This window comes from Clostridium sp. D5 (assembly GCF_000190355.1).
Lineage (GTDB): Bacteria > Bacillota > Clostridia > Lachnospirales > Lachnospiraceae > Faecalicatena > Faecalicatena fissicatena_A.
In genome coordinates, this window is sequence record NZ_GL870811.1 from 235,472 (window position 1) to 293,142 (window position 57,671).

The window sequence follows — 57,671 nt, forward strand, 5'->3', positions numbered from 1 at the left end:
CACAGACAACAATCGACGGGAAAGCCTGATGCTTTCCCGTCTTAGTTGTCCTGGGAATTGATTTTGAGAATCAATTCCCATCCCTCAGTGGGCTGCTCTTTTTGCGTAAGTGTTTCCAACCGTGCACTCTAAGCCGCAAAGACCTGACAGATGCACTCCGCCGGCCATTTCGCTGACCGCTCCCGGCAGGCTGTGCGCATCAAGGCGGAAGATACCCGTTTTGGTGGGGGATTATGCGGGAGCAGCGAATTGTACTGGATGAGAGGATCGCTTAACCTGCCGGTCTGTATGAAAGTTTGATTTCGACGGTTTGATCCGCAGCTCCGGCCGGAATCCTCTCCCGGGGAAAGTTTACTGCCGACTTGATGAGACTAGCAGGGGAGGAGGCGGACAGGGGAAGCGGGCGGATGCATCCAGGAGGGCGGGATAAGCGGCTTCAATAAAATTTCAGATAAAATGCAGACCATTTCCCGAACCACAAGTTCGGGAAATGAGCAGACCCGCAGGAAAAAATCATCAGATTTTTTCTGAGTGTCTGCGGTGTCTGCCATTTTATCTGAAATTTTATTTAGCCGCTTCCCCGCCCTCCGCCTGCATCGACCGCTTCCCCTGTCCGCCTCCTCCCCTGCGTCCCTTTCACCCGAAACCTTCCCCCCTCAATTCCTACTTATAAGTGGAGGTTTTTAATGGGGGTTAGTATTTATTAAGTGTTTTTTTAGGGGAAAAGTGGGAATCCCTTGACAAGCCCGTTGAATTTTTGTACTATATCAGTTAAAATATCAGCATACATATCAGAGAAAGAGAGGAAGTTAAATCATGGGTAAAATTATTGGAGAAGGTATTACGTTTGATGATGTGCTTTTAGTACCGGCGTATTCAGAGGTAATTCCGAACCAGGTTGATTTGTCAACGAACTTGACTAAGAAGATTCGACTGAATATTCCGATGATGAGTGCGGGCATGGATACGGTTACGGAACACCGTATGGCTATTGCTATGGCACGTCAGGGCGGAATTGGTATTATTCATAAAAATATGTCTATAGAAGAGCAGGCAGAAGAGGTTGATAAGGTTAAGAGGTCTGAGAATGGGGTAATCACAGATCCTTTCTATTTATCACCGGAACATACGCTGGAGGATGCCAATAACCTGATGGCGAAATACCGCATTTCCGGAGTACCTATTACTGAGGGAAGAAAACTTGTCGGAATTATTACAAACCGTGATTTAAAATTCGAAGAAGATTTCTCTAAGAAGATAAAAGAATCTATGACTTCCGAAGGACTGATTACAGCGAAGGAAGGCATTACATTGAATGAGGCTAAGAAGATTCTTGCAAAGGCAAGAAAGGAAAAGCTGCCAATTGTAGATGACGAGGGTAATTTAAAAGGTCTGATTACGATTAAGGATATTGAAAAACAGATTAAGTATCCTTTATCTGCTAAGGATGGCCAGGGGCGTCTGTTGTGCGGGGCTGCCATTGGTATTACAGCAAACTGTCTGGATCGTGTGGAAGCACTTGTGAAGGCAAAGGTGGATGTTGTGGTTATGGACTCTGCTCACGGTCATTCTGCAAATGTCCTGCGCACAGTACGTATGGTAAAGGAAAAATATCCGGAACTTCAGGTTATTGCAGGGAATGTAGCGACTGGGGAAGCTACAAAGGCTCTGATTGAGGCAGGCGTAGATGCAGTTAAGGTTGGTATCGGACCTGGGTCCATCTGTACCACACGTGTTGTTGCAGGTATCGGTGTTCCTCAGATTACAGCGGTTATGGATTGTTATGCGGCTGCTAAGGAATATGGAATTCCGATTATCGCAGACGGCGGAATCAAGTACTCGGGAGACATGACAAAGGCAATCGCCGCAGGCGCCAGCATCTGTATGATGGGAAGTATATTTGCAGGATGTGATGAAAGCCCGGGAACGTTTGAATTATTCCAGGGAAGAAAATATAAAGTTTATCGCGGCATGGGTTCTATCGCTGCAATGGAGAACGGAAGCAAGGACAGATATTTCCAGGCGGATGCCAAGAAGCTGGTTCCTGAAGGCGTTGAGGGACGTGTTGCATATAAAGGAACAGTGGAAGATACAGTATTCCAGTTGATGGGCGGCCTGCGTTCCGGTATGGGATACTGCGGCACAGAGACGATAGAGGAGCTGAAGCAGAACGGACAGTTCGTGAAGATTTCTGCGGCATCTCTGAAAGAGAGCCATCCGCATGATATTCATATTACGAAGGAAGCTCCAAACTACAGCGTGGATGAATAAGAGAGCTGTCAGTAAGACTGAACAGTTAAGAATAAAGACTCAATGTTAAATAAAAGTGAGGAAATGAGAGACACAGGCAGTTTACGGTAAAGCTTTAACAGAGCTGCTGTAAGATTGCTGTTGGATTTACTGTTTGATACTTAAATCCAGTCTTGTTTCCTCACTTTTTTTGTGTCTGGCTAACTATTTTCATCAATATCAATTGGTTTGTTGGCGAATAAGGTTGATAATATGATAGATGTACTTGTGGTCCCATATCTTTTCAACTGGTCAATCAGGTGTTCTAATTCGGAAGATTCGTGAAGTGCTGCCAGCAGCATTGCATTATGTATGCCGACCACTCTGTGATGCTCCAGAATCTGCGGGCAGGAACTGCAGAAACTGCTGAATGCTGCATATTTCATGGGTATGACATCTACAGCGATAAAGACGGTCAGGCTTTTTGAGAGCTTGGCAGGATTTATACGGGCGTGGTATCCCTGGATAACGCCGGATTCTTCTAGCCGGCGCATGCGCTCTGTGACTGAGGGAGCGGACAGGTTTACCTGCTGGCTTATTTGTTTGATAGAGGTTCTGGCATTTTGCTGTAAAATCTTCAAAATTTTGTAATCTGTTTTGTCCATCTTTATCTCCTTTTTAAATAAGGTTTTTAATTACGTATTCTTTCTTTTTTTATTTTTTGCATTATGTTTACCTTTTTTAAATTATATACCAAAAATAGTTAGAATTGTATACTAAATATAAAAAAGGAGGATACAAAATGAAAAAATTGAATCAACCTATTACTGGAATCTGTTCATTTGCAAAATACCCTATTTGCATAGACCTGGAGGAACTGGATGCGGACATCGCAGTGCTCGGTGTGCCCTATGACCTGGGAGTTGGATTTTTATCCGGGGCCCGTCTCGGACCCAGACGAATCAGAGAGGTATCTACACATTATGCGCGCGGGGATGCAGGGTTTTATGACCCTGAAGCGCAGGAACAGCTATTGGCGGCACCGATCAGGGTGGTTGACTGCGGTGATGCGGATGTGCTGCATGGGGATATCGAATATTCTTTTAAAAGTATTGAGGAATCGGTGAAAAAAATATTGGAAAAAGGTGCGGTTCCGGCGATCATGGGAGGGGACCATTCCATTACAATTCCTGTGGGGCGTGCGCTGTCGTGCCTTGGCAGTGAAATCTGTATCGTACATATTGATGCACATTTAGACTGGACTGACCATGTGGGTCCGCAATATTATGGAAATGGAAGCCCTATGAGAAGACTTTCGGAGATGGATCATATTGGCCCGATGGTACAGATCGGAATGAGAGGGCTTGGTTCAAGTAAACGGACGGACTTTGAAGATGCGGCTAAATATGGGAGTATTGTAGTTCCGGCAAAAGAAGTACACAGAACCGGGATGCAGGAGGTGCTGAAAAAAGTACCGAAGGCAGAGAAATATTTTATTTCTCTGGACATTGATGGTTATGACATCTCAATTGCTCCGGGAGTCGGATCACCGTCACCGGGCGGCTTATATTATGACGAGGTAGCAGAACTGCTGGCAGGAGTCTGCAGCATGGGGGAAATTGTCGGGTTTGACCTGGTAGAGGTTGCACCGCAGTATGATCCTGCCGGAGTGACTCCCCGTGTTGCTGCAATGACAATGCTGAATCTTATGGGGCAGATTATGAAGCATAAAAAATCCTGATAAAGAGAGGGGGGAGAAATGATGAAACGTTTTTTTGCTCAGGTAACAAAGAAACATACAGAGGTAAACCCTTTCTTTGCACTACTTATTATCTTGTTGATTGCAACTATTTTTTCCAATATCATTCCAAGCGGGATGTATGAGAGACTGTCAGTAGACGGAAGAATGGTAGTCGACCCGGATAGCTTTCAATATGTGGATAAACACTATGTAGGTATTTCTGATTTTTTCTTATCTTTTTATCAAGGCTTTAATAATGCAGCCAGCTTAATGGCAATGCTGTTTTTTGCGGGAGGCGCATTTGGTGTTGTAAAGCGCATCGGTTTGCTTGAAACTGCGATAAAAGCACTCGCGCATAAGCTGAAGCATACGAGTTTTTATGTCATTGCATTTATTCTTATGCTTGCAATCGGGACTCAGGTGGCATTTACAAGTATGTGGGAACTGAGTGTAGTGATCATCCCTATGATTGTCCCCCTTGTACTCGCACTCGGATATGATGTGGTAGTCGGGGCTGGGATTGTCATGCTTGCCGCATGTGCTGGTTTCGGGGCGGCAATGACAAATCCGCTGTTTACTGCAATCGCACACAAACTGGCGGAGCTACCCATTTATTCGGCGCTTGGTTACCGGGCTGTCTGTTTCGGAGTGATACTGCTCGTCTGTTATCTTTATCTGATGCGGTATGCAAAAAAGATTAAGAAGGACCCATCGAAAAGTCTGATGAATGGAATGAATACAAAATACACAGCAATTAAAGAGGAAGCCGTGACCTTTACTCCTGCATTAATCCGTGCCGGGATTGCGTTTTTAGCAGTTTTTGCATTTTTGCTTTTCGGTACAGTGAGGATGGGGTTTGACTTTCCGCAGATGGCAGCATGCTTTGTGGCAATGACATTTGCAACAGGGCTTGCATATGGGAGCGGACTTAATGAGATCTGTGACATGATGGGGGAAGGCATGAAGGATTTGTTCTATGCTGCTATGGTCATGTTGTTTGCGCGCGCGATCCTGTATATTCTGGAGGAGGCGATGGTAGTGGATACGATTATCGCTTTTCTGGCCAGGCTTGTTGTTGGAAAGTCTTCTCTGATTACTGCGAACCTGCTGCTTCTCATGCAGACAATCATAAACTTTTTAATACCGTCGGGGAGCGGGCAGGCAGCAATTACGATCCCCATTATTGTTCCATTGGCGGATATGGGAAATGTTACACGTCAGGTGGCATGTCTGGCAAGCCAGTTTGGAGACGGGTTCTCTAACTTTTTATATCCCACGAACGGTTCCCTGATAGCAATCCTGATGGTTGCAGGGATACCGTATAAAAAATGGCTCCGCTTCTTTGGCCCGCTGTTCCTCATAATCATGGCGGCATGTATGGTATTCATCAGTATAGGGGTAGGGATCAAACTTGGCCCATTCTGACAGGTATAAAGAAGCATGCAGATACAGTGACGAAGAAAAATTAATAAAATAATCATGAATTATTCAATTTTATATTCCATTTCTGTGCTAAAATAGTCATACCTAAAAGGGCGTCCCGTAACTTAAGGCCCTTCGGGCGAATTGCAGAATAGCTGCAATATAAGGTATAGATTATGTGGTGAGGGTATACTAATGAGGAAGAAACGAAGGCGCAGATATAGATTTTCAATAAAGAATTTAAATTTGGATAAGAAGACATTGTGTATTTACGGCGGAATTGTATTTCTGGTGATTCTGACGATCGTACTGGGGATTTACTCGTGCACGGCAGGCAACAAGAACCGGGAGAATACAGGCGTTAAGGTGGATGCGTCCCAGCCGGATATCGATGTCCAGCTTCTGGATGTCAATGAATACTCCAGGCCCGGGATTGAGTCGGACCCGATCAAGGGGATTGTCATCCACTATACGGCGAACCCGGGGAGTACGGCACAGAATAACAGAGATTACTTTGAAGGGCTCAAGGACAGCCATGAGACGTCTGTGAGCAGCCATTTTGTGGTGGGTATAGACGGAGAGATTATACAGTGCGTTCCGACATGGGAACTCGCGTATGCCTCGAACAGCAGGAACCACGATACGGTTTCCATCGAATGCTGCCATCTGGATGAGAGCGGAAAGTTTACAGACGAGACTTACAAATCTCTGGTGCAGCTGACAGCGTGGCTTTGTGACAAGTTCGGCTTGACTCAGGACGATGTGATCCGCCATTATGACGTGACGGGAAAGATATGTCCGAAATATTTTGTGGAGGACGAGAAGGCCTGGGAGCTTTTTAAAGGAGATGTGAGAGCGGCTCAGGAACGCAGCAAAGCTGATAAATAAGGAAAAGGTATTTCTGATCAGGAATACCTTTTTTTCTTGCTAACCCATAGGAAAATTGCTATAATATGGTGTATTAGTTTTGAAAAAGAAATAAAAGGTGGACGGTGGAAGATGAATGATTTAGAGATGTACCGTGAGCAGCTTGCATTATGCGATGATAAAATTATTGACGCCCTGGTGGAACGTAATGCGATAGTAGAGAAAATCATGGCATATAAGGAAGAGTATGGCTTGCCGATCCTGCAGCCGGCTCAGGAAGATAAGCAGGAGAGAAGGCTTCAGGAAAAGCTTGAGGGAAACAAGTATCAGGAAGAGATTCATGATGTATTTCGAAGAATTGTTAGAAACAGTAAAAGAATACAGGCAAGAAAGCTCTTTTCTTATAATATTGTCCTTATCGGTTTTATGGGGGCGGGCAAATCAACGGTATCGGATTACTTAAGTACCATGTTTGCGATGAAGATTATGGAGATGGACCAGGTGATTTCAGAGCGGGAAGAGATGAGTATTCCGGATATTTTTGCTACATATGGAGAAGAATATTTCAGAGATCTGGAAACAAAGCTGCTTGTGGAGATGCAGTCAAAGAAGAATACGATCATTTCATGCGGCGGCGGTGCGGCTATGCGTGAGGAGAATGTTGTGGAGATGAAGAAGAACGGCAGGGTCGTACTTCTGACGGCAAGCCCGCAGACTGTATATGAGCGCGTTAAGGACAGCGAGGAGAGGCCGATTCTCAATGGCAACAATAACATGGAATATATTGCGGAACTGATGGAAAAGCGCCGTGAAAAATATGAGGCAGCTGCGGATATTGTTATTCAGACGGATAATAAGACTGTACTGCAGATCTGTGAGGAACTGATTTCAAAATTAATGGAGATGGATGCAGAATAATGTTTGACAGATTTTTTCCGGATGACTATAAGATGTCTACATACGTCATCCCATTTGAACAATTATATGAAGAAGGATACAGAGGCGTTATTTTTGACATAGATAATACTCTTGTGCCCCACGGCGCCCCTGCGGATGACCGTGCAAAGAAGCTGTTCACGAGGCTTGAGAACATAGGATTTGCTTCGTGCCTGATATCGAACAACCAGGAAGCCCGGGTTAAGATGTTCAATGAAGAGATTCAGACGAACTATATTTATAATGCCCATAAGCCTTCCACAAAGAATTACAAAAAAGCCATGGAGATCATGGGGACGGATGAAACAAACACCCTTTTCGTGGGAGACCAGCTTTTCACGGATGTATGGGGGGCGAAAAGGAGCGGGATCCATAATATACTGGTGAAGCCGATGCATCCGAAAGAGGAGATTCAGATCGTGCTGAAGCGGTATTTGGAGAGGGTTGTACTGCATTTCTATAAAAAGAAGCAAAAGAAGCGCCCGTCCAGATAAAAAAAGGTTGAAAAATGAATGAAACTATTATAAAATTATAAACAGTGTAAAAAAGGCAGGCGCATTAGCAGCGCAATTGAAGGAGGATTACAATGATATCAGCAGGAGATTTTAAGAATGGTTTAACCGTTGAGATTGATGGAAACATTTATCAGATTTTGGAATTCCAGCATGTAAAACCAGGTAAAGGTGCAGCTTTTGTCAGAACAAAATTAAAAAATATAATCAGTGGCGGTGCTGTTGAAAAGACTTTCAGACCAAGTGAGAAGTTTGAGCAGGCCCGCATAGACAGGAAGGACATGCAGTATCTGTATCAGGATGGAGAATTATTTAACTTTATGGATGTAGAGACATACGATCAGATCGCACTGAATACAGAAGTAGTCGGCGATGCCCTTAAGTTTGTTAAAGAAAATGAAGTTGTAAAGATCTGTTCACACAATGGAAATGTATTCTCAGTAGAGCCGCCTCTGTTTGTAGAGCTTGCAATCACAGAGACAGAGCCTGGCTTCAAGGGGGATACAGCACAGGGTGCAACAAAACCTGCAACAGTAGAGACTGGGGCGGTTGTAATGGTGCCTCTTTTTGTGGAGCAGGGAGATGTATTAAAGATTGATACACGTTCAGGGGAATACTTATCACGTGTTTAGGGTTGACGCCTGAGAGAAGCGGGCCGCTTTGGCACTGTCCGTGGAGGCTTATGCTGATTTTGGAAATCGGCCGCTTAGCCAAGAAGTTCTAACTGCGAAAAAGCCGCATTTTACGGGACCGAGCGTATTCACTTAGAAAGCTGATGCTTTCTAAGTGAATACGCTCTGGATAATTGATTCGGAATCAATTATCCCCCGTAAAATGCGGCTTTTTTGCAGCTAGTACATCGAATATTCACGGTCGGGATGGGGCAACAATATTTTGCGGGATTGGGGATTGTGTTTTTGGGGGAAATCGTTTATAATCAACTCACCATATTTGTTTCAGATCATTTTATCATGGACACAGGTCGTGTCAGTTTTCTCTTATTGTATTGATGAGCACCGAAAATTTGAAAGGAGAGTTATGGACTATCAGGAATTTTTGTGTGCTATTGAACGGGAATTGAATAAGAGGTTGAAGGAGGGGGTTCAGGCGAGTGTTTATACTGCCCGTAAGAATAATGGCAGTGAGAAACAGGGAATTATGATTAAGGCTGAGGGCGTGAATGCGGCGCCGGCTATTTATCTGGAGGAACTTTTTGAACGGGTTCTGAAGGGAGAACGGATGGAACTGGTTGTTGAGGAAATTCTGGATTTTTATAAAGGGGTGGAGTGTTGTGGCGTCTGGGACTGCAGTCAGTTTCAAAAGTATGAGAATATCAGGGAACGGGTTGTGTTCCGGGTGATTCATACGGATAAGAATAAAAAGCTCCTGGAATGCATTCCATATACGGAAGTGCTGGATTTGGCGATTGTATTTTATGTACTGCTGGAGCAGGATAAGAATGGCACCGCAAGTATTCAGATCAGCAATGAACACCTGAAGATGTGGGGGATTCAGAAAGAAGAGCTGTACCGGGCTGCACTCAGAAATGTGGCGAAACTCCTGCCGGCAGAGTTTTTTACTATGCGCCACGCGATTGAGGAGATGTTGGAAGCGGACTCGGATGAGAAGGAGAATCTTCTGGAGATTGGGGAGGATGAGAAGCAGGACGTTATGTATGTTCTGACAAATTCTCTGCGTAATTATGGGGCTGCATGCCTGTTTTATCCTCATGTACTGGAAATGGTGGGAGAGATGCTGAAGGAAGATTACTATGTCCTGCCAAGCAGCGTACATGAGGTGATTATTGTCCCGGAATCCAAAGCCCTGGATGCAGATGAGATGAGTGAAATGGTTGTTGAGATTAATGAAACTCAGGTGGAACCAGAGGAAGTACTGAGTGACCACGCTTATTTTTATCAGAGAGACAGTAAGAAATTGATGGCCAGAAGGAATGGGATGACAGTGTAGATCTTTTGGGGATGCTTCAAATGGATCAGCCCGAATAAAAATACTGGTAAAAGAAGCACGATGAGGGACAGGAAAATGAATCGGATTAATTTACAGGAATGAATGCCATACTTTGCAGGGGCACGATTGTTGACTTACATCCGATTTTGCTTCCTATCCCGATTTTCTCTTTACATTTTGTTAATTTTGTGCTAGGATAATAAGGCGTTCTGTTGAGGGTTTATTCCATAACAGCAGAATTGCACAGCGATTATGCGTCTGTAGCTCAGTGGATAGAGCAATGCCCTCCGGAGGCATGTGCGGCGGTTCGACTCCGCCCAGACGTGTATTTTTTATGCCCTGGAGTTAGGGCGTGTTTGGAAATTCATTGACGCAATATCCCGCAAATTGGAACAACATCTTGCAACAAGCAATTTTCAAACACGCCCTAGTCCGGTCATCAGACATCAGTTTGAATTATGGGGATTGTATGAGGATGGAAGACGTATCAGGGCCATACAAATTATAAGGATTTCTAAATAATGATTTCCGAAAGAGAACTTTAAAAAAGAGAAGTGGATGAGAGGGTTTAGTCATGTCAGGGTATAAGACAGCATTTAAGAGGGCTTTTCCTTATACGATCCCGGTACTGACGGGATATCTGTTCATAGGGATTGCATTTGGTGTTATGTATGCAGAGAAAGGATACTCCGCCTGGTGGGCGGTTTTAATGAGCCTGCTTGTTTATGCGGGCTCAGGTCAGTATCTGGCGGTTAATTTTTTTGTGCCGGGTATTTCTTTCCTGCAGGTAATATTTATGACTCTGATGGTGAATATACGTCATGTTTTTTACGGACTGTCTCTGCTGGACAAGTTTCATAAAATGGGGAAGAAGCGCTGGTATATGATATTCGGCCTGACAGACGAGACATACTCACTTTTATGTACAACGAAAGTACCGGACGATGTGGAGGAAGATAAATTCCTGTTCGCTATTGCACTGCTGGATCAGGGCTACTGGATCATTGGTTCGGCTATTGGTGGTATTTTAAAAAGCGTGCTTCCCATCAATGCAGAAGGGATCGAATTCGCCATGACGGCTCTTTTTGTTGTGATATTTGTGGAACAGTGGATGGAGGCGAAGAACCGGATTCCCGCCTTGATCGGTGTAATCTCGGCCGTTCTATGCCTACAGATTTTCGGAAGCGGAAGCTTTGTATTTCCGACAATGATTCTGAGCATTCTGGTGCTTTTTGCCACAAGAAAACGTCTGGAAGGGGAGGTGGAGACATGCCGGTAAATACAGTTACGTCATTGTTAATCATTTTGGCTGTAGCTGCCACTACCTTTGCTACAAGGGCGGTGCCATTTTTAATATTTCCTAAAGGAAAAACAATCCCAAAAACAATAGAGTACCTCGGTAAAGTTCTGACCCCGGCGGTCATCGGAATGCTGGTTATATATTGCCTGAAGGACACTAATATAACAACAGCCCCCCATGGGGTTCCCGAAGCATTAGCCGTACTGGCCGTGATAGTGCTGCATGTCTGGAAGAGAAACAACCTTCTGAGTATAGGCGCCGGAACAGTATTCTACATGTTTCTTGTACAGGCCGTGTTTTAGAAACAAAGAAACCGATGTGTTTTTCATAAGTATTCGCACTGTCCGAACGTTTCGTGCAGAGGAATAATCAAGCCAATATATGAGCTTTCCAAAGAACTGATATTCAGCAGGAAACCTATATATTGGCTTTTTAACGGTCTAAAACTACTTATGCCGTGTTTTGGACCAGTCTTCTTTCCGCAAAAAAGCCGCCAATATTTGTTTTTCATAGACAATTTTGAAACAATATATGATATAATATGATCAAGATGATTACTATGTGACTCCTATTTATAGAGTTATTCATTTACTCAAAGAAAACGCGTGCCTGGGAGGTACGGTGAAAAGATGAAAGAAAGAAAAAAATGGCTGGGAATCCTTCTTCCCATTTTTCTTACGGTATTGTTTTGTCTGATTAATATGGTGGCTCTGGTCTCGATGATACATATGCAGGGAAATGCACGCGTTGTTAATTATACGGGAATCGTACGCGGCGCTACCCAGCGCCTGGTTAAGCAGGAGATGAAAGGCTATCCAAATGATGAGCTGATGCAGTATCTGGATGGGCTGGTACCGGAGCTTTGTACCGGCAAAGGAGATAATAATCTGAATGTAATTCCGGACGACGATTATCAGGAGTTGGCGAAGGAGATGTGCGGTGCCTGGAAGTCGATCAGAAGTGAGATTTTTCAAGTCCGGCAGGGCAGGGATTCACAGAAATTGTTTGAGTTAAGCGAAAGCTACTTTGCTCTGGCCGACCAGGCAGTGTCGGCTGCAGAGCGGTATTCAGAGCACCGGGTAAACAGTTCGATTGGTATACTGGTCTGCCTCAACGCAGGATTCTTACTTTTATTCATCATGCTTTGGGTGAGCGGAAAACACAGGAAAAAAGTGCAAATGGCGCTGGAAACAGCAGAGCATGCAAACCGGGCAAAAAGTGAATTCCTCTCCAGGATGTCCCATGAGATCAGGACACCGATGAATGGTATTACAGGAATGACCTCGATTGCGAAGAAAAGTCTGAATGACCCGGGAAAGCTGCAGGATTGTCTGAACAAAATAGAACTTTCATCGGGGTATTTACTTTCATTGCTTAATGATGTTCTGGATATGTCACGGATTGAAAGCGGGAAACTGGAACTGGAATGCAGACCCTTTAACCTGACAGAAGTATTTGAACGCATCTATGTAATGTTTAAACAAAAAGCGGAAGATGCGGGAATAAGTTTAGAATTCCAGTGCGGCGATATAGAGGTTCCGAGTGTGATTGGTGATAATCTGCGCATCACTCAAGTGTTCGTCAATCTGATCTCAAATGCTCTGAAGTTTACACCGGCCGGGGGCAGGGTAATTCTGGAAGCACATGAGACAGAGATAAAAGATCAGGAGGTTTCTCTGCAATTTACTGTTACAGACAGTGGGATCGGAATAAATGAGGAGTTTCAAAAACGTATATTTATCCCGTTCGAACAGGAACAGTCAGGGACTGCCCGGCAATATGGCGGCACCGGACTTGGCCTGGCGATCTGCAGTAATTTTGTGGAACTGATGGGGGGGCAAATCTCCGTATACAGCAAGACCGGGGAGGGATCACGGTTTACAGTGGACATTACGCTGCAGCGGCCCCCGGCGGCACAAATTGAACAGGAAAGAAGTGTGGACAGCGGCTGTCCATTATTGGTACATGATTTAAAAGATGCTGTTATTCTGCTGGCAGAAGACAATGAGATAAATGCAGAAATCGTAACAGATATTCTGGAAGCAGCAGGCGCCCGCGTGGAACAGGCACGAGATGGCAGAGTGGTAACAGACAAGTTTGCAGAAGCCGAAGACGGGACGTATGCTTTGATACTGATGGATATACAGATGCCTGTTATTAACGGGCTGGAGGCCAGCCGCATGATTCGATCCATGAACAAAAAGGATGCAAAAAGCGTTCCGATCATCGGACTTTCTGCGAATGCCTTCCAGGAAGATATTGAAAAGGCAATGCAGAGCGGGATGAATGGATATCTCCCGAAACCAATTGATCTGGAACGCTTATATCAGACACTGGGTGAATTTCTTTAAATGAGATTCACCTTTTTGTTCATAATGTAGTGCGTTGCGGCGTATTCGATTGCTGTCGTGACAAGAAAAAGAGCACCGCTTGCTTTAAATACTGTGATTAAGTAATGTCCTACATTGCCGGACGTACCGACGACATAGTTATGGCCATTTGGAAAGATACCCAGAACAGCCATGATAATAAAGGTGAATATCTGAATTACAGTAGAAATAATTATGTATGCAATTACAGAACATAAAACCCTGTGGCCTGGAAATAATTGTCCTATTGCGACACAGGAATAAATCATAATGACACTTCCTATGCAGCTGATCAGAAGAAAAATCAGCATATACAGGCTGTACCGGCTAAGCGGCATTCCAAGTGACTCTGTTACCTCCGGAGCAATTTTAGCAAAGGCTGTTGTCACATTTTTACCGGTTACCAGTATGACGAGACACAGGCTGTACAGCATAATATCAATGGCATACCAGATCGTACCGGATATGATTTTGGCCCAAAGCTGCTGATTGGGAGTTGCAGGCAGGGTCCATGTCAGATACCCTTCATCTGTAAACAGATTTTTATAAAAACGAATGGCCAGAAGCAGCATCACTCCAAAACATACAGCGGTAAACAAAAGCAGATAAATGGATATAAATAATCCCAGAGAGGTAAGCAGGGTATTGCTGTCCGCATTGAAGTCTATTTTTTCCAGAAAGAAAATACGTCCAAGTATGCTGGCCAGGAGCAGCAGAGCATGGAGTATAATAAATAACTTTGCTCCGTATTTTAAGTCGTATTTAATCAGTTTTCCTAACATCTGAATACCTCCCTGAATAAAGCATCTACGGATTTGCCTTCCTTTGTTCGGATCTCATCTACAGAAGCGTTTAGGGAAAGCTGCCCGTTCTGGATAAAAAGAACTCTGTCCAGTACATTTTCGATATCAGTAATCAGGTGTGTGGACAGGAGAATAGTCGCATTCTCATTGTAATTGGTCAGGATGGTGCGCAGGATATAATCTCTGGCGGCAGGATCGACACCTCCGATCGGCTCGTCCAGGATATAAAGTTCGGCATCCCGGCTCATAACCAGCACAAGCTGTACTTTTTCCTTTGTCCCTTTTGAAAGTGTGCGCAGCCGTGAGTTCGTATCAATCTCCAGATCGTGCAGCATCTTCCTGGCACGTTCCAGATCAAAATTATCATAGAAATCGACGAAGTAGGATAATATCTCTTCTACCCTCATGTGGTCATTCAGATAACTTCGTTCGGGCAGATAGGAGACCAGTTTTTTTGTTTCAGCTCCGGGAGCCAGGCTATTGATCATGACGCGTCCGTCTGTCGGAGTCAGGAGACCGTTGATCAGTTTGATCAGAGTCGTCTTACCACTGCCGTTCGGTCCAAGCAGTCCTATAATTTGTCCTCTGTCCAGAGTCAGGTTCAGGTTGGAAAGTGCATAGAAGTTATTGTATTTCTTAGTCAACCCCTGACATTCCAGAATTGGTTTCATTTACTTTTCCTCCTTGATTGTCTCCTGGATTAATTCCAGAATCTCTTCATCCCCAAATCCGAGCAGCTTCATCTTTTCAAAAAATTGATGAATATGCTCGGATGCTAAATCTTTTTTCATCTTTTTCAGCATTGTCTCATCCTCCGTGATAAATCTGCCGCTTGTTCTCTGCGAATATACCAGGCCGCTTCTCTCGAGTTCGGAGAGTGCTTTCTGCATGGTATTGGGATTCACAGAAGCGTCGAGAGCCAGGTCGCGTACGGAAGGGAGCTTATCTCCGGGATTATATATGCCTGCAATGATGTCCTGCTGGATTCGCTCCATGAGCTGCAGATAGATAGGGCGGTCATTATCTAAATCCCATGGCATCTAAGTCACCTCTTTTTCTGTATGATTAAAGTAATTCCAAGACTGTATTATCTGTATAGTACAATCATACAATGCGATGCGAGAGATGTCAAGTGTTAGTCAATTGTCTTTTCATTCTCACGGATAATCCTGTCTGTAAGAGCCGGGTCAAAGGTTCCTTTTCTTAGCATTTCAATTTCATACTTATAGGGCGCATAAGACTTTTTCTCTTTTGTGGGAGAAGGAATATAAGGGGTCTCCAGTATCTTTGGTACGTTTTCGAAATCCTTGTGGTGAACGATTGCGTTCAGTGCGTCAAATCCCAGTTCACCGAATCCGATATTGGCATGCCTGTCCTTGGCAGCGCCGGGAACATTCTTGCTGTCATTAATATGGAAGACAGCGATCTGATCCTTTCCGAGAATCCGGTCAAATTCATCGACTACATCATCAAAGTGGTGAACAATGTCATACCCGCTGTCGCTGGTGTGGCAGGTGTCGAAGCATACCCGCAGCTTATCGTTATACTTAACCCCCTCATAGATACGTGCCAGCTCCTCGAAGGTACGGCCGATTTCGGAACCCTTTCCAGCCATTGTTTCCAGCGCTATGCAGCAGTCCGTGTCCTTTGTAAGCACCTCGTTCAGCCCTTGTATAATCTGATTCGTACCGGTTTCAACGCCTGCGCCTACATGGGCGCCCGGGTGCAGAATCAGCAGATGGCTTCTGCATGCCATGGTGCGTTTCAGTTCCTTATCCAGAAATTCTACGGCCAGCTCAAAAGTTTCCGGTTTTACAGCATTCCCCAGGTTGATAATGTAGGGGGCATGCACTACAATCTCATTAATTCCGTGTTCCTTCATATACTCCCATGCGGGTTCGATATTCAGTTCGCTGATATCCTTGCGCCGTGTGTTCTGCGGCGCACCGGTGTAAAACATAAAAGTATCGGCCCCGTAAGACACGGCCTCTTTAGCAGAACCCAGGAGCATTTCCTTACCGCTCATTCCAACATGTGATCCAATTTTCATCATTCATTCCTGCCTTTCTGTTACGATATATTTTTTCCGGACAACATTTTATCTTATAGGAAATTACGCCTATAAGATAAAATCCCTCCGGGGGATGCGCACTGCGGCGTAAGAGGTAGATGCCGCGATGCGGCCGCCGCAGGCGCGAGTTTCGCAAGCGAAACTCTATTTTATGCCCGAAGATAAGTTTATTCGTATCTCTTTGCTGTGTATATGGATATAGGCCAGGAAAAGTGCCTTAAAGCCCGAAAATACGGGGAAAGTTCCCTTAATAACACTTGCCCTCCCTGATTATACGTGATAAAATAGCAAAATGGAAGAAAATTAGAACGGAGTGTGGAATAAAATTGAAGACATTATTGGAACTGATTACCATAGAGATGCAGAAAGCTTTCAAGGGAGCGGGATACGATGAATCTTTTGCGAAAGTGACCCTGTCCAACAGACCGGATCTGTGTGAGTACCAGTGTAACGGTGCAATGGCGGCTGCAAAGACCTATAAAAAGGCGCCATTTGTGATTGCTGAGGATGTTTTGGAGAAGCTTGGGGAATGTTCCTGTTTTGAGATGGCAGAAGCGGTCAAACCTGGATTTATCAATCTGAAGGTGAGCCCGGTTTACGTGGCCGGCTATCTGAATCAGATGGCGGATGCGGATAGCCTGGGCGTGGAGAAAGCGGCAAAGCCTGATACCATTATGGTGGATTACGGCGGACCAAATGTTGCAAAGCCGCTTCATGTAGGGCACCTGAGGTCCGCGATTATCGGTGAGAGTATCAAGCGCACTGCCAGATTTAAGGGACACAAGGTCATTGGAGATATTCATCTGGGAGACTGGGGATATCAGATGGGCCTGATCATTACGGAACTGGAGAAGAGAAAGCCTGATCTGCCATATTTTGACGAAGCGTATGAGGGGGAATATCCAAAAGAGGCACCTTTTACGATCAGCGAGCTGGAAGAGATCTATCCTACGGCCAGTGCTTTTGCCAAGGAGAATGAGGAATACCGTGACAAAGCGCTGCAGGCAACATTTTTGCTGCAGAACGGGCGCCGGGGTTATCGGGCCATCTGGGAGCATATCATGAATGTATCTGTGGCGGACCTGAAGAAGAATTATGAGAATTTGAATGTGGAATTTGATCTCTGGAAGGGTGAGGCAGATGCCCAGAAATATATTCCTGATATGGTGCAGCGGTTGAAAGAAGATGGATATGCCCATTATGACCAGGGTGCGCTTGTAGTCGATGTGCAGGAGGAAGAGGACAAAAAGGAAGTGCCTCCATGTATGATTCTGAAATCAGACGGAGCCGCATTATACGATACAACGGATCTGGCAACATTGGTAGAACGTGAAGCGCTTTATCAGCCGGACAAACTGATTTATGTTGTAGACAAGCGCCAGGAGCTGCATTTTGTGCAGGTGTTCCGCTGTGCGAAGAAAACAGGAATCGTGCGTCCGGAAGTGGATATGAAATTCCTGGGATTCGGTACGATGAATGGCAAAGACGGTAAGCCCTTTAAGACAAGAGAAGGCGGCGTTATGCGTCTGGAGAACCTGATCCGTGAGATCGATGAAAAGATGTATGACAAAATAATGGATAACCGTACCGTTACTGAGGCGGAAGCACAGAACACGGCCAGGCTTGTGGGACTTGCCGCAATTAAATACGGTGATCTGTCCAATCAGGCTTCCAAGGATTACGTTTTTGATGTAGATAGATTTACCTCGTTTGAAGGAAATACGGGACCGTATATTTTGTACACGATTGTACGTATAAAGTCCATCCTGAATAAGTATCTGGATGGTAAAGGGACCCTGGAAAGCCTGGCGGTAAAAGAAGCGTTAACGGAGTTCGAAAAAGCACTGATGCTGGAGGCGGTCAAATTTAATGATGTGATTGACGCGGCCTTCGAGGAGAGTGCTCCACATAAGATTTGTGCGTATATTTATGACCTGGCAAATGCCTTTAATAAGTTCTACCATGAGACGAAGATTCTCACGGAAGAGGATGAGGAACGCAAAGCAGGATATATTGCTCTTCTGAAGCTGGTGAAAGAGATTCTGGAGACTTGCATTGATTTGCTCGGCTTTGAAGCGCCGGAAAGGATGTAAATACAAGATATGACAGAGAAGTTATTTTATGAAGACAGTCATAAAAAAGTGTTTACCGCATTTGTAAAGATGTGCCGGCCAAAAGGGGAATATTATGAGGTGGTCCTGGACAGGACTGCCTTTTTTCCAGAGGGCGGCGGACAGTATGCGGATACTGGCTGGCTGGAAGACAGTAAGGTGATGGATGTTTGGGAAAAAGACGGAATTATCTATCACGTAACAGAGGCTCCTGTAGAGGAAAACCGTGAAATAACTGGAAAAATTGACTGGGATATGCGCTTTATGAAGATGCAGCAGCATACCGGAGAGCATATTGTGTCCGGACTTGTGCATGCCAGATTCGGATACAATAATGTGGGCTTTCACCTGGGCAGCGGGGACTGTACTATGGATTTTGACGGAGAGATCACAAAAGAAGAACTGCGGGAAATTGAATGGCAGGCCAATGAAGCTGCCGTGAAAAACCTGGAAGTGCAGGTGTCCTGGCCCTCAAAAGAGGAACTGGTTTCTCTGGAGTACAGAAGCAAGATCGAGATCGAGGGCGAGGTCAGGATTGTGACCATCCCGGGATACGATGTGTGTGCATGCTGTGCTCCACATGTGAAAAAGACAGGGGAGATCGGTCTGATCAAGCTTACAAATGTTCAGCGGTATAAAGGCGGCGCGCGTGTAACCATGCTGTGCGGTTTTCGTGCACTGGCCGACTATGACAGCAAAGAACAGCATGTAAAAAGTATTTCAGCACTGTTAAGTGCAAAGGAAGAGGAAATCAGCCAGGCGGCGGGACGCATGAAAGAAGAATGCGGACGACTGAAGGCGGTGCTTGCAGAAAAACAAAAAAGGCTGCTCGAATACAGAGCGGCAGAGATTTCCGGAGAGGAAACATTTGCCTGCCTGTTTGAAGAAGAACTGGAGGGGGACGGTCCCAGAATTTTGATGAACCTGGTTTTGGCGCGCGGTATTGAATGCTGCGCGGTATTTCTAAAGACGGGCGATAAGTCCTGGCGATATGTGATTGGAAGCATGGGTGAAGATATGCGCCCCGTCGCAAAGGGGCTGAACGAAGAGTTCTGCGGACGCGGGGGCGGCAAGCCTGAGATGGTGCAGGGGTCTCTGCAGGGAAAAGAAGAAGATGTGAGGGCGTGGATAGAGAAGAAAGCGAGGAGAACAAAAGAATGAATAAGAATCCGGAATCAAAGCAGTTCTGGCGGCTGTGCGGTCCACTTCTCTTGTATTGGGTCATCCAGTTTGCAGCCAGATTTATAGTGGAATTGTTCGCAATTATCCCGCATCTTGGAGAGATTATAGATTACAGCGCTTTTTCCGATAATATGACACAGGACGAGATTATGAATCTGGCGTGGCAGAATGCGGGGAAGGTGATGGAAATTGTGCAGCGATACCAGGTCGAGATCCTGGGGGTAGCGGCTTTATTTACAATTCCTCTGACTCTGACTCTGTTTTTGATGGACAGAAAAAAGGAGAAGACACTGAATATTCCTCAGAATAAGAAAGCAAATATCTGGAAATATGCTCAGATTATCGGCCTTGGCGTGGCGGTGTGCATTGGGTCAAACTGTTTGTCAGTAATGAGCACCCTGGCTATGTCAAGCGAACAGTATCAGGAGACAAACCAGATGTTCTATTCCGCCAGCTTACCGGTGCAGTTCATCTGTCTCGGCCTTATTATACCCCTTACAGAAGAGCTGATGTTCAGGGGCATTCTGTTTAAAAGATACCGGGAGCGGGGCAGCTTTATGAAAGCGGCAGTTTGTTCCTCTCTTTTATTCGGGCTGATCCACGGGAATATTGTGCAGTTTTTATATGCATTTATTCTGGGGCTGCTGCTTTCCTACGCATATGAAAAATACGGTTCCTTCAAGGCTCCGGCAGTGCTGCATGTGGTGGCGAATATGACATCCCTGATTCTGACTGCCACAGGGGCATTTGACTGGCTTGTCGTAAAAATTTCCAGAATGGGGCTGGCGGCGGTCATATCTGCTTTTGCAGGTTCCATCATGTTTGTTTTGATTCAGAGAATAGATGAAAAGCCAGAGGGAGCTCCGCCTCCTACAGAGAATAAAATTACACCGGATATGTTCCGGTAGACAGATCGGTTTGGTTATAAGCCGGGCACAGATCATCTTTCAGGTGGTTGTGCCCGGTTTTGGCAGTCCCGGGATATGCGAACAGAATCAAATTGTGTGAGCAAGCAGGGATATGCTGGAAAAACAGAGGATGATATCAGAATAAGGCGCGGAAAAGCATGGAATTAACAAATTATCTGACAACTTGAAATAAAATTTTTATTTACAAATAAAAAAAACTGTAGTATAGTAGGAAAAAAATAAAAAGTCAACATTACGATATCGGAGAAAGGACAGGGATTATGGGTGAATTAAATATGGGCCGGAAGGCCGGATTGTACCGGTCCGGTTTTGAGCATGACAACTGCGGGATTGGTGCGGTCGTGAATATTAAGGGTGTGAAAAGCCATGAGACAGTGGTGAATGCCCTGAAAATTGTAGAAAATCTTGAACATAGAGCTGGCAAGGACGCCGAGGGTCAAACAGGAGATGGTGTAGGAATCTTACTTCAGATTTCACACAGATTTTTTTCTAAGGTTTGTAAACCCCTCGGTTTTTCTTTGCCCAAAAACAGAGATTATGGAGTGGGAATGTTCTTTCTTCCCCAGGATGAACTGAAGAGAAACCAGGCCAAAAAGATATTTGAAGTGATCACTGCCAAAGAGGGACTGAATTTCCTGGGATGGAGAGAAGTACCTGTTAAACCGGAGATTCTGGGCAGAAAGGCGGTGGACTGCATGCCGTGTATTATGCAGGCGTTTATCGAGAGGCCTAAGAAAACGGAGCAGGGCCTGCCCTTTGACAGAAGGCTTTATGTAGTGCGCCGGATATTTGAGCAGAGCAGCGATGATACATATGTGGCTTCGCTGTCAAGCAGAACAATTGTCTATAAGGGGATGTTCCTGGTCGGACAGCTGAGGATGTTTTTTGAAGATCTGCAGGATGCAGACTATGAATCTGCTATAGCGATGGTTCATTCCCGCTTCAGCACGAATACAAATCCGAGCTGGGAAAGAGCGCATCCGAACCGGTTTATGGTACACAACGGTGAAATCAATACGATCCGCGGCAATGCGGATAAAATGCGCGCCAGAGAGGAAACGATGGAATCCGATGACCTGAAGGGAGAGCTGCATAAGGTGCTTCCTGCGATCAATACTTCCGGTTCCGACTCTGCGATGCTGGACAACGCACTGGAGTTCATGGTAATGAGCGGCATGGAGCTTCCTCTGGCTGTGATGATAGCCATACCTGAGCCGTGGGCGAATAACCGCAGCATGTCTCAGAATAAGAAGGATTTTTATCAGTACTATGCAACCATGATGGAGCCTTGGGACGGTCCGGCCTCAATTCTGTTCTCGGACGGAGACTGTATGGGAGCGGTCCTGGACCGCAATGGCCTGCGCCCTTCCAGATATTATATAACAGAGGATAATAATCTGATTCTTTCTTCAGAAGTGGGGGTGCTGGATATAGATCCGGCCAAGATTGTACTAAAAGAGCGGCTTCATCCCGGAAAGATGCTGCTTGTTGACACAATCAAAGGGGAAGTGATTGACGATGAGGCTCTGAAGGAAAAATATGCAAATGAACATCCTTATGGGGAATGGCTGGACAGCAATCTCATCCACCTGAAAGACCTGAAGATACCGAATCAGGATGTACCCAGGTATTCAAAAGAAGAATGTACAAAGCTGCAGAAAGCATTTGGCTATGCCTATGAGGAAGTGAAAACATCTATTCTGAATATGGCGAAGACAGGAGCAGAAGGGATAGCGGCTATGGGGATCGACACTCCGCTGGCAGTACTTTCTCATAAAAACCAGCCATTGTTCGGATATTTTAAACAGCTGTTTGCTCAGGTGACCAATCCGCCGATTGATGCGATTCGTGAGGAGGTAGTGACTTCAACAACAATATACATTGGAAAAGATGGAAATCTGCTGGAGAAGAGAGAAGAAAACTGTAAAATGCTCCAGGTCAATAATCCGATCCTGACGAATACAGATCTTCTGAAAATCAAGAACATGAAGGTAGATGGTTTTTCCGTGGCGGAAATTCCTATTATATATTATAAAAATACAAGTCTGGAAAGAGCCATTGAATATCTGTTTATTGAGGTTGACCGGGCGATCCGGGAGGAAGCAAATATCCTGATCCTGTCGGACCGGGGTGTGGATGAATACCATGTGGCGATCCCGTCTCTGCTTGCAGTATCCGGCCTGCAGCAGCATCTGGTGCGCACGAAGAAAAGAACATCAGTGGCAATGATACTGGAATCCGGGGAGCCAAGAGAAGTACACCACTTTGCGACCCTGCTGGGATACGGTGCCTGTGCAATCAATCCCTATCTGGCCCACGAATCTATCCGGCAGCTGATCGATACGAATATGCTGCATAAAGACTATTATGCGGCGGTGAATGATTATAATTCTGCGGTGATCCACGGTATTATCAAGATCGCCTCCAAGATGGGAATTTCCACAATCCAGTCCTATCAGGGAGCAAAAATATTTGAGGCTCTCGGACTCAGGGAAGAGTTTATTAACCATTACTTTACCGATACGGTCAGCAGGATCGGGGGCATTGGTATTGAGGAGATTGCAGGGGATTATACGGCATTTCATTCAGAGGCATTTGATCCGCTTGGGCTGGAGGTGGATATGACCTTGAACAGTATGGGAAAACACAAATCAAAAAGCGGCGGAGAAGAGCATCTCTATAATCCGCAGACAATCCATATGCTGCAGCAGTCGTCCAGGCGCGGTGATTATGAAATGTTTAAGCAGTACACAAAAATGGTGGACGAGGAAGGGGAAAAAATTAACCTGAGGGGGCAGCTGGATTTCAATTATCCAGGCAAGGGTATCCCTCTGGATCAGGTGGAAAGCGTGGATTCCATTGTGACACGGTTTAAGACAGGTGCCATGTCCTATGGCTCCATTTCCAGGGAAGCACACGAGACGCTTGCCATTGCCATGAATCAGCTGCATGGCAAATCCAACAGCGGTGAAGGCGGAGAAGATATGGAACGTCTGGATACGGACCGCTGTTCTGCTATCAAGCAGGTGGCATCCGGCAGATTTGGTGTGACTTCAAGATACCTTGTCAGCGCCAGGGAGATTCAGATTAAGATGGCTCAGGGTGCCAAGCCAGGAGAAGGAGGACACCTTCCGGGAGAAAAGGTATATCCGTGGATCGCAAAGACCCGTCACTCCACACCGGGTGTGAGTCTGATCTCACCGCCGCCGCACCACGATATTTACTCTATTGAGGATCTTGCACAGTTAATTTATGACTGTAAAAATGCAAATAAAGAAGCAAGGATATCGGTAAAGCTTGTGTCGGAAGCCGGAGTCGGAACGGTAGCCGCAGGTGTTGCAAAAGCAGGGGCAGAAGTGATTCTGGTATCCGGCTACGATGGCGGTACGGGTGCTGCACCCAGAAGTTCCATCCAAAATGCGGGTCTGCCATGGGAACTGGGGCTTGCTGAGACACATCAGACTCTGATCCAGAACGGACTGCGTGACAGGGTGCGGATTGAGACAGACGGAAAACTAATGAGTGGCAGGGATGTGGCAATTGCGGCGATTCTTGGAGCAGAGGAATACGGGTTTGCGACCGCACCGCTGGTTACGATGGGATGCGTCATGATGCGGGTGTGTAATCTGGATACCTGTCCGGCAGGGGTTGCAACACAGAATCCGGAACTCAGAAAACGCTTCATGGGAAAACCGGAATATGTGGTGAATTTCATGAAATTTATTGCACAAGAACTGCGGGAATATATGGCGAAACTCGGCGTACGCACGCTCGATGAGCTTGTCGGACGCACAGATCTTCTGAAACAAAAGGCGGTGCCGGTATCTGAGAGGGCATCCACACTGGATCTGGATTCCATCCTATACAATCCATACTCCGGAGAAAAGAAAGGGAGAATCTTTAATCCGAAAAAAGTGTATGATTTCGAACTGAGGAAGACACTGGATGAAAAAGTACTCTTGAAACAGCTGCTTCCAGCTCTGGAAAAGGGGCAGAAGAGAAGTATAGAGGTGGATGTTTCCAATACGGATCGAACCTTTGGAACCATGTTCGGTTCAGAAATTACAAAACGGTATCCGGAAGGAATGCCGGAGGACAGTTATGTGGTAAAATGCAGAGGCGCCGGAGGACAGAGTTTTGGTGCATTTATTCCAAAAGGGCTGACACTCGAACTGACAGGAGACAGCAATGATTATTTCGGCAAAGGGCTGTCCGGAGGAAAACTGGTCGTCTGCCCGCCTCGTGGAGCAAAATTTAAAGCCAGTGAAAATATCATCATCGGCAATGTTGCATTTTATGGTGCCACGAGCGGAGATGCATTTATTAATGGCGTGGCGGGTGAAAGATTCTGTGTGCGTAATTCCGGAGTACGTGCGGTAGTAGAAGGCGTAGGAGATCACGGGTGCGAGTATATGACCGGGGGCTGTGTTGTGATACTGGGACAGACCGGGAAAAACTTTGCGGCCGGCATGAGCGGAGGCATTGCGTATGTACTGGACAGTGAGAATGACCTGTACCGCAAGGTAAATAAAGATATGGTAAACATTGAGCGAGTGACGGATAAGTACGATGTACAGGAACTGAAAAATATGATTCAGGAACACGTTGCATATACAAATTCTGACATCGGGAAAGAGATTCTGGATCATTTTAAAGAGTATCTGCCTAAATTCAAGAAAATCATACCGGAAGATTACGAGCGTATGATGGCGGCAATTCTGCAGATGGAAGAAAAAGGGCTGAGCAGTGAACAGGCGAAAATGGAAGCATTCAATAAGATTAAAGTGGAAGACAGGAGGCGTTAACAGTGGGAAAACCAACAGGATTTATAGACTACGAAAGGCAGGATAAGACGGCAGAGCCGCCCAAGGAAAGAATCAGGCATTTCCGGGAATTCCACACGTCTCTCTCAAAAGAGGAGCAGGAAATTCAGGGAGCAAGATGTATGGCCTGCGGAGTACCTTTCTGCCAGTCGGGACAGATGTTAAATGGAATGGCAAGCGGCTGCCCTCTGCACAACCTGGTTCCAGAGTGGAATGATCTGATCTTTAACGGAAACTGGGAGGAGGCATACGCGCGTCTTATAAAAACCAATAACTTTCCGGAGTTTACAGCGCGTGTGTGCCCGGCCCTTTGTGAGGCCGCCTGCACCTGCGGGCTCCATGAAGAACCTGTAGCTACAAAGGCAAATGAATACAGCATTATAGAAAATGCCTATGAGCAGGGATATGCACATGCCCGTCCGCCGAAAGTGAGAACAGGAAAAAAGGTTGCGGTAATTGGTTCGGGACCTGCGGGATTGACTGCTGCAGACCAGCTGAACAGGAGAGGACACCTTGTGACGGTATTTGAGCGGGAGGACAGGATCGGAGGACTGCTCCGCTATGGAATCCCCAATATGAAGCTGGAAAAGCAGGTCATTGACCGTAAAACAGCAATTATGGAGGCAGAGGGCATTCAGTTTAAAACGGGGTGCAATGTGGGAAAAACAGTGAAGGCAGCAGAGATTTTAAAAGAATATGACAGAGTGATCCTGGCCTGCGGGGCATCCGAACCAAGAGATATTAAGGTGCCGGGACGTGATTCTGAGGGAATCTATTTTGCAGTGGATTTCCTGAAGTCCACGACAAAGGCACTCTGGGCAAATCAGATGAAACTGAAGGAAGGCACATATATTTCTGCGAAAGGGAAAAAGGTGCTGGTAATCGGAGGCGGTGATACAGGGAATGACTGCGTGGGAACCGCTGTCCGGCATGGCGCCAAATCCGTGCTTCAGCTGGAAATGATGCCCAAGGCTCCGGATCAAAGGACAGAAAACAATCCGTGGCCCCAGTGGCCGAAAGTGTGCAAGACAGACTATGGGCAGGAAGAAGCTGCCGCCGTTTTCGGGGAAGATCCCCGGGTGTATACGACTACGGTGAAAGAGTTTATCAAAGATAAGAAGGGGACCGTCTCCAAGGCTTCTCTTGTGAAGCTGGAAGTAAGGCAAGATGAAAAGACCGGCAGAATGATTATGGCGGAGATCCCCGGGAGTGAATATAGCGTGGAAGTGGATCTGGTGCTGATTGCGGCCGGGTTTATCGGGAGTGAGGACTATGTGGCTAAAGCATTTGACGTGGAGGTGGATGACAGGAATAATATAAAGACGGCGTCCGGTGAGTATGAAACTGCGGCAAAGAATATATTTGCCGCGGGTGATATGCACAGAGGGCAGTCGCTGGTTGTATGGGCTATCCGCGAAGGAAGAGAAGTAGCACGGGAAGTGGATTTGAGCCTGATGGGGTATACGAATCTATCTGTGCAGTGAGGGGCGGATGGGGCGGATGGGGCGCTGAGGACGAGGGGAAGGTTGCTTCTGCCGGGGCTCTGCATGCTGATTCAATATCCTGTCCGTTCGCGAAGAAGCTGTAGACGAAAAAACAGGAAAAACGGAGGGACTTGCCGCATTTGGCCCGAATGCTGATGCATTCGCGCCGCAGGCGGCAACAAAAGGAAATTTATGGTGATTTGTTCTTGACATTTGTGGACCAGGAAGGTAAGCTGAAGGTATATCGTATCTTGGATGGGATCTGGTAGTTGTCTTTTTAGTCAGGGGATCTTTTTAATCTTTTCTTATTTCCTTTTTTGAATTTTAAGTTTGTGGTGCAAGGTGTCAGCTTGCGTTTTGTTTGTGTTGGATTTAATTGTATGCTATGTATTATTTTCTGGGATTATACGGGCGTAAGGCAGACTTGAAGGATGAAAAATTGTTTATTTTACGTTTGGCTATTGACATGTTATATGTTGTATGATATTATATGTTATATAATTTAGTTCTATAAATTATTGAATTCTACAGGATGTATTTCTTTTTAGTGTGTTGGGCACTGATTCGGGTGGGTTTATTTCGTGATTTTTTCCCTGGAGTGTAGTTGGATATTGTGTGTTGTGTTAGTTCTTTCAGGACATTTTTTTGTTCTGTCGCAGTAATTTTTTTTTCGGGAGGTCTCCCGGTTTATTCCTTTTTTGTGGCTGATTGTGGCTTTGGACCGGCAGGGCTGGTTTTTAGCATAGTACTGCGGCATCCGTGCGGGGCTTTTGCGTCGGATTTGGCCGAATTATAGTAGAGGCGGTGGTGATGTCTATGATTGTCTGAAAAGTATATGGGAGTAGTCTGCAGTTTTGTAATTAACAGGTGAGTTTATTATTCTATTTACAGGAGGATTGTTTATGAAAACATTTATGGAAGAATATGGTGTGATTGTAGTGGCAGCAATTGTAATTATGATTATTGTAGTGGCGGCTACGCCCCTTGGAAACAGTATCAGACTGGGGATTACCACTGCTGTGGAGAAGCTGACAACAGCACTTGGCACTACGGCATCTGTAGTAGGCTGATGGTGGGAAAGGAGAGCTGCCTGTGAAGATTTCCAGGGAGGCTTGGAATTTAAAAGAAGAAAGTTTTGGACCGCTGCTGCCTTATGTTCTGGATAAAGATATTACAGACATTAATTTTAATGGGACGAATGTGTGGGTTGAGCACTTAAAGCGGGGGATTTATAAAGTACCAGTGCAACTGTCACCGGAATTTGTGAGTCAGTTCAGTATCAGGGTGTCCAATGTGGTCAGCGGACAGATTAATAAATATAATAACGTTCTGGAGGCTGAGACAGATATCCTCCGTATTTCGATTATCCATCCCAGTGCAACGAATACAGGATATGCAATATCTATTCGAAAGACACCCGCAGTTATGCGTATGTCAGAAGGGAATATGATAAGAGAACAGTATTGTTCGGGGGAAGTTCTGACTTTTCTTATCAACTGTATCAGGGCGCGCATGAATATGGTATTCTGCGGCCGCCCGGGTGCGGGCAAGACGGAGCTGCTGAAGTTTCTGACGCAGTATATTCCGAAGGAAGAAAAGGTGATGACAATCGAGGACAATCTGGAGATTCATTATAAGGATATTAATCCGGGCGCCAATTGTGTGGAACTGAAGGTGGATGAGGAATTTTTCCCATACACGAAGGCAATTAAGACTGCCCTGAGGCAGAATCCCCAGTGGATTCTGCTTTCGGAGGCGCGCTCGGTGGAGGTGAAATATCTTTTAGAGTGCTTTTCTACAGGACTTCATGGGCTTACAACGCTGCATACGGACGATACGAGAAAGATACCGGACCGGATTCAGAATATGATGCAGGATGCCTATGCAGCGACAAGGCTGGAGAACGATATTTACAGTTTTTTGAATGTAGGAATCCTGCTTAGAAAAAAAGTGACAGAAAAAAAAGAGGTTGTCAGGTTTATCGATCAGATCTGTCTTTTTGACCGTGTTGGTGAGCAGAATGTAAGATGTCTGATTGCAGAAGGCGGAAAGTTCATTTCCGGAGAAATTCCGGAAAATATAAGGAAGAAATTCAAGCTGGGAGACATAACAGATCCATTTTCGGATACAGGAACTGCTATTTCCTCTGGTACACGTTTAATAACAGGAAACATGCGGAGGAAAGGATGAAAAAGAATAGGAATAGAGAGGGAATCAAATATCTGAATCCGGGATATTTGAAGAGAGCAGTCCGAAGGTTTGGTTACCAGTTTTCGGCCCGCAAATATGCAGGGTATTTTCTGGGGCTGTATGGGGGCGTGGCTGTTTTGTCTTTTGCGTTCAGACTAAAACTGCCCGGTATACTAATCATTGCTGCAGCGGCTACCTGTTTTGTACCCGGGATATTTGCCATGACTTACCGCAATTTGTATGAGGCCCGTCTTTTTGAGGATGTTAACGCCTACATGGAGCAGATGCTGTATTCTTTCAAAAGAAGGGCAAAGATATTGACGGCCCTGGAAGATACACTCGTTTTATTTGAAGAGGGAGAGAGCCGCCTGTACGATGCCGTACATCGGGCTATTCGTTATATACAGAATGAAGATGCCGGTGCAAATCTTTACCGGGAGGCATTTGCCATTATTGAGAAGGAATACGGATGCAGAAGACTGTACAAAGTCCACGATTTTCTGATTGAGGCCGAAGCGGTGGGCGGTGATTTTACCGCTGCGGCAGATATCCTGCTGAATGACAGAAAACTCTGGATGGACCGGGTGTATGAACTGCAGAGGGAAAAGAAAAATGTAAAGGTGAAAATCACAATCGGTATCGGTCTTTCTTTTCTGATCTGCGGCATGACAGTACTGATGTTACCCAGAGAGTTTGGCATCACGGAACATATCGTTTCTCAGCTGGTGACAATTGTGACAATTTTGCTGAATATGCTGATCTGGTATATCGCGCAGATGAAGTTATCCAAAAGCCTGATCCGGGGAGAGGAGGGCCAGGGGGAAGAATCGGTTAAACGACAGTATGAATATGTTATGCACAGTGATCGGAAAAGGGAGAAACGCAAGGCATGGTGTTTTGCTGTACTTCTGGTTCCTGTGAGTGTATTTATGGCCCTGTACGCCGGTCTGCCGGCAGCTGTGATGGCCGCCGTTTTGGCAGCTCTTTCTGCAGGACAGCCGGACCGCAGATACAGGATATCAATGAAACATGTGGCAAGAGAGGTGGAAAAAGCATTTCCTGAATGGCTGATGAGTATGTCGCTTCATCTGCAGACAGATAACGTACATGTCTCCCTCTCCAAGTCAATCCCGCATGCTCCTGCAATTTTAAGAGAAGAGCTGAGTACTTTGCTTGTCGGAATAGAAGAAAAACCGGATTCGGTTAGGCCATATCTGTCATTTATGAAGCAGATACCGCTGCCGGATGTTACCTCAGCAATGAAGGTACTTTATTCAATGGCAGAGTTCGGTACACTGGATATTGGAGGACAGATAGGCCCTCTGACTGAAAGGGGCGCCGTGATGACAGACAAGGCAGAGCGTCTGAGAACCGAGGATTATATTGCGGGAATCAGCTTTTTGATATTACTGCCAATGATAACTGGCGTTATTAAGATGCTGGCAGACCTGGCACTGGTTGTAGTCTATATTTTATCAGCAGTAAATACTGCCGTCTGAGAGGAGGAGAATAAGTGAAAGAATTTCTGGAAGAATATGGGGGAATCATTGCGATCTCTGTGATGGGCTATGCAGTGATGTCCGGATTATGGGATATTCTGAGAATGATCTGTGAGACAGGAGTTTAGCAGCAATGCTGTATTCCGTCAGAATAATGGAGTGATGAAGATTGAAAGAATTTATTGAAGAGTACGGCGGCGTCATTGCTGCCTGCCTTCTGAGCCTGATACTTCTGGGAACAATGGCTGATATGCTGGGTACAAACGGTCAGTTGTCAGCACTTTTTTCGGGGTTTCTGGAAGGGATTGGCGCGGTACGGGGCTAAACATACATATATAAGGAGGGGATACACCTGTGAAGGCTGTCATTGGTGAATATGGGAAAATAATGATTCTTGCGGTAGTTTTTGGCAGTATGGTTCTGTTCCTGTTTGGAAAAGGGGATCATGATTTCCTGGGAATGATTTCAAAAGCAAGACCAGAAGCAGCAGTAGGAAACGCGGATACATTTGCATTAGCACATTCTGTTTTTTCGCGCAAGGCTCCGGAACTTACTGTTACGGTAAAGAAACTCCAAACAGGCAGGGAATATAACATTCAGGATTCAGGTGTGTTTGAAATTAAGGCGGTAAATCAGGAGGGCGGGCAAGTGCCTGTTACTGTTGTCAGAATCACTGATCCCGTGCAGCAGGATATTACCGATGAGACGGATCCGCAGAGGTTTGTTCCTACTCTGAACGGAGAATACAGGGTTGTGTACCGTGCAGAAGAAACCAGCCAGGGAAGTACAAAGGCCAGGGAGAAGGAATACCGGGTTCTGGCGGATTGAAAAAATAAAATACGATAAAGAAAAGAGGGCAGAGGATGAAAGGTGCGGTTGAGACCATGATGGGGATGATAATGATAGCATTTATGGCAGTGCTGAGCGCGGCCTACATAATAGCATCCCTGAATACCCAGAGTGCGCAGAATTATCACTCTGCGGTGGTAGCAGAAGTTGAGGCAGGAGACTTTTCGGAACCCGTGGTTCAAAGCTGCAGGGAGAAGGCTCTGGAAAACGGTTATAAAGATTTATCAATAGAACCTATGACAAGTATAGACAATGGAAAGTATGCAAAAGTAACGCTGACGTATGACTATACGGTTCCTGTTCTGAACTTGTTTCTGGAACATCAGATTGTGGGATACGCCAGGTAATTGCGGGAAGATGAGGCAAATGCCATAGAAAGGGGAAGGAATGAAAAATGTCGTGACAGGTTTTTTTATGATTGTAATACTGGTTATCTCCATCGCAGCCATTCAGACTGCGGAAAACAGGACGGCCAGGAAAAATGAGCTGGACAGCAGCCTTAGCGAAGCAATGGAACAGTCGATGAAGGTTCTGACAGTAAATCCGGTGTATCATATTGAAAAAGAGACAGGTACAGATGAATTTACTGCGGATTTTATTCAGGGATTTCTTATGAAAACAACGAGTAATTCTGAGTTTACAGTAGAAATACTGAATGTGGATGTAGAGAAGGGGCTTCTGGATGTCAGAGCGAAAGCCCGGTTCAGACAGCTTATTGGATATGGAGAGGTATCCTGCCGCAAGACTGTGATACTGGAAGACCTGGAAGAGGTAAAAGAAACATACTGCCAAATTTCTTTTCTTGCAGAACAACCCGCCAGGGAGAACGACACAGAACATACATATGTTATGAAGCAGGTTACGGTACACTGCGGTGACAGGCTCAGTGCGGCTATGCTGCCGCAAAGCGGCCTGGACAGGGAGGAATCTGTTTTCTGCGGATGGAGGATGACAAAACCGGTAAATGGAATTGGAATGCTGTATGGAAAGGAGAATATCAATACAATATGTGCAGGTGAGGATATGGAATTCCAGGCAGTTTACCAGCAGGAGGAAGTGCTGTAGATGAGAAAAAAGAGAGCAATAACAATGCTGGTTTCCGCGGCAGTAATTTTGTTACTTTGCGGGCCAATATGTCTGCATGCGCAGGAAACAGCAGAAAGAACGGACACGGATGGAAATGAAATATCCGGTGGCAGCGCAATAATCGGTGAAGAGGCCGTGATAATACCGGGAGAACCGGATGTCGTGGAGATGCTGCAGAATGTATCGTTAGGATTTGAAGAAACCATACAAGGTCTCCTGCTTATGGAAAAACCTTTGCGAGTCATGGAAAAAGCAGATGAAAATGACAGAGGCTCTTTTTTGGATAGATTTACTGCAAGGGAGCGTTTTGAATTTGCAATACTGTATAAGTATTTACTGCTGACAGCCGTTACGGAAGATTCGGATTTTTTAGAAAGTATGCAGAGTGTATCGGGCCACATCGAAAAGGATGTAGAGACGATGGCATCTGAACTGAAAGGAGATATGGATTTTCTGCGGGAGCTTATTAAAGAAAATAGTGAGACAGATCCTGCACAAGGGGAAAGCGCGGGGACTCAGGATAAGGATGCCATAGGAAGGGAGGCCTTTCGTATATTCTATAAAGGTATGGAAAAAAAGATGGCCGCCAGGGGAGAAGGCACCAATGAATATCAGGATTTTCAAGAATATACAGAGTATCTTCAGCAGCAGACCAGTGCAGATATTAGCGGATTTGCCATTCTATTGGAAAAGATGCAGTCAAGGGAGGAAGCAGAGGCAGCAGGGGCATATGAAGAAGCACTTAACCAGTTGTATTCTATCTATGGAATTGTGGGGGACCAGCCACAAAAAGCAGAGGTAATCTGCGGCTTTCAAAACTTTGATATACATAAGGAAGAACCATATCTTACTTTGACAATATCGGACCAGGAACGTACTAATGTGGTAAAACAGCTGCCGGAGAGTCTGGAAGTGCTGCTGTCAGATGATGGAGATATGGCAGATACAGATCAGGGGACGGGGAATAAAGATGCAGATATAGTGGATACAGAGCAGGGCACAAGGGAAATTAAGGTTGTCTGGGAATGCACAGAAGATATTGAACATACAGAATTCGAGAGGTATATATACACAGCGGTTCCTGAGGAAGGGTATGTATGGAGTGAAGAACTGCAGAAAGGATGCGAAGAAAGGCTGCTGACCCTGCCGTATGTGGAAGTGGTAGTGGAGTCCGGGGCAGCTGTCAATGTCTTTGCAGCCCGTGCGGCTGCCGGAGTCAGCTACAGGGCATATTGCCAGTACGATGGATGGAAGAGCTGGAGCGCAGGCGGCGCCACTGCTGGAACAGTTGGAGAAAATAAAAGGCTGGAGGCTATGCAGATAAAAATATCTGGCGATGCGAACCTGGGAGTAAAATATCAGGTTCATGTACAGAACACCGGCTGGATGAACTGGGTAAATGGCAGCAGTACGGCGGGGACTACAGGGCAGTCGCTGAGAGTAGAAGCTGTCAGAATTCAGCTGACGGGGGCAAGTGAAGGTTCCTATGATATATACTACAGGACATACTGCGAATCCTATGGGTGGCTGGACTGGGCAAAGAATGGCCAGTCGGCTGGAACAGTGAATCTAGGGAAGCGTATGGAAGCCTTTCAGGTGAGAATTACAGTAAAGGGCGGGACAGCTCCCGGGGCAACCGTTACTCCGCTACAGACGGATGCCGCGGCAAGAGTCGGGAGCAGCTACTACAAAACATTTAATGAAGCTTTTGACGCAATGCCGGACGGAGGAGCAATGTATGTAATCAGAAATTGTTCTGCAACACATATAACAACCAGAAAATCATTTTCTGTTTTTCCGGAAGAAAGAAATGTAAAAGTAACGTTTCAGGAAAGCACATTGATTCCGGCTGGAATCATCTGTACAGAGGAAGGATGGCGTGGGAACCCCACTTGGAATTTCAGCGGCAATGGAGGCTATACGATCACATTTGACGCCAATGGAAAAGGGCAGTCAGGAGTGATCTCATCTTACGGTGCAACAATAAATCTGAAATATGGATCCAGATTTACGAACGCCAGTGGTAATGGCGTGTGGAACGATAAAGGCATCACGAACGTTTATGATGGTGCTTACATTTACAATAATCATACACATGGAATTGCCACCTGCAACATGGTTAATCTGTATGGCGGCAGCATATACGGAAATACCTATGACGGAATCCGTGCTCAGAAGATAATCAATATGTCCGGCGGAAATCTGTACAATAATGGAGAATGCGGTGTTCATGCAGGCGACGGAACATGTACATTTACAATGACCGGAGGAACTATCCATGACAATGCCAATGGAGTGGGGAATATAGATGGAAATGGAACCATAAATATCAAAGGAGGGAATATTTACAGTAATAAACTGTATGGTATTACTACGAAAGGGAGATCCCTGAATATATCAGGTACGGCCGCTGTCCGGGATAATAAGGGGACAGGGGTAGCAGTGATTGGTGGAGAAGCGGTTGTTCAGAGCGGAAAAATATATGGTAATCAGAATGCCGGCATTGTAAATAAAGGCAGTGCGAAGATTATCGGAGGTGAAATTTATTCGAATTCCAGTACCGGCAGTGGTGGGGGAATTGTGAACAGCGGCACTTTAAATGTTAGCGGGGGAAGCATTCACCATAATTCGGCGGCAAACGGAGGCGGAATTACAAGCAGCGGAACCCTCACAATGACAGGGGGCAGCCTTACAGACAATCGGGCATCAGGTAATGGAGGAGGGATTTGTTTATCCGGTGGAAATTTTAATCTGACCGGAGGAGCGATTGCGAAGAATACAGCGAAAAACGGAAATGGTGTATATCACAATGGAACCACCTTCCAGTTGGGCGGAAACGGTGCAGTAGACTCAGAAAATGATGTGTATCTCCAGACAAATAAATATATTACAGTGTCATCTGCGCTGAAGGCATCACCGGCGGCGGTACTTACCCCATCCGGCTACAGCAATGGAAGAAAAGCCGCAGAAGTTGCATATGGAAGTAAGAAGGGAAGCATGCAATATATGCAGTTTGCACTTAAACCAAACGGCGGATACTGCCTCAGACCGGGAGATTTGCAGGATTCCGGGGCAAAGACCAAAACCGCGGATATCGTACTGAGTACAAAATATATGATTCAGTATGACAAGAATTATGACGGGGATGTTACCGATATACCTTTAAGTGCTCCAAAATACTGGTATGAGTATGCTGGAATATCTAAGCAGGTTCCTTTGGAGGGGAGAATAAAATTTCTGGGCTGGTCCGAGAATGCTGGTGCAGACAAACCCGATTACCAGCCGGGGGATCCTCTAAACGCTTCTTTAAACAGAAACATAAAGTTGTATGCCGTGTGGGGAACCAAAATCCAGGTTATATATAACGGAAACGGCAGTGATGCGCCAAAAGAAAGGACGGAAGAAATAACCCTGCAGGAGTGCAGAAAAAATGGGGGATATTTAATACGTAAAAATGCAGGATTTACAGATTATATCAGAAACGGCTGCAGTTTTGCGGGCTGGGATATCATAGCAGATGCACCTGTAAAGACCGTAAAGTATCCTGAACAGAAAGAAAACAGGTTAACCTTTGAAGAACTGCTGGATATTGCAGAGGCACAGGAGAAAGGACCTTTGTCTGAAGAAAAGACAATTCAGGAAGTGTGTCTGTATGCTCTCTGGGACAAGATACCGGTCATTACTGGGGAGGGGATTCAGGAATTTTACGAGGGGACAGAAGTCACCAGGGACATGCTTCTGGCTAACATAAAGGCCAAGGATGATGAGGACGGGGATATTACCAAAGATATCCGCATTCTGGAGATTAAATATGACAAAGGAAAATTAGAGGATGGCAAAAAGCAGGAGGCATATGCAGAACAATGGAAAGACGGCATGCCGGGGGATGGACGGCTGGATACCTGGTTTCTGCAGATGGATCAGGAAGAGTCACCAGTGGAACATCAGATTATCTACAGTGTGAAAGACAGTGCGGGCAATGAAGCCACACTGGAGTGGCCGGTAAGAGTGAAATACAATGAATTTCCTAAGATTGAAGCCGAGGACAGGTATTTTACACTGGAGGAAGCAAAATCGGGCGTCATAACGGAAGGTGTGTTGCTTTCGGAAGCCATAGAATCAGGAAAACTGGCGGTGTCAGATAAAGAGGATGATGAACTGCATCCTGGTAGAATGGAACAGGAAGTAAAACTTGCAGAATTTCATCCGGAGGAGTTCATCGGATTTGAGGATTCAGGTTATATAGTAATCACTTATTCTGTAAAGGACAGTATGGGACCGGAAGGGGAAGGAAAAGAAACATTCAGACAGTGTACGGTACATGTTATGAAAGACGGAGAAATAGTGAATCCGGAGCCATTAAAATATGTACGTTTCATCAACCAGGCAAACTATGAGAAAAATCTGAATCTCCAGACAGGACAAGCAGGAGATGGGATAGAAAAGTCCGGGGAAGGAGACGTTTCGGGGAAAGAACTAAACGGCGGGTTACATCTTAATTCCAAGTGGTATAAAGTTCTGGAATTCCGAGAACTGTTGTTCGGTACATGGGACGAAGAAAAGCCTGCAAAGGAGGTGTGGTGTTTTAAAAATGGAGATGTGAAAAACATAAAAAAATATGTGGAAGAGCATGGAATAGGAAACAGTCAGGAGCGGACATCACTTCTGAGATTTGCCGAGGAATTTGGATTCTTAAAGATATTATGACCAATTTCTAAATTATTACAAAAATGTTAAAATATATTGCATTTTATTCATTTATCCTTTATAATTTAATCTATGTAAGCATAAGACGAAATATGACGAGTCCTCTATATGTTTATTTTTAATACCTCCTGTTGTAGAAGGCAGCAGAAGGCTGTATATCTATAGGGATTTCCGGAAAGAGATCAGTTTGCGGACGAGCCGCAGCAGGTTCTGGAAAGAGATACTGCAGTACATATATATGAGGACATAGATAATAAATAAAATAAGGATGGGTGAATTGATTGTGAATTATAAAAAAGTACGTAATGTGTTTATTGCTACCGCTTTGACCTGTTCCATGATGACTGTACCTGTATTAGCGGCACCGAATGCATCAAGTCTGCAGGAACAGAAGAATGCAGCCCAGAATGAAGTTAGTTCACTGCAGTCTCAATTGAATACATTGATGTCAACGTTGAACGACCTGGAAGGGCAGTTGGTAACAAAGGGCCAGGAGATATCACAAGCAAAAGCGGATCTTGTAACAGCGAAGGAAAAGGAAGCACAGCAGTACGAGGATATGAAGCTGCGTATTAGGTATATGTATGAAGAAGGAGACGGTACAGCACTGGAAAGAATATTAAGTTCAGGAAGTATCGCAGATCTGCTTAGTGAAGCGGAGTATATAGAGAAGGTTCATGCATACGACCGCAATATGCTTCAGGAATATGCGAACACGGTAGAAGAGATAAAGACTCTGGAGACAACACTGGAAAATGATATGACAAATCTTCAGGATCTGGAAAAACAGTATCAATCACAGTCAACAGAATTGACCACCGTGCTTAATGGCAAGCAGGCGGAGATTAGTAATCTGGATTCGATGATTCAGGAGGCAGCGAGAGCTGCACTGGAACAACAGAAGAAACAGCAGGAGGCAGCTGCCAAGAAGAATGAAGCTGCTGCGCAGCCGGGAACAAATGGAGGTCAAAACAGTGGCCCAGGTTCAGGTACGGTAAGTGATCCGGGTTCAGGCGGGGGAAGTGACACACAACAGCCGCCACAGAATGTACCGACAGATGATAATAATACACAGGATAACAGCAATCCAGGCCCGCCCGAACCAAACTACGATGTTTCTACAGGAAATGCGATTGTAGACCGGGCATACAGTTGGGTTAACATTGCAGAATATGAAATGGGCGCATGCAGAGAAGGCGTTTTCGACTGTTCAGGCTTCGTCAGTTATTGCCTGACCGGATCGTACAGCCGTCTGGGAAATACCTTTACTTTCCTTACATGGCCTCAAGTGAGTGACCCACAGCCCGGAGATGTGTGTGTGAATGCCACACATTGCGGTATATACATAGGCGGCGGTCAGATGATTCATGCAGCAGATTATGGCATAGGCGTTATAGTCGGACCAGTACAGGGCGGTATGATTTATGTACGTCGTTAGAGCAGACTCCTGCTTAAAACAAAATGTTCAGTTATAGTAAGATAAAAAGAATCCCCAGTGTTTCGCACTGGGGGTTTTTAGCTTTTCCTCGACATTTCTTTTAATACTTGCAAATTCGGGTACTGGAGTCTCTTTCTTAATGACAGTGGGATATGCAAATTTTTACTTGAGAGTGCAAATTACAATTATTTTCCAGCTATATTGTGAATTTTTTCTATATATCCTGTTGAAAATTGCTGCAGAATATTGTATAGTAAGAAATATATGTGGGGACATAGATAATAAAAAAATAAGGATAGGTGAAGAAATTAATGAAAATGAAAAGAGTACGTAATATGTTCGTGGCAACCGCTCTGACATGTTCCATGATAGCCGTACCTGTGTTTGCAGCGCCAAACGCATCAAGCCTGGAAGATCAGAAAAAAGCGGCGGAGAATGAAGTGAGCAGTCTTCAGTCACAGTTATCAACACTGATGTCAAAGATGACAGACCTGCAGAATCAGCTGATCACAAAGGGTGAGGAGATCACCAAGGCAGAGGCGCAGCTTGAAGAAGCAGAAGCAAAGGAAAAACAGCAGTACGAAGATATGAAGCTTCGTATTAAATATATGTATGAAGAGGGCGATGGCTCGGCAATGGAGCGTATATTAAGTTCAGGAAGCATTGCAGAGATGCTAAGCCAGGCAGAATATGTTCAAAAAGTACATAGTTATGACCGTAACATGCTCAATGAATATGTCGATACAGTGAATGAAGTAAAAGAACTGAAAACTACACTGGAAGAAGACATGAACAAGCTGGAAGATATGCAGACTGAATATGAAGCTCAGCAGACAGAACTGAGTGTTACCATCGAGAGTAAGAGTGCTGAGGTTGAGGATCTTGATGCCCAGATCCAGGAAGCTGCAAGAAAAGCTGCGGAAGAAGAACGCGAGAGACAGCGGATAGCACAGGAAGCTGCAAAGAACGAGAACGCGAACAATGGCGGCGGTAATAACGGTGGAGGCACCAACAATGGTGGTGAGTCCACACCAAGTAATCCGAATACACCAAGTACACCGGATACGCCAAGCACACCGGAGACTCCGTCCAATCCAGGCGGCAATGGCGGCAGTGCAGGAAATACATCGGCAGCTCAGACAATCGTAAACGCGGCATGGACCCAGATTGGTGTTCCTTATGTATGGGGCGGTACAACACCATATGTAGGGCTTGACTGTTCAGGACTGACGCAGTGGTGCCACGCACAGGCTGGTATTTCAATCGGCCGTGTCGATACAGATCAGCTTTACGGCGGACAAAGAGTCAGCGATCCCCAGCCGGGAGATATTGCATGGACTCCAGGGCATGTAGCAATTTACATAGGTAATGGACAGATGATAGAAGCACAGCAGCCAGGAACTACAATTTGTGTAAGTTCTGTACGCGCTTCTGTATATGTAAGATACTGGTAAGAGAGAATATAAAAAGGAATCCGATTTGGATTCCTTCAGGCTGTAGACAACTAGCCTCCTAAGGGGGCGGTTGTCTTTTTCTTTTCTCTGCATATATTAAATGGTATAATTAAATTAATTACAAAAGAAAAGGCAGGTGCCAGGCAATGATGGGGAAAAAGGATTATTCCGAACGTTCTCAAATGGAAATCGTCAGTTTAGAGGAACTAGTTCCTAAAAATCATCTTGTTCGTAAGATAGAGGATGCAATGGATTTTAGTTTCATCTATGATGAAGTAAAAGAGTTATATAGTGACTTTGGCCGTGAAAGTATTGATCCCGTTGTCCTGGTAAAAATCGCAATGCTGCAGTACATTTTTGGCATCCCTTCCATGCGTCAGGCAATCCGGGAAATTGAAGTAAATATTGCTTATCGCTGGTTTCTGGGTTATGGAATGTACGAATCGATTCCTCACTTTTCTACTTACGGAAAGAACTATTCCAGACGTTTTGAAGGAACTGGATTATTCGAGAAAATATTTGTCCGCGTACTTGCAGAAGTCGACGCCTGCGGATTTTTAGATATGGAACAAGTATTTATTGATGGAACCCACATCAAGGCAAATGCTAATTCCCATAAATACGAAGAGCAGGTCTTTTTGAAGGAGGCACGCCATTACGAAAAAGAGTTGCAGGAAGAAATCAAAAAAGATCGGGAAGCTCACGGTAAAAAGCCACACAAGGAAAAAGAAGTACTTCCAGAAGAAGGAAAAAGAAAAGTCAGTACGACCGACCCAGACAGCGGTTGGTTTCATAAAGGAGAGCATAAGCAGGTGTTTGCGTATTCTGCCAATACCTGTTGTGACAAAAATAATTATATTCTGGACTTCACAGTCACTGCTGGAAATGTTCATGACAGTACCTCTTTCTGGGAACTCTATAAACGGATGAAGATAATTGAAGGTGCAACCTATTACGTACTGGATGCCGGATATAAGATACCAGCCATTGCCAGACAGTTAATCGAGGATAAGAAAATACCGGTCATGCCTTACAAACGTCCAATGACCAAAAAAGGGTTTTTCAAGAAATATGAGTATGTTTATGATGAATATTATGATTGTTACTTATGCCCAAATCATCAGGTATTGACTTATCGAACAACAAATCGAGAGGGATACCGTGAATACAAAAGTGACGGCAAGAAATGTAAAGACTGCCCATATCAAAGTCAGTGTACCGGAAGCAAAGATCATGTAAAAGTAATTACAAGGCATGTCTGGGAAAACTATATGGAGCAGGTAGAAGAGATCCGTCACACCAAAGGAATAAAAGAAATCTATCAGCAGAGAAAGCAGACAATTGAACGAGTCTTTGCCGATGCAAAAGAAAAGCATGGAATGCGTTATACGCAATACCGAGGGATAGCCAAGATAAACATGGAGCTAAACCTCCTGTTTGCGTGCATGAATTTAAAGAAAATGGCGATATGGAAATGGCGGAAAAAATGGGGAGCGAAATACAACTCCCTTAATACATTATTTTATAGAAAGATGGTTTTCATAATTAGAGATATTACAGCAAAATGGTTTCAGGGTATAGCCCCTGAAACCATTTTGTCTACAGTCTGAAGGAATCCGATTTGGATTCCTTTTTTTCATCTTCTTATTTTCCTGGAACAATTTCCAGCCAGTATCCGTCTGGATCCTCGATAAAGTAAATGCCCATTTCCGCGTTTTCGTGGCAGACGCAGCCCATTTTTTTGTGTTTGGCAAATGCGGCGTCATAATCATCAACTCTAAAGGCAAGGTGAACTTCATTGTCTCCCAGTTCATAAGGCCTGTTCATATCGCGAAGCCAGGTGAGCTCCAGTAGATGCGGTGTAGTATCATCTCCCAGATATACAAGCGTAAAACTTCCGTCTTTGGCATCCTTTGTACTAACAGGTTTGAGTCCAAGTGCTTCCTCGTAAAAAGCAAGAGACTTCTGTAAATCATAGACATTTAAATTATTGTGTGCAAATGTAAATTTCATAACTATTACCTCCCTATATTATGTAAGTTATACAAAAATGAGTTATAATATACTGTGCTATTAACAGGTGATTTAATCAGTATACCTCATTTAATATATCTTTAGCATACCACAGACAAGATGCAACAGAAAAGCCTTGCATTCCAGTATTTTCTATGTTATACTACAACCGTTGCAAAAAAACACGCATGCGGATATCTTTGACGGTGCCTAAGTCTGATCAATACAGAACGGTCTCAAAGAAGAGTAAAAACATGCGGAAGGTAAAAACCAAATGGAGGAAGAAACATGAGCGTTATTTCAATGAAACAACTTTTAGAAGCAGGTGTTCATTTTGGACATCAGACAAGAAGATGGAACCCTAAAATGGCTCCGTACATCTACACAGAGAGAAATGGCATTTACATCATTGACTTACAGAAATCTGTAGGAATGGTTGATGATGCTTACCAGGCTGTTGCAGATATCGCAGCTGAGGGCGGCACAATCCTGTTTGTAGGAACTAAGAAACAGGCACAGGATGCAATTAAGACAGAATCAGAGCGTTGTGGAATGTTCTACGTTAATGAAAGATGGCTCGGCGGTATGCTGACAAACTTCAAGACAATTCAGAGCAGAGTTCAGCGTTTAAAAGATATTGAGAGAATGTCCGAAGACGGAACATTTGACGTACTTCCTAAGAAAGAAGTAATTGAACTGAAAAAAGAATGGGCTAAGTTAGAGAAGAACCTGGGCGGTATCAAAGAAATGAAGAGAATCCCTGACGCAATCTTTATTGTAGACCCGAAGAAAGAAAGAATCTGTGTTCAGGAAGCTCACACACTGGGAATTCCGCTGATCGGTATTTGTGATACAAACTGTGATCCTGAAGAACTTGATTTTGTAATTCCGGGTAATGATGATGCGATCAGAGCTGTTAAATTAATCGTTTCCAAGATGGCTGATGCAGTAATTGAGGCTAATCAGGGCGCGACAGGTGCTGAAGAAGTATATTATGAAGAAGCTGCAGAAGAAGCAGTAGCTGAAGAGACTGTAGAAGCAGAGTAATTATGGACTTGGGATGCTTCAGCCTGTGGATACAGGTTGAAGCATTTTTAGAATATGTAATCAAATATGAATAATGGAGGAATGAATCATGGCAATTACAGCAGGAATGGTAAAAGAATTAAGAGAAATGACAGGCGCAGGAATGATGGACTGCAAAAAAGCTCTGACAGAGACTAATGGAGATATGGATGCAGCAGTTGAATACCTGAGAAAGAACGGACAGGCTAAAGCTGAGAAGAAAGCAGGAAGAATCGCAGCTGAGGGTATCGTAAAAACTGTTGTTAAAGATGATAAAGTAGCAGCAATCGTTGAAGTAAACTCTGAGACAGACTTCGTTGCAAAGAATGCTGATTTCCAGTCATTCGTAGAAGCAGTAGTCAATCAGGCAGCAGATACAGATGCAGCAGACATAGATGCATTCATGGCTGAAGCATGGGCAGAAGATACAACAAAGACTGTAAAAGACGCTCTCGTAGAAAAAGTTGCAGTGATCGGTGAGAACCTGAACATCAGAAGATTTGAAAAGGTTGTTACAGATGGATGTGTAGTATCTTACATCCACGGCGGCGGACGTATTGGTGTACTCGTAGAGGCTGATGCTGATGTTGTAAATGACGAAATCAGAGCATGCCTGAAGAATGTAGCAATGCAGGTTGCAGCTATGTATCCGAAGTATGTATCCCGTGCAGAAGTTTCTCAGGAATACATGGATCACGAGAAAGAAATCCTGTTAGCTCAGGCGAAGAAGGAAAATCCGGAGAAACCGGAAAATATCATCGAGAAAATGATCATTGGACGTCTGAACAAAGAATTAAAAGAAGTATGTCTGTTAGATCAGGTATATGTACAGGACAGCGACCTGACTGTTGCTAAATATGTAGAGAAAATAGCAAAAGAAAACAATGCGAATGTATCAGTTAAGAGATTTATACGTTTTGAGACTGGTGAAGGCCTTGAAAAGAAAAATGAAGACTTTGCTGCAGAAGTAGCTGCTCAGATGGGTCAATAAGACCAGCTTTGTTTAAATGTTTAGAATATAGAACCCCCTGTAAATGGCGTGATTACGTCATTTACAGGGGGTTTGTGATTTGTGGAATATGAGGTGAAAATATAAAAATAAAATTGAGATTGATTATGTAAAAACTGCTCGCTAGATTAAAAGAGCACAGTTTCTAATATGAAGGTTTTCATAGATATTGTCTGTGAAACATGATAAAATGGAAATAATATCAAGAGTCAGGGTACGTAACCTGAACAATTTCTGGGACAAGGTTCAGGAAAAACAAATTTATTAACTGGAGGTATAACATGTTAAACAGCACGGATATCAGAAAGGTATGCAATGAGAAGGGAATCAGAATGATTGATTTCAAGATGACGGACTTAGACGGAAGGTGGCGCCATATTACAATCCCTGTTGAACGTTTTGATGATGACATATTTGTGTATGGCATCGGGTTTGATGGTTCCAACTACGGATATGCACCGGTCGAGAAGAGCGATATGGTATTCATTCCTGATCCGGCAACTGCAGTTGTTGATCCATTTACCGAGGTTCCGACAATGACCATGTGCGGAAACGTATGTGTGATAGGGAAGGAGAACACCCCCTTTGATCAGTACCCAAGAAATGTAAGCCTGCGTGCAATAGAGTATATGAGATCAGAAGGAATTGCAGATGAGATGCTGATCGGACCGGAGTTTGAATTCCATTTATTTGATAATGTAAGTTACATGGCAGAACCGCAAAAGACCTCTTTTACTGTGGATACCAGGCAGGCTTCCTGGAACAGCGGAAAAGAAGGGCCTTTAAATGCCGGCTTCCAGGTGCCAAAAGGCGGTGGATATCATATCACAGCACCTCACGACATCGCTTACAGCTTAAGAAGTAAGATGTGCATGTACATGGAGGACTGGGGGATAGATGTAAAATATCATCATCATGAAGTGGGCGGATCCGGGCAGATGGAGATTGAAGTGGAACTGGGGAATATGGTTGATATGGCCGATAAGACGATGATTATAAAATATATTATCAAAAATGCTGCTGTACAGGAAGGCAAGACCGCAACCTTTATGCCCAAACCAATCCACAAAGAAGCAGGAAACGGAATGCATGTGCACATGCTCCTTATGAAGGATCAGGAGCCGATATTTTATGACGAGAATGGATATTCCGGCTTGAGTACCACTGCGCACTATTTTATCGGCGGGCTTCTGAAGCATATTGCATCCCTTTGCGCGTTTACCAATCCTTCTACCAATTCCTTCAAAAGGCTTGTTCCGGGATATGAAGCTCCGGTTACGATTGGTTATGCAACCTCGAACCGCAGCGCAGTTATTCGTATTCCTGCCTATGCAAAGACTCCGAAAGCCAAACGTTTTGAACTGAGGAATCCGGATGCAACAGCAAATCCATATTATGCTTACGCTGCAATTCTAATGGCAGGTCTGGACGGCATCAGGAACCAGATCGATCCTACGGCATATGGATGGGGACCCTTCGACTGTAATTTATATGACCTGCCGGAGGAAGAAAAGGCGAAGATTCAGTCACTTCCAAAAACTCTGGATGAGGCGCTGGACGCTCTGGAGTCTGACCATGACTATCTGACAGCGGGAGGCGTATTTCCACAAAGGCTGATTCAGATCTGGCTGAAACGTAAGAGGAAAGAAAGTCTGGAGATATCACAGATACCGCATCCGGCAGAATTTGAAAAATATTATGATTTATAATATGCTTTTATTTTACTGGAAACGACTAATGAGAAATGAATGAATCATAGATTTTACAAGATCTGACTTCGAATTTTGTGCACTTAGTACAAAGATATATTTTGCTAAAGAAATATATTGACATTTATATCACAATAATTTATATTTAGATAATCAATTGCATATGCTTGTATAAGTTCATAATCTGGATGAACGTTTCTACCAACTGCCATAATAGTTGACTACAGGTTTTTGTCTATCGACAGAGATTTGCTCAATTATTTAAGGCAGTTTTTTTATTCCCGTTATGAACAGCCATTGTACCAGTCAATGAATGTTCTCAGTATGAAAGGACACTGGTAGTCCTCAATTTTCTGATCTGTTAAGTATGCAGTTTCCATATTGATAAATTATATTTTAGGAGGAACTATGAAAGGTGCGGTAAACTACACTGTTATTAACGGAAAGATGGTAGTAAAAGATGGAAGGCTGACCGGGATTGATGAAGAAAAGGCACCCCCAGTCATGCTGTGTATCCCAGTTAAGCCACAGGCTGACAGAGATACTCTCTGACTGAAAATATATAAAGAACTCAGGCGCTTGTTATACAGATAATATGGGTTTATGATATAATATAACAGTTAGGTTTAAGTCAGGTGGCAAGTATATTATCCTGATTGTACGCGGTTCCTTTTGAATGAAATGAGTTATCATCCGCATCGGCTGCTGGTGATATCCTGCACAAAAGGAATGAAATATAATGACTACGGAGGCTTTGCAGATGGAAAAATGGATGGATCTGAGCAATATATTAAATTTGGAACAGGGGGAGATTGTGCAGAACTCACTGTCAGATATTACTGAAATGGCCATTATAACGGTAGATTATAAAGGCCGTCCAATGACGAAGCACAGCGGCTGCTGTGGATTCTGCCGCAAAGTCAGGGAGGACGAGGTACTGGGACAGTACTGCCAGAAGTGTGACGCCAGAGGCGGGCTGGAGGCAGTCCGTACCAATAAGCCTTATATCTACAAATGTTATTTTTCAATTATCGATGTAGCAATTCCTATTATAGTAAAAGAACAGTACATCGGAGCAATTATGGCAGGACAGGTCCGCCTTCTTGGAGATGAGGGGAGCGAAAGGGCTATGGAGCAGATATATGTGCCTGCTAACAGAAAATATGTGGAGGAAAGAAAACAACAGCTTCTGGAAGATTATGAGAAGATTCCAAGGCTGTCATATGACCGTATCCTTGTTATTGCAAAAATGTTTTATTATTTAGTCAATTATATGGTAACGGAGTCGATACATAAAAGCCAGATTATTGAAATGTATGAAACAGCCTGCAAAGTACATGGCATTATGGATGAATTTCCGAATGAGCTGATTTTTGGAGGAAAGAGCGAAAAGGGTGGCAGCCAGAGATATACAGAGAGGAAAGCCGTGGATGAAAATGCACTTCTCAGGCATTCGGATACAGCCAATCCGATTATACTGGATGTGTTTTCTTATATCGCTTCCCACAGAAACGAATCGCCTTCATTGTCAGAGATGGCAGAATACTGCAATGTCAGTACGAGCCATCTGAGCCGCCTGTTTTCTAAAGAAGTTGGAGAAAGCTTTTCTAGCTTCAACGCAAGGCTGAAAGTGGAGTGGGCAAAGGCTATGCTGGAGACTACGGATAAATCAGTGTATGAAATCAGTGATGCGCTGGGCTTCAATGAGGCTGGATATTTTATTAAAATATTTAAAAAGTTTGTGGGAATGACGCCTGCCGCTTACAGGTCTTATCTGCGGCTGCCATAGGTCATAATGTTACTATTTCTTAAAAAACATCATAAAATTACCATGTGAAATTGCAATTTCCTGTCATTACCGCTCAATGGCAAAACCTTAAAATATTGCTAAGATAAATGCAGAAAGAAGCAAAGATTAAAGGAGGTTTTACCATGAGGAAAGCATTTATCTGCCCTACAAAATATGTTCAGGGGGAAGACGAGATTTTAAATCTGGGATATTTTGTTAGAACATTCGGAACATCAGCTCTGCTGATCGCACACCCGGATGATGTGAAACGTGTGAAGGAAAAGCTTGAGAAGACAGCGGAGAAATTTGATGTAACTTTTGTGGAGAGTCATTTCAACGGAGAGTGTACCCGGCAGGAGACTGTCAGACTTTCAAATCTGGCAGTAGAAAAAGGCTGCAGCTGTACGATAGGCCTGGGCGGCGGGAAAGCGATTGATACTGCAAAATGTGTGGCTCAGGGAGAAAATCTCATTATTGTACCTACAATTGCGGCAACAGATGCCCCAACCAGCCATTCGGCAGTTTTGTATACACCGGATGGCGGGTTCGATGATTATGCATATTTCAAGCAGAGTCCGAGTGTAATTCTAATCGATACAACAGTGATTGCAAATGCTCCGGTTAGATTTCTCGTAGCCGGTATGGGTGATGCTTTGTCTACATATTTTGAAGCAAGAGCGAATGTACAGTCCTGTACAAAAGTGAATGCGGGCCTCCCATGCGGTGTAAGAGAAGGTACATGTCCGGAAGCGAGAGGCACAAAGGCGGCTTTTGCCATGGCAGAACTTTGTTATGAAAACCTGCTGTCAGATGGTATAAAAGCAAAAATTGCCTGCGAAAATCATGTGGTTACACCGGCTCTTGAAACCATTATTGAGACAAATATCCTGCTCTCCGGTATCGGATTTGAGAGCGGCGGCCTTGCGGCTGCTCATGCAATTCATGACGGACTGACAATTTTAGAAGGAACTCACAGGTACTACCATGGTGAAAAAGTGGCATTTGGTACACTGGCACAGCTTGCGCTGGAAAACGCGCCGGAAGAAGAAATGCAGGAAGTACTGGAATTCTGCAGTGCTGTTGGCCTTCCGGTCTGTCTGGAGGATATTGGAGTAGAAAATGTTACGGATGAAGAATTGCGTCAGGTAGCAGAAAAGTCCTGCATTCCTGAGGAATCTATCTATGCGATGCCATTCCCTGTGACCGTGGAAAGTGTGATGGCAGCCATAAAGACTGCGGACTCAATGGGCAGAAATCATACACGAAAGGCCTCCTTTAATGCATGCAGAGAAGGCGGAAAGGGGCTGAATCTATGAAAAAGATTATGAACAGCCCCGAGATGCTTGTCCCTGAGATGTGCAACGGGATTGCCGTGGCCTATCCGCAGATAGAATTTGTCCCTAAATACAAGATTCTGAAAAAAAGAACAATCAATAAAAAGAAAGTCAGCCTGATCAGCGGGGGCGGAAGCGGCCATGAGCCGGCCCATGCCGGTTTCGTGGGCAGAGGAATGCTGGATGCGGCTGTCTGCGGGGATATTTTTGCCTCCCCCTCCCAGATTCAGGTCTATCAGGCGCTGCGCGGGACGGCCAGTGAAAAAGGCACCCTGATGATTATTAAAAATTACAGCGGTGACATCATGAACTTTAAAAATGGCGCAGCCCTTGCCGAAGAGGATGGCCTGACTGTGGACTATGTAAAGGTGGAAGACGACATTGCTGTACAGGACAGTCTTTATACCGTGGGGCGCAGAGGCGTTGCGGGGGCGGTTCTTGTACATAAGGCAGCCGGTGCAGCTGCGGAAAGAGGTCTGGATCTGCCGGAAGTAAAAAAAGCGGCACAGCATGCGGCCGCCAATGTAAAAAGCATCGGCTTTGCTTTCACCTCCTGTACTGTCCCGGCAAAGGGGACTCCGACCTTTGAGATAGGGGCAGGAGAAATGGAGTATGGAGTCGGGATTCACGGGGAACCGGGGATACGCAGGGAAGCGGCACTAAGCGCCGATGAGCTGGCAGAGAGGATGATCGGCGCGCTTGCAGGAGAACTCAAAGCTGCTGACGGAGAAGAAGTGACACTGCTGATCAACGGATTTGGAGGTACTCCCCTTCAGGAGCTGTATGTTCTGACGAATGCGGCGGCTAAGGTACTGAGTAAAAAGGGAATCAGGATATATAGGACTTTTGCAGGAAACTATATGACCAGTATTGATATGGCGGGCGCATCTATATCCCTTATGAAGATGGATGAGGAGCTGAAGGGGCTGATAGACAGTAAAAGTGATGCCCCGGCATTTCCTGTGTATGGTCCGGTAGAAAGCATTCCGTATGCAGACAGATGTATGAAATACGAAGAGCACAGTGAACTGGCTGACGGTATAACTACTGACTGCAGACATGCGGGAATGAAAGCAGATGAGATTTCTCTGGATAACCTGATCTATCTGGTGGATCGGATGAGCGCATGCATTATAGAAAATGAAGTGCCTTTCTGCGAACTGGATTCACATGCAGGTGACGGTGATTTCGGAATGAGCGTTGCGAAAGGTTTTAAACAGCTGAAGCAGGAATGGAAGGAATTGATTGAAAATGAAGCAAGAGATATAGGGACATTTCTTCATGGCTGCTCTTACATTATTATGGAACATTGCGGCGGCGCTTCGGGTCCAATCTGGGGCTCCGCTTTCCGGGCAGCAGGAAAATCGGCCGGTGAAAAGAAGGCGTTAACAGTAACGGGATTTGCCGATATGCTGCAGGCAGCGGTAAAAGGAATTCAGAATACAGGAGAACGGTCCTTCGGACGTGGCGCAGTTGTAGGAGATAAGACACTGATAGATGCCCTGGTTCCGTGTGCAGATGCATGGACCCGTTGTGCAGAGGATGGAAAAAGTGTAGCGGAGGCCTTTGCGGCAGGCGCACAGGCGGCGGTCGAAGGAGCAAAAGCAACCGAGACAGTTGTAGCCCGGATGGGACGTGCAGGAACGGTAGGAGAGCGCAGCCTTGGGTATCCCGATGCAGGGGCCTATGCGCTGGGTGTTATTTTTACAGAACTGGCGGATTCTGTCAGTATTGGGTAAATCCTTTCCTGAGAAAGAATGCAGCGTCAGTATTGATATTATAAAAGAATTAAATCCCCGGAGTGGCCCTGAATAATGGGCGCTCCGGGGATCTTTATATGTCCGGGGATGTTCACGTTCTCCGGTCCGCTTTCGGGTATTCTGCATTCAGTCCGGAAAGTTAATCCGGCATCTGCATCTGTACCATTTTATCTCCAAGCCGGGCAAGGGCGAGATTCCATTCTTTGTTTAAACAGCCGGGCTGTCTACAGGGGCAAGCAATACTTTTCCTGTGCCCTTATATACGTTGACCAGACCTTCACCAGAAGCGGCTGAACCGAGCAGTGTTTTACCGGAACGCTCAACAGTGAAGTCCAGGCTGCCGCTCCAGGCAATTGCCATATTTCCATCTACTTTCAGTATGTCGTTATCAAGGGTGATTTCTACCAGTTCTTCACGGGGGCATAAAGATTCCAGACACAGCATGCCTTTTCCTGCGATTCCAAGATTAAACAGACCTTCGCCACCTGCAACCGCTGAAGATATGTTGGAGCGCATTACTGCTTTATGCTGCAGCTTTGCATCGCACGCCAGGAACAGACCGTCGTCCAGTACAACCGAACCGTTCCAATCCTCGAGATTTAAAAGAAGAATGTGACGATATGTGGGCTCCAGTACCAAGATGCCATCTCCTTTATATTCCGGCTTTATAGCCGATTCACCGGTCACCTTACCGCGTACAGCTTTTCCAAATAAATCGCCGACTCCTTTGAGGCCGGTAGTAGCATTAACATTTCCTACGCTCCACTGCATAGCCCCAGCCTGCACTGTAATATTAGCTTTACTGAGATCACAGACAACCTGGCGTTTCCGTACATTCATAGCACTGCAGAAATAGGCGGTCTGCGCATCGCCAGGAGTAACGCTTAAATCACGTTCATATTCGATTACGGTAAAGGGACCTGATGAAGCCAGCGTCTTAACATCATCGTTGTCTGTAAAATTTGAAATTCGGAACATAGTTTTACCCTCCTTGTGTGATTGAAACTACCTTTCGTAATTTGAAAAACATATGTACTCCTACACTTCAAAAAACGAGGTATACTTAATTAGAGTTACTATATTTACAATACCGTATATCAGTATTTTTAACAAGCTGGTTTTGAATATTACACAAGAAAAGACTACGGCCTCAAACCGCAGTCCTTGTTTTTGAGATTATTCGGGTTTCTTCCCACGATTTCATCTAATGAAATTTGAAACAAATCTGCTATTCGTATAAGTTCAAAAATATCGGGGATCCGTTTGCCTAATTCATAGTTGGACAGTGTTTGTCGTGTCATATTTAATTTTTTAGCCATTTGTTCCTGGGTCAGGTAATTCATTTTCCTCAGTGCTCTTATCTTACAGCCAATTTTGTTACTCATCATCTCTTATTCCTCATTATTTGTAAATATTAAAGTAGGACAATAATAACATTTTAGAAGTGACTGTTAAATATAAGGTGCCTTATTGTTACATAAGGGTAACAAATCATTTATTTTGCGTAAGTTTTCTGTTTATAAATTGTTACAAGTTTATGAACAATAATATTGATTAGTGAAGCTGAACATTCTTTATAAAGCACCTGTGTACAAATATGGAAGTAGGAAGAGAAGAAAACACTGGAGGAGGAGAAAACCTCCGCACAAAAGCCGATGAAGCCGGCATTGGTCCGGAGGTTTGTATAAAGCAGCATCCTGCTGCTACCAGGGCGTTCACCCGACAGCGCAATCTGCAGGGTGGTCATTTTCGCAGATTTTACTGTGATATTTTTCAAGTTCTTTTCCCCAGAAGTCCTGATCACGGGCCCCTGCGTATACTGTTCCAAGCTGTTTTTTATTTCTGCTGTAAAGAAGTGTTGACGGAGTTTCTTCATAGAGGCCGGGCAGCATCTTTTCGAGTGCTTCGGAATCCTGCAGCTGGATATAATTCGCACCGGTCTCTGAAATCACGGCCAGAGCCTCTTCGTCATTCTTTTGGGCAACCCCTTTGACGATCCCTATGATCTGAACGCCTTTGCCGGAATATTGGTCTCCAAGCTGCGCAAGGACTTCCATTTCACTTTTGCAGGAGCTGCAGGCGGGCTCCCAGATATTGAAAACCGTAAGCTCTGCATTGTTAAGGATACTGTTCATATCGGTGTCGGTTCCGTCCAGTGTCCGGACTTTGATATTCTCAAAACCGGCAGTATCTGTTTTAGAATCTGCATCGGTTACTTTGTCTGCCGGTTCAGCAGGGCGCTGGCATGCTGTCAGCAGGAATACTGTACATAACAGGACGGTTAAGACCGTGCTTCTTTTTCTCATGGCATTTTCACCTCCTTCTGTAATGAAAAGAAATACAGTTTATACTGTAATAATAGCAGTTACAGAATGGAGTGTCAAGCATTGTATGGAAATAGCTGTAAAAAGTAGATTGACAGAAAACGGGCGTGCCCGGAAATATTAGCGTCAAATGCTTGATTTTCATGAAAACCGCATATATAGTATTGATTAAGGAATAAAAAGGAGGCGTTTCAGATGAAGATAAAGAATGTGGTACTGATCGGACTTGGAGCAATGGGGGTGTTTTTTGCGCCAAGACACAGATACTCTGCGTGATGAACGGTGTAGAGAGCGAAGAAACTGTAGCGGCAGTTTACGGTTGGGAGCATGTGCTTTATTCTTATATGAGAATGTCCATTGTTATGAAAAACGGCAGGGCCGACTTTGATCCTTACTGGGGCAAAATATATTTTGGAGAAGCGGAAAATGAAGTGCATACAGAACGTGTACAGGCGGTCAGAGAACTGATGGAGCGATGCGATATTCCGTATAAGGTAGAAAAAGATATGATGTGGGGGCTCTGGTTTAAGTACATGTGTAATGTGGGAGAGAATCTGACCTGTGCTTGGTCCTCCATCGGAAAATCACAATACTGTGATTTTCCGATGGAGGATTTATGATTTTTTTATGATAATATAGTACTATCTAAACGAACTTATAATAAATACAGCCAGAAAACGAGGTCTAAAATGCAGAGAATATTAATAGTTGAAGATAACTGGGAGTTAAACAAGGGCATCTGCTATATCCTGGAAAAAGAGGGATATGCTGTAAATGCGGCACATTCAATAGAGGAAGCAAAGGAAGTATACCTGCAGAATGAGGTCCGGCTTGTCTTGTTGGATGTGAATCTACCGGATGGGGAAGGCTTTTCTTTCTGCGTATGGGTGAAGGAGCGCCATAATATACCGGTGCTGTTTCTCACTGCAAGGGACATGGAAGAGGATGCACTGCTGGGCTATGAACTGGGGGCGGATGATTATGTGACTAAGCCCTTTTCCATGAAAATTCTGCTGAAAAAGATAGATGTCATATTAAAGCGGTCAGGGGATGCGGGCAGCCGGCCGTGGTATGATGGCTTTCTGAAAATTGATCCTGCAAAAGCAAGGGTAGAGGTGAATGGGCAGGAATGTGCGGTTACACCCACCGAATTCAGACTGCTGCAGGAGTTTATCACCCATGGCGGCCAGCTTTTAACGTATGACGTACTGCTGGAACGGCTGTGGGACAGTGGCGGGCAGTTTGTGGACAAACATGCACTTGCAGTCAATGTAAACCGGCTGCGGAGAAAGATTGAAGATGAGGAACACAAATATATTTCAAACGTATATGGGATGGGATATCAATGGCTGGATTAATCATATTAGCAATATGTGCCTCAGTGCTGGCCGCTGTTATGGCGTGGAAGATGTGGCGCATGAAGAAAGAAGTCTATCAGTTTGCTGAGCATCTGGAAGAAAACCTGGACAACATCATATCCGGAAAAGAAATGATCAGCATGGGAGAAACAGAAGATTCCCTGTGGGGAAAAGTAAATGCGAAGCTGCTCAGAACAGCGCATATATGGGAAAGAAAAGAGCAGAAGAGTATAAAGGAAAAGAAAGAAATCAAGGAATTGATTTCAGATATTTCTCACCAGACGAAAACTCCGATCGCCAACCAGAAGGTATATCTGGAAATTCTGAGCCAGGAGGCTATGTCGGATCATGCAAGAGGCTTTCTCAAAAATCTGGAAGGACAGACAAACAGGCTGGATTTTCTATTGCAAAGCCTTGTTAAAATGTCCCGTTTGGAGGCCGGTGTCATCCGGATTCAGAAAAAAGATACAGATTTGAGGTATACCCTGGGGAGAGCCGTGGAAGCTGTTGTTCCATCAGCATCAGGAAAACAGATCAGCCTCTTTGTGGAATGCGGGGAGGATATCGGCATATCACATGATGAAAAGTGGACGGAGGAAGCTATTTTTAATATTCTGGACAACGCTGTCAAGTATACCCCAAAAGGCGGAGAAGTCCGTATCAAAGTGTCGGCCCAGGACATCTTTACCCAAATAAGCATCAGGGATAATGGCAGGGGAATCCCCGCAGAACGGCAGGCACAGATATTTACCAGGTTTTATCGGGAGCCGGAGGTACGTGAACAGGATGGAATCGGCATCGGCCTGTATCTGGCGAGGAAGATTATTGAACTTCAGAACGGATATATAGAGGTGCTCTCCGAGCACGGCCGGGGTTCGGATTTTCGGATTTTTCTGCCAAATAACTGAGCAGAAAATCACACTTTTGTGATAATAGGGCGCTGAGACAGGTTTGTGATATATGTGAGTTATGCTTGTATTATCAAAAAAGAAGGAGGCAGGCAGATGGAATCCTGGATAGTAGAAACAAGAGGCCTGAAGAAGTATTATCAATTGGGGGATCACACAGTAAAGGCGCTGGACGGCGTAGACTTTTGTGTGAGGGAGCAGGAGTTTGTAGCAATTATCGGCAAATCTGGAAGTGGAAAAAGTACGCTGCTTCATATGATAGGGGGCCTGGACGTGCCCACTGGCGGGGAAGTGTATGTAGACGGAAAAAATCTGGGAAAAATGAATAAGGAGCAGCTGGCTGTTTTCCGGCGAAGAAAGGCGGGATTTGTATTCCAAAGCTATAATCTGGTGCCGGATCTGAACGTGTATGAAAATGTGGTACTGCCAATTGAGCTGGACGGAAGGAGAATTGATAAGCCATTTGTGGATGAGATTCTGGACCTGCTGCAGCTGGACGGAAAGCGGGAAGCGCTTCCGGGTACCCTCTCAGGCGGGCAGCAGCAGCGTACGGCCATCGCGAGGGCCATTGCCGCAAAACCTGCAATTATTCTTGCAGATGAACTGACCGGTAATCTGGATACAGCAACGAGCCATGACGTGATGGGACTTCTGAAAATCGTTGCCAGAGAATTTCAGCAGACAATTATTCTGATTACTCACGACAATGATGTAGCACAGATGGCAGACCGTATCGTGCATATAGAGGACGGACTGATTGTGAAAGAGAGGGATACGTATGCTGGCAAATAATAATCAGCAGGTGGTCTCCAGACTTGCAAAACGTTCTCTCCGGAGCAGCAAAAGCAGGAGCATCATCATGATTGCGGCGGTTATGCTTTCATCATTCATGCTGTTTTCCGTGCTTACGGTGGGGACTACTTATTTTAAAATGCAGCGCGTTCAGGATATGAGGTTAAATGGCGCAGAATATGATGCTATTATGTATGGCGTTACACCAGCACAGCAGGAATTGTGTGAAAATAATCCGGACATCACAGCAGCAGGCGTTATGGCGGTGGCAGGATATGTTATAGAGACAGAAGCAGACAATACGCCCAATGTAGGACTTCTCTGGGCTGATGATACGTACTGGAATACAATGAAAAAGCCTGCAATTGAACTGCAGGAGGGGCAGTATCCACAGGAAGCGGACGAGATCATGGTGACGAAAGAGGCGCTGAAGGAGTGCAAAATGGAAGATCTGTCTGTGGGAGACTCCATTACGTTCAAATATGGGGATGCACTGGGGGAGTACACTAAAAAATTCCGTATTTCGGGCATGTGGGACGGGTTTGGAAGCAAAAAAGCATTTTTTGTATCAGAGGCGTTTTATAAGCAGTCGGGACAGGAGCTGTCGAGTGTTTCCTCAGGGCGCTATCACTTAGACTTTAAAAAGAAAATTATGACACAGAAAGAGCAGGATACCTTTATAGAGAGCATGCATCTGGAAAAACAGCAGAGACTGTTTTTTCTGGCAGATTCGGGACATTCGTTCGGCCTGCTCGCCGGGATGGCAGGGCTGATCCTGATTACCTGCCTGTGCGCATATCTTCTGATCTATAACATTATGTATCTTTCCGTATCAGGAAATATCCGGTACTACGGACTTCTGCAGACTGTGGGAATGACGGGGAGGCAGATATATAAACTAATGCAGAAGCAGATGCTGTTTATCGGTACCGTGGGAACTGCGGGCGGGATGCTGCTTGGGAGCGGAGTTTCATTTTTCCTTATTCCTACGGTTGTAAAGTCTCTGGGAATAAGATCCGCAAAGGCAGGAGATATCACCGTGGCATTCCACCCGGCAGTCTTTCTTTTGACGATATTGTTTACAGGGCTGACGGTCCGTATTGGGAGCCGCAAGCCCGCTAAAATGGCAGTATCTGTATCACCGGTGGAAGCGCTTGGATACCGGCCTGCCGGGGGAAGGAAAAGTATCCGCAGAACCGGAAAAGGCAGACTGCTGTGGAGGATGGCAAAGGACCAGCTCACAAAGGATAAGAAAAAATCAACCCTTGTGATTTTGTCTCTGGCGGCGGGATTGTCGGTTTTTCTGTGTATGATTACCCTGATTGAAAGCCAGGGGGCCAGAACGATCGTATCAAACTTTATGGATATGGATCTGGTGATTAAGAATGATACACTAAAAAAGGAGGACCGGGAAGAATGGACGCAGATTTTGGATGAAGTACTTCTGGATAAAATCAGGGGAAATCCTGCGGTAAAAGCGGTAACGCCGATGCTGAGTGCAGAAATTATTGTTCCCTGGGAACCGGATTTTACCGATATCTGGATGCGGGAATTCTATGAAATGTGGATGACAATCCCTTATGAGGATGACATAGAAGAATACAAAGCACATCCTGAAAATTTTGGCTCTTTTCTTGTCG

48 protein-coding genes, 1 tRNA gene and 1 riboswitch (1 of these 50 cut by a window edge) are annotated in these 57,671 nt (G+C 44.9%); of the genes, 40 read left to right on the forward strand and 9 right to left on the reverse strand.

Annotated elements, in window-relative coordinates:
* Positions 1–816 precede the first annotated feature (816 nt).
* Entirely contained in the window at positions 817–2,271 is a 1,455-nt protein-coding gene (gene guaB, locus HMPREF0240_RS09380; RefSeq protein WP_009003199.1) for an IMP dehydrogenase, read from the forward strand.
* Positions 2,272–2,450: 179 nt separating this feature from the next.
* On the opposite strand, the gene HMPREF0240_RS09385 is transcribed toward guaB, so the two are convergent.
* Complete coding sequence (locus HMPREF0240_RS09385; RefSeq protein WP_009003200.1) at positions 2,451–2,894, reverse strand: Lrp/AsnC family transcriptional regulator; 444 nt, start codon at positions 2,892–2,894, stop codon at positions 2,451–2,453.
* A gap of 137 nt (positions 2,895–3,031) precedes the next feature.
* On the opposite strand from HMPREF0240_RS09385, the gene speB reads away from it, so the two are divergent.
* The 11 genes from speB to HMPREF0240_RS09440 all read left to right on the forward strand — a co-directional run bounded on the left by speB (position 3,032) and on the right by HMPREF0240_RS09440 (position 13,326).
* Positions 3,032–3,970: an agmatinase gene (gene speB / locus HMPREF0240_RS09390; RefSeq protein ID WP_035312861.1), complete on the forward strand. Its 939-nt coding sequence runs from the start codon at positions 3,032–3,034 to the stop codon at positions 3,968–3,970.
* An 18-nt stretch (positions 3,971–3,988) separates the two neighbouring features.
* Complete coding sequence (locus HMPREF0240_RS09395) at positions 3,989–5,395, forward strand: Na+/H+ antiporter NhaC family protein (protein ID WP_009003202.1); 1,407 nt, start codon at positions 3,989–3,991, stop codon at positions 5,393–5,395.
* 192 nt (positions 5,396–5,587) lie between these two features.
* Entirely contained in the window at positions 5,588–6,280 is a 693-nt protein-coding gene (locus tag HMPREF0240_RS09400) for a peptidoglycan recognition family protein (RefSeq protein ID WP_035312863.1), read from the forward strand.
* Positions 6,281–6,391: 111 nt separating this feature from the next.
* Positions 6,392–7,177, forward strand: a complete 786-nt coding sequence (locus HMPREF0240_RS09405) for a shikimate kinase (protein WP_009003204.1) — start codon at positions 6,392–6,394, stop codon at positions 7,175–7,177.
* Positions 7,177–7,689, forward strand: coding sequence for a YqeG family HAD IIIA-type phosphatase (locus tag HMPREF0240_RS09410; RefSeq protein WP_009003205.1), 513 nt, complete (start codon positions 7,177–7,179; stop codon positions 7,687–7,689). The genes HMPREF0240_RS09405 and HMPREF0240_RS09410 overlap by 1 nt, the downstream gene beginning before the upstream one ends.
* Positions 7,690–7,781: 92 nt before the next feature.
* Positions 7,782–8,339 (forward strand): elongation factor P, encoded by a 558-nt coding sequence (gene efp / locus HMPREF0240_RS09415; protein WP_009003206.1) that lies wholly within the window; start codon positions 7,782–7,784, stop codon positions 8,337–8,339.
* Positions 8,340–8,745: 406 nt separating this feature from the next.
* Positions 8,746–9,675, forward strand: coding sequence for a DUF5688 family protein (locus tag HMPREF0240_RS09420; RefSeq protein WP_009003207.1), 930 nt, complete (start codon positions 8,746–8,748; stop codon positions 9,673–9,675).
* 254 nt (positions 9,676–9,929) lie between these two features.
* Positions 9,930–10,001, forward strand: a tRNA-Arg gene (locus HMPREF0240_RS09425).
* A gap of 248 nt (positions 10,002–10,249) precedes the next feature.
* Positions 10,250–10,954 carry an AzlC family ABC transporter permease gene (locus tag HMPREF0240_RS09430; protein WP_009003208.1) on the forward strand — a complete coding sequence of 235 codons (705 nt, stop codon included), beginning with the start codon at positions 10,250–10,252 and terminating at the stop codon, positions 10,952–10,954.
* A complete protein-coding gene (locus tag HMPREF0240_RS09435) occupies positions 10,945–11,277 on the forward strand; it encodes a branched-chain amino acid transporter permease (RefSeq protein WP_009003209.1) in 333 nt (110 codons plus the stop codon). The genes HMPREF0240_RS09430 and HMPREF0240_RS09435 overlap by 10 nt, the downstream gene beginning before the upstream one ends.
* A gap of 327 nt (positions 11,278–11,604) precedes the next feature.
* Positions 11,605–13,326, forward strand: coding sequence for an ATP-binding protein (locus tag HMPREF0240_RS09440; protein WP_035312866.1), 1,722 nt, complete (start codon positions 11,605–11,607; stop codon positions 13,324–13,326).
* Here the strand turns inward: HMPREF0240_RS09440 and HMPREF0240_RS09445 are convergent.
* The 4 genes from HMPREF0240_RS09445 to HMPREF0240_RS09460 form a co-directional block, all read right to left on the reverse strand.
* Positions 13,323–14,126 carry a hypothetical protein gene (locus tag HMPREF0240_RS09445; protein WP_009003211.1) on the reverse strand — a complete coding sequence of 268 codons (804 nt, stop codon included), beginning with the start codon at positions 14,124–14,126 and terminating at the stop codon, positions 13,323–13,325. The genes HMPREF0240_RS09440 and HMPREF0240_RS09445 overlap by 4 nt on opposite strands.
* Positions 14,120–14,818 carry an ABC transporter ATP-binding protein gene (locus HMPREF0240_RS09450; protein ID WP_009003212.1) on the reverse strand — a complete coding sequence of 233 codons (699 nt, stop codon included), beginning with the start codon at positions 14,816–14,818 and terminating at the stop codon, positions 14,120–14,122. Before HMPREF0240_RS09450 ends, HMPREF0240_RS09445 begins: the two co-directional genes overlap by 7 nt.
* A complete protein-coding gene (locus HMPREF0240_RS09455) occupies positions 14,819–15,187 on the reverse strand; it encodes a GntR family transcriptional regulator (protein ID WP_009003213.1) in 369 nt (122 codons plus the stop codon).
* A gap of 95 nt (positions 15,188–15,282) precedes the next feature.
* Positions 15,283–16,200: a deoxyribonuclease IV gene (locus tag HMPREF0240_RS09460; protein WP_347462578.1), complete on the reverse strand. Its 918-nt coding sequence runs from the start codon at positions 16,198–16,200 to the stop codon at positions 15,283–15,285.
* 344 nt (positions 16,201–16,544) lie between these two features.
* Here HMPREF0240_RS09460 and argS point away from each other — a divergent pair, with 344 nt between their 5' ends.
* From argS to HMPREF0240_RS09535, 16 genes are all read left to right on the forward strand, one after another.
* Positions 16,545–18,311, forward strand: a complete 1,767-nt coding sequence (gene argS / locus HMPREF0240_RS09465) for an arginine--tRNA ligase (RefSeq protein ID WP_009003215.1) — start codon at positions 16,545–16,547, stop codon at positions 18,309–18,311.
* A gap of 9 nt (positions 18,312–18,320) precedes the next feature.
* Positions 18,321–19,490, forward strand: a complete 1,170-nt coding sequence (locus HMPREF0240_RS09470) for an alanyl-tRNA editing protein (RefSeq protein WP_009003216.1) — start codon at positions 18,321–18,323, stop codon at positions 19,488–19,490.
* Positions 19,487–20,419 (forward strand): type II CAAX endopeptidase family protein, encoded by a 933-nt coding sequence (locus tag HMPREF0240_RS09475; protein ID WP_009003217.1) that lies wholly within the window; start codon positions 19,487–19,489, stop codon positions 20,417–20,419. Before HMPREF0240_RS09470 ends, HMPREF0240_RS09475 begins: the two co-directional genes overlap by 4 nt.
* A gap of 281 nt (positions 20,420–20,700) precedes the next feature.
* Positions 20,701–25,245, forward strand: coding sequence for a glutamate synthase large subunit (gltB, locus tag HMPREF0240_RS09480; protein WP_035312869.1), 4,545 nt, complete (start codon positions 20,701–20,703; stop codon positions 25,243–25,245).
* A gap of 2 nt (positions 25,246–25,247) precedes the next feature.
* Positions 25,248–26,747, forward strand: a complete 1,500-nt coding sequence (locus tag HMPREF0240_RS09485) for a glutamate synthase subunit beta (RefSeq protein ID WP_009003219.1) — start codon at positions 25,248–25,250, stop codon at positions 26,745–26,747.
* Positions 26,748–27,649: 902 nt separating this feature from the next.
* A complete protein-coding gene (locus HMPREF0240_RS24615; RefSeq protein WP_009003220.1) occupies positions 27,650–27,817 on the forward strand; it encodes a hypothetical protein in 168 nt (55 codons plus the stop codon).
* Positions 27,818–27,839: 22 nt separating this feature from the next.
* Entirely contained in the window at positions 27,840–28,937 is a 1,098-nt protein-coding gene (locus tag HMPREF0240_RS09490; RefSeq protein ID WP_009003221.1) for an ATPase, T2SS/T4P/T4SS family, read from the forward strand.
* On the forward strand, positions 28,934–30,436 hold the full coding sequence (locus HMPREF0240_RS09495; protein WP_009003222.1) for a hypothetical protein: 1,503 nt from the start codon (positions 28,934–28,936) through the stop codon (positions 30,434–30,436). Before HMPREF0240_RS09490 ends, HMPREF0240_RS09495 begins: the two co-directional genes overlap by 4 nt.
* 169 nt (positions 30,437–30,605) lie before the next feature.
* Positions 30,606–30,761, forward strand: coding sequence for a hypothetical protein (locus tag HMPREF0240_RS24620; protein ID WP_009003223.1), 156 nt, complete (start codon positions 30,606–30,608; stop codon positions 30,759–30,761).
* A 29-nt stretch (positions 30,762–30,790) separates the two neighbouring features.
* Positions 30,791–31,264 carry a hypothetical protein gene (locus HMPREF0240_RS09500; RefSeq protein ID WP_009003224.1) on the forward strand — a complete coding sequence of 158 codons (474 nt, stop codon included), beginning with the start codon at positions 30,791–30,793 and terminating at the stop codon, positions 31,262–31,264.
* Between the two features lie 35 nt (positions 31,265–31,299).
* Positions 31,300–31,632, forward strand: a complete 333-nt coding sequence (locus tag HMPREF0240_RS09505) for a hypothetical protein (protein WP_009003225.1) — start codon at positions 31,300–31,302, stop codon at positions 31,630–31,632.
* A 40-nt stretch (positions 31,633–31,672) separates the two neighbouring features.
* The gene (locus HMPREF0240_RS09510) at positions 31,673–32,350 is read left to right on the forward strand and encodes a hypothetical protein (protein WP_009003226.1); all 678 of its coding nucleotides are present in this window, start codon (positions 31,673–31,675) and stop codon (positions 32,348–32,350) included.
* Positions 32,351–37,078, forward strand: coding sequence for an InlB B-repeat-containing protein (locus HMPREF0240_RS23415; RefSeq protein WP_050794516.1), 4,728 nt, complete (start codon positions 32,351–32,353; stop codon positions 37,076–37,078). It begins immediately after the preceding gene.
* A 283-nt stretch (positions 37,079–37,361) separates the two neighbouring features.
* Complete coding sequence (locus HMPREF0240_RS23420; protein WP_198137782.1) at positions 37,362–38,516, forward strand: NlpC/P60 family protein; 1,155 nt, start codon at positions 37,362–37,364, stop codon at positions 38,514–38,516.
* Between the two features lie 311 nt (positions 38,517–38,827).
* On the forward strand, positions 38,828–39,970 hold the full coding sequence (locus tag HMPREF0240_RS09530) for an NlpC/P60 family protein (protein WP_035312872.1): 1,143 nt from the start codon (positions 38,828–38,830) through the stop codon (positions 39,968–39,970).
* A 146-nt stretch (positions 39,971–40,116) separates the two neighbouring features.
* Positions 40,117–41,580: an IS1182 family transposase gene (locus HMPREF0240_RS09535; RefSeq protein ID WP_009003231.1), complete on the forward strand. Its 1,464-nt coding sequence runs from the start codon at positions 40,117–40,119 to the stop codon at positions 41,578–41,580.
* Between the two features lie 34 nt (positions 41,581–41,614).
* Here the strand turns inward: HMPREF0240_RS09535 and HMPREF0240_RS09540 are convergent, their stop codons facing one another.
* Complete coding sequence (locus tag HMPREF0240_RS09540; RefSeq protein ID WP_009003232.1) at positions 41,615–41,983, reverse strand: VOC family protein; 369 nt, start codon at positions 41,981–41,983, stop codon at positions 41,615–41,617.
* A gap of 288 nt (positions 41,984–42,271) precedes the next feature.
* On the opposite strand from HMPREF0240_RS09540, the gene rpsB reads away from it, so the two are divergent.
* From rpsB to dhaK, 7 genes are all read left to right on the forward strand, one after another.
* Positions 42,272–43,030 carry a 30S ribosomal protein S2 gene (gene rpsB / locus HMPREF0240_RS09545; RefSeq protein WP_009003233.1) on the forward strand — a complete coding sequence of 253 codons (759 nt, stop codon included), beginning with the start codon at positions 42,272–42,274 and terminating at the stop codon, positions 43,028–43,030.
* Positions 43,031–43,115: 85 nt separating this feature from the next.
* Positions 43,116–44,039 carry a translation elongation factor Ts gene (gene tsf / locus HMPREF0240_RS09550; RefSeq protein ID WP_347462582.1) on the forward strand — a complete coding sequence of 308 codons (924 nt, stop codon included), beginning with the start codon at positions 43,116–43,118 and terminating at the stop codon, positions 44,037–44,039.
* Positions 44,040–44,338: 299 nt separating this feature from the next.
* Positions 44,339–45,766, forward strand: a complete 1,428-nt coding sequence (gene glnA / locus HMPREF0240_RS09555; RefSeq protein ID WP_009003235.1) for a type I glutamate--ammonia ligase — start codon at positions 44,339–44,341, stop codon at positions 45,764–45,766.
* Positions 45,767–45,913: 147 nt separating this feature from the next.
* Positions 45,914–46,010: riboswitch (purine riboswitch) on the forward strand.
* Positions 46,011–46,174: 164 nt separating this feature from the next.
* A complete protein-coding gene (locus tag HMPREF0240_RS24290; protein ID WP_157134233.1) occupies positions 46,175–46,318 on the forward strand; it encodes a hypothetical protein in 144 nt (47 codons plus the stop codon).
* A gap of 208 nt (positions 46,319–46,526) precedes the next feature.
* Positions 46,527–47,555 (forward strand): PocR ligand-binding domain-containing protein, encoded by a 1,029-nt coding sequence (locus HMPREF0240_RS09560; RefSeq protein ID WP_035312973.1) that lies wholly within the window; start codon positions 46,527–46,529, stop codon positions 47,553–47,555.
* A 143-nt stretch (positions 47,556–47,698) separates the two neighbouring features.
* Complete coding sequence (locus HMPREF0240_RS09565; protein ID WP_009003237.1) at positions 47,699–48,871, forward strand: glycerol dehydrogenase; 1,173 nt, start codon at positions 47,699–47,701, stop codon at positions 48,869–48,871.
* A complete protein-coding gene (gene dhaK / locus HMPREF0240_RS23875; RefSeq protein WP_009003238.1) occupies positions 48,868–50,628 on the forward strand; it encodes a dihydroxyacetone kinase subunit DhaK in 1,761 nt (586 codons plus the stop codon). Before HMPREF0240_RS09565 ends, dhaK begins: the two co-directional genes overlap by 4 nt.
* 228 nt (positions 50,629–50,856) lie before the next feature.
* On the opposite strand, the gene HMPREF0240_RS09575 is transcribed toward dhaK, so the two are convergent.
* From HMPREF0240_RS09575 to HMPREF0240_RS09590, 3 genes are all read right to left on the reverse strand, one after another.
* Positions 50,857–51,627: an AIM24 family protein gene (locus HMPREF0240_RS09575; protein ID WP_035312874.1), complete on the reverse strand. Its 771-nt coding sequence runs from the start codon at positions 51,625–51,627 to the stop codon at positions 50,857–50,859.
* 164 nt (positions 51,628–51,791) lie between these two features.
* Positions 51,792–52,037, reverse strand: coding sequence for a helix-turn-helix transcriptional regulator (locus HMPREF0240_RS09580; protein WP_009003239.1), 246 nt, complete (start codon positions 52,035–52,037; stop codon positions 51,792–51,794).
* Positions 52,038–52,364: 327 nt separating this feature from the next.
* Entirely contained in the window at positions 52,365–52,955 is a 591-nt protein-coding gene (locus HMPREF0240_RS09590) for a redoxin domain-containing protein (protein ID WP_009003241.1), read from the reverse strand.
* A 293-nt stretch (positions 52,956–53,248) separates the two neighbouring features.
* Between HMPREF0240_RS09590 and HMPREF0240_RS09595 the strand changes: the two genes are divergently transcribed.
* The 5 genes from HMPREF0240_RS09595 to HMPREF0240_RS09615 all read left to right on the forward strand — a co-directional run.
* Positions 53,249–53,593, forward strand: coding sequence for a hypothetical protein (locus HMPREF0240_RS09595; RefSeq protein ID WP_050794518.1), 345 nt, complete (start codon positions 53,249–53,251; stop codon positions 53,591–53,593).
* A gap of 69 nt (positions 53,594–53,662) precedes the next feature.
* Positions 53,663–54,331: a response regulator transcription factor gene (locus tag HMPREF0240_RS09600; RefSeq protein ID WP_009003243.1), complete on the forward strand. Its 669-nt coding sequence runs from the start codon at positions 53,663–53,665 to the stop codon at positions 54,329–54,331.
* Positions 54,319–55,239: a HAMP domain-containing sensor histidine kinase gene (locus tag HMPREF0240_RS09605; RefSeq protein WP_009003244.1), complete on the forward strand. Its 921-nt coding sequence runs from the start codon at positions 54,319–54,321 to the stop codon at positions 55,237–55,239. Before HMPREF0240_RS09600 ends, HMPREF0240_RS09605 begins: the two co-directional genes overlap by 13 nt.
* 96 nt (positions 55,240–55,335) lie before the next feature.
* Positions 55,336–56,031, forward strand: coding sequence for an ABC transporter ATP-binding protein (locus HMPREF0240_RS09610; RefSeq protein ID WP_009003245.1), 696 nt, complete (start codon positions 55,336–55,338; stop codon positions 56,029–56,031).
* Positions 56,018–57,671: the 5' portion of an FtsX-like permease family protein gene (locus HMPREF0240_RS09615; protein ID WP_009003246.1), read on the forward strand. Its footprint extends 848 nt past the window's final position; 1,654 of the gene's 2,502 nt are visible here — the first part of the coding sequence; it begins with the start codon at positions 56,018–56,020; its stop codon lies off the right edge, out of view. The genes HMPREF0240_RS09610 and HMPREF0240_RS09615 overlap by 14 nt, the downstream gene beginning before the upstream one ends.

Bases quoted from the DNA above. Each gene is read 5' to 3' on its own strand.
- HMPREF0240_RS09440 (WP_035312866.1), top strand. From the start codon at position 11,605: ATGAAAGAAAGAAAAAAATGGCTGGGAATCCTTCTTCCCATTTTTCTT.
- HMPREF0240_RS09395 (WP_009003202.1), top strand. From the start codon at position 3,989: ATGATGAAACGTTTTTTTGCTCAGGTAACAAAGAAACATACAGAGGTA.
- HMPREF0240_RS09605 (WP_009003244.1), top strand. From the start codon at position 54,319: ATGGCTGGATTAATCATATTAGCAATATGTGCCTCAGTGCTGGCCGCT.
- HMPREF0240_RS09410 (WP_009003205.1), top strand. From the start codon at position 7,177: ATGTTTGACAGATTTTTTCCGGATGACTATAAGATGTCTACATACGTC.
- HMPREF0240_RS09450 (WP_009003212.1), bottom strand. From the start codon at position 14,818: ATGAAACCAATTCTGGAATGTCAGGGGTTGACTAAGAAATACAATAAC.
- HMPREF0240_RS09565 (WP_009003237.1), top strand. From the start codon at position 47,699: ATGAGGAAAGCATTTATCTGCCCTACAAAATATGTTCAGGGGGAAGAC.
- HMPREF0240_RS24290 (WP_157134233.1), top strand. From the start codon at position 46,175: ATGAAAGGTGCGGTAAACTACACTGTTATTAACGGAAAGATGGTAGTA.
- glnA (WP_009003235.1), top strand. From the start codon at position 44,339: ATGTTAAACAGCACGGATATCAGAAAGGTATGCAATGAGAAGGGAATC.
- HMPREF0240_RS09535 (WP_009003231.1), top strand. From the start codon at position 40,117: ATGATGGGGAAAAAGGATTATTCCGAACGTTCTCAAATGGAAATCGTC.
- HMPREF0240_RS09435 (WP_009003209.1), top strand. From the start codon at position 10,945: ATGCCGGTAAATACAGTTACGTCATTGTTAATCATTTTGGCTGTAGCT.
- HMPREF0240_RS09475 (WP_009003217.1), top strand. From the start codon at position 19,487: ATGAATAAGAATCCGGAATCAAAGCAGTTCTGGCGGCTGTGCGGTCCA.
- HMPREF0240_RS09595 (WP_050794518.1), top strand. From the start codon at position 53,249: ATGAACGGTGTAGAGAGCGAAGAAACTGTAGCGGCAGTTTACGGTTGG.
- gltB (WP_035312869.1), top strand. From the start codon at position 20,701: ATGGGTGAATTAAATATGGGCCGGAAGGCCGGATTGTACCGGTCCGGT.
- HMPREF0240_RS09505 (WP_009003225.1), top strand. From the start codon at position 31,300: ATGAAAGGTGCGGTTGAGACCATGATGGGGATGATAATGATAGCATTT.
- HMPREF0240_RS09530 (WP_035312872.1), top strand. From the start codon at position 38,828: ATGAAAATGAAAAGAGTACGTAATATGTTCGTGGCAACCGCTCTGACA.
- HMPREF0240_RS09470 (WP_009003216.1), top strand. From the start codon at position 18,321: ATGACAGAGAAGTTATTTTATGAAGACAGTCATAAAAAAGTGTTTACC.
- HMPREF0240_RS09420 (WP_009003207.1), top strand. From the start codon at position 8,746: ATGGACTATCAGGAATTTTTGTGTGCTATTGAACGGGAATTGAATAAG.
- HMPREF0240_RS09590 (WP_009003241.1), bottom strand. From the start codon at position 52,955: ATGAGAAAAAGAAGCACGGTCTTAACCGTCCTGTTATGTACAGTATTC.
- HMPREF0240_RS09580 (WP_009003239.1), bottom strand. From the start codon at position 52,037: ATGATGAGTAACAAAATTGGCTGTAAGATAAGAGCACTGAGGAAAATG.
- HMPREF0240_RS09385 (WP_009003200.1), bottom strand. From the start codon at position 2,894: ATGGACAAAACAGATTACAAAATTTTGAAGATTTTACAGCAAAATGCC.
- HMPREF0240_RS09445 (WP_009003211.1), bottom strand. From the start codon at position 14,126: ATGTTAGGAAAACTGATTAAATACGACTTAAAATACGGAGCAAAGTTA.
- HMPREF0240_RS23415 (WP_050794516.1), top strand. From the start codon at position 32,351: ATGAGAAAAAAGAGAGCAATAACAATGCTGGTTTCCGCGGCAGTAATT.
- HMPREF0240_RS09405 (WP_009003204.1), top strand. From the start codon at position 6,392: ATGAATGATTTAGAGATGTACCGTGAGCAGCTTGCATTATGCGATGAT.
- efp (WP_009003206.1), top strand. From the start codon at position 7,782: ATGATATCAGCAGGAGATTTTAAGAATGGTTTAACCGTTGAGATTGAT.
- HMPREF0240_RS09575 (WP_035312874.1), bottom strand. From the start codon at position 51,627: ATGTTCCGAATTTCAAATTTTACAGACAACGATGATGTTAAGACGCTG.
- HMPREF0240_RS09400 (WP_035312863.1), top strand. From the start codon at position 5,588: ATGAGGAAGAAACGAAGGCGCAGATATAGATTTTCAATAAAGAATTTA.
- HMPREF0240_RS09455 (WP_009003213.1), bottom strand. From the start codon at position 15,187: ATGCCATGGGATTTAGATAATGACCGCCCTATCTATCTGCAGCTCATG.
- HMPREF0240_RS09560 (WP_035312973.1), top strand. From the start codon at position 46,527: ATGGAAAAATGGATGGATCTGAGCAATATATTAAATTTGGAACAGGGG.
- HMPREF0240_RS09610 (WP_009003245.1), top strand. From the start codon at position 55,336: ATGGAATCCTGGATAGTAGAAACAAGAGGCCTGAAGAAGTATTATCAA.
- HMPREF0240_RS09495 (WP_009003222.1), top strand. From the start codon at position 28,934: ATGAAAAAGAATAGGAATAGAGAGGGAATCAAATATCTGAATCCGGGA.
- HMPREF0240_RS09540 (WP_009003232.1), bottom strand. From the start codon at position 41,983: ATGAAATTTACATTTGCACACAATAATTTAAATGTCTATGATTTACAG.
- HMPREF0240_RS09510 (WP_009003226.1), top strand. From the start codon at position 31,673: ATGAAAAATGTCGTGACAGGTTTTTTTATGATTGTAATACTGGTTATC.
- HMPREF0240_RS09600 (WP_009003243.1), top strand. From the start codon at position 53,663: ATGCAGAGAATATTAATAGTTGAAGATAACTGGGAGTTAAACAAGGGC.
- rpsB (WP_009003233.1), top strand. From the start codon at position 42,272: ATGAGCGTTATTTCAATGAAACAACTTTTAGAAGCAGGTGTTCATTTT.
- speB (WP_035312861.1), top strand. From the start codon at position 3,032: ATGAAAAAATTGAATCAACCTATTACTGGAATCTGTTCATTTGCAAAA.
- HMPREF0240_RS24615 (WP_009003220.1), top strand. From the start codon at position 27,650: ATGAAAACATTTATGGAAGAATATGGTGTGATTGTAGTGGCAGCAATT.
- guaB (WP_009003199.1), top strand. From the start codon at position 817: ATGGGTAAAATTATTGGAGAAGGTATTACGTTTGATGATGTGCTTTTA.
- HMPREF0240_RS09430 (WP_009003208.1), top strand. From the start codon at position 10,250: ATGTCAGGGTATAAGACAGCATTTAAGAGGGCTTTTCCTTATACGATC.
- HMPREF0240_RS09460 (WP_347462578.1), bottom strand. From the start codon at position 16,200: ATGATGAAAATTGGATCACATGTTGGAATGAGCGGTAAGGAAATGCTC.
- dhaK (WP_009003238.1), top strand. From the start codon at position 48,868: ATGAAAAAGATTATGAACAGCCCCGAGATGCTTGTCCCTGAGATGTGC.